Below are 57,671 nucleotides of genomic sequence, written 5' to 3'. Positions count from 1 at the left end.
ACCATAAACCACCATCAAAATCGAACCCTGATCAAATACCTTGACCAGCTTTGGTAATTTCAACATCTGAGGAAAAACATAAGGACGTAATAACTGCCCCAAAATAAATGGCACCAATAACAATAAAGTAATTTGAATAATCGAATTTGTCGGGTCAAAACCGTGTTCAGACTGCCCTAAAATAAAGATGCCTACTAAAACTGGGGTAATAAACATCCCAATTAAATTAGAGAATGACGCACTGCAGACTGCGCTGGCAACATTGCCTTTTGCCACTGACGTAAAGGCAATTGAAGATTGCACGGTTGAAGGCAAAAAGCACATGAACAAAAAGCCCCAATACAGCTCCTGCCCGAGCATTGGCACTAGAATTGGCTTTGCCAGCAAACCTAAAATTGGGAATAACGCAAAGGTAAAAGTAAATACCAACGCATGCAATTTCCAATGCATCATGCCCTGAATGACAGCTTCACGTGATAATTTCGCCCCATGCAAAAAGAATAAGATTGCAATGGCAACTGTCGTAATCACACTAAAAACTTCGGCTGCTTGCCCTGACACAGGCACGACACTGGCGAGGATGACCATCACAAACAAAAGAATGGTAAAGCGATCCAATGCCAATAACTTCAACATAAACACATCCTGTATATTCTTTTACTGTTGCAAAAAAGCCCAGCAATTTTTACCTTTCGATAAAGGTATATTACTGAGCAATATTCAAAAAGCGAGCATTTTCAGGCGATGTTCAATATTTTCAAAATGAATACTGAACAACATTCAGTTTATTGCGCCATAAAGGTTTGGTTTTTACTGCTTCACTGATGAAGACTTAGTTATTACGTGCGTTCTGATCTTGCTGAATCAATTCAACTTTATAACCATCTGGGTCTTCAACAAAAGCAATGACAGTTACACCACCTTTCATTGGCCCTGCTTCACGTACCACATTGCCGCCGCGCGCTTTAATTTCTTCACATGCTTTGTAGGCATCGTCTACCGCAATTGCAATATGACCATAACCATTGCCCAAATCATAGCTGTCTGTATCCCAGTTATGCGTCAACTCCAAAACGGTGTGATTTTCTTCATCGCCATAGCCTACAAAAGCAAGGGTAAAACGACCTTCTTCATAATCACGCTTACGCAGCAAAGTCATGCCTAAAACTTCTGTATAAAATTTTAATGATTGCTCTAAATTACCTACACGTAACATGGTATGCAGCATGCGCATGTCATTCATCCTTTTGTTCAATCGGTTTTGCTTGTATGTGTTGATGGTCACGTAACAATTTCGCCACCCACACCACTAAAATTAAAATAGGGATTCCAATTAATGTGGTCATGAGGAAAAAGTTTGGATAACCAATATTGGTCACTATAGTACCTGAATAACCACCTAAAATCTTAGGAGTCAAGGTCATGAGTGAGCTAAAAATTGCATATTGCACAGCAGTAAATGACACACTGGTTAAACTGGATAAAAATGCGATAAAAGCCGCGCCCGCTAAACCTGAAGCCAAGTTATCGACAATAATCGCAAAATATAACCATGCTGTGCTATATGGCTTAATCACCTTGCCCTGAATTTCAACCATATTGTTTGAAGATGATTGAACGATCGGCAAAGGTTGTATATCTACATCCAAAGCATTGCCTTCATGTGTGTTTAAATCGACCTGATAGGTTTGGCTGTGTTGTTGTACTGTTTGCTGTCCATTTAATAATACGGCTTGCAGTTGTTTACTTGGTGAGTCTGCCAAAAGCTGCCCTGCAATCGCTGCCGTAAAAATTCCTTGTGCATCTAGTTTTGCATCAAAATTTTGACCATCTAGCTGCAGTACAATTTTTTGCTGTTCGGTTAAGGCAGGCCCTGCATATTGCCCACGTACGACAATACTGTTGCTGGCTTCATTTTCGCTAATACGATTATCCGAAGTCAGTGGTAAAAACTGGAGTTGTGCAGTTTCAATCTCAGTTTGGTGCAAATACGGCATCGACACTAAACGTGACGGCGTATCGCCCGTTTGGTATTGCGCACGTACCTGAATTTCATCCTGTGTTGCTAAAACCTGACTAGGCACAGCCACTTTCCAATATCCAACTTCATCGGCCTGGGTTTGATATTGTTGCTGCCCCACAGAAACTTGCACATCGCTCAGTTGCTGTCCTGACTTCACCAGACCAATAAAAATAAGATTGGTGGATGATGCCAACACCGCGCCAACAAACATTAATTTCATAATGTTCATACGCTGTGCCAGTAAACCGCCCAAGAAGCCACCCACTAAACTGAAAATGACCCCATAAACCTTAACCGCTTCGGCAATTTGTTCTTTGCTAAAGTTCAAATCCTGATAGAACACATTGGAAATTACACCTGCAATAATGTCTGAAACTCGATAAAAACCAATCAAGAGTAATAACACCAGTGCCAGTTTCATGCCGTAGCGTTTAAAGAAATCTGCAACAGGATGCACCCATGTTTCAAATGCCATCTGTTTATTGACTGCGCCCAATTTGACCAAAATTGTGCCCATGCCTACAGCAGCCGCACCCGATGCAATAAAACGTAAAGCTTCTATAGAAAATAATAAAAATGCATCTTTGAGTTGGAATTGTTGTTTTAAGGCTTCGGTAAAATTACCCGAAAAGACGTAGCACAATACAAAACTGAATACCGCAACAAAAAACACCGTAACCAGACGAAAATAGTCGCGTCGTTGATAATGCTTGCTGACCCGATTCACTTGCGGCTCACGAATCACCAAAGTCGTGATAATGCCAATCAGCATCACCGCAGCCATCGCCAAATAGGTAATTTTCCATGCACTATAAATATAGTTGCCTTTGGCTGTACCTAACGAGGCTGCCAAAAATAAAGCACCTGCCCCTGCGACAATCATCCCAATGCGATAGCCCGCGTTATAGGTCGATGCCAACACGGTTTGCATTTGAGTTTCAGCCAGTTCGATACGGTAAGCATCAATCACAATATCTTGCGTGGCTGCAGAAAAGCCCAGTAATACTGCACCCAATGCCATTTGATATAAATGCGCCTGTCCCAAAGCTGGGTCAGAAAATGCCATCACCGCAATTGCACAAACAATTAAACATTGGGCGATGAGCAGCCATGCCCGACGTCGCCCCAGTTTTTTGGTTAAATAGGGTACGGGTAATTCATCAATTAATGGTGCCCAGACAAATTTAAAGGAATAACCCAAGGCAGCCCAACTAAAGAAAGTGACCGCACTTTTGTCAATGCCTGCTTCGCCCAACCACAAAGATAGACTGGAAAAAATCAGTAAAATTGGAATACCTGCAGAGAAGCCCAAAAACAGCATGATCAGCGCACGACGGTCTAAAAATGCCGTAAATGCTGCTTTCCACCCTGTATTTTGTGCTGAAGTTTGCCCAGTCTGTTGTGTGGTCATTCGATTATTATTTTCTATCAAGTCAAATTGTTGTTATTCAATCGCGGAATAGCTTCTGTTTCAACAGTATTTATGAAATTATCCACAACAGCCTTGTCATTTTGTAGTAAAAATTACGGCTTAGCTTGAATTTTCCGCTTAAACCTGTATACCTTTAAACTTCTAACTGCAATATTTCGTTTTGGATTTCTACAGTGACCCAAAGACTTGATCAAATCACCCCATCAATGACAACCAACACAACAACAGCAGCGCAAGATGAACAACAACCGCTTCTCAGCTCTGCCTTTGAACAAAGCGAAATACAAACGACTTTAGAAAATACACGACTCAAAGCAACACAACTAACCCATATTCCAAATTACGATAACATTCCCGCTTCGACCCGACGCATTAAACCGCTGAATAATTTTTTAGGACAAGATCGGGCACGCGCTTCGGTGGAAGCAGGTATTTCCCTGCCATATTCTGGCTACAATATTTTTGCAGTGGGTACGGCGGGATTGGGCAAACGTACCATGGTCAAGCGTTTGCTGCAGCAACATGCCAAGAGCATGCCCACACCGAATGACTGGGTTTATGTCAATAATTTCAAACACCCGCGCCAACCGATTGCCTTGCAACTGCCTGCAGGTCAAGCGCCTAAATTTCAAAGTTTGTTACATCAAACTTGGCAAACTATTTTAAAGCAACTCGAACGTCGCTTTACCGCAGAAACCTATCACAACCGCATTGAAATGATTCGTCAGCAAGCGGGTGATGAACAGCAACAAGCCTTAATTGAGCTGACCAGTGAAGGTGAAGAACTCGATTTAAAACTGATTGCGCAGGAAGATGAACATTGCTTTGTACCCGTGCATCTGAAAAATGACAAAATGCAGGAAATGTCTAAGGAAGATATTAACGCCTTGGACAGCAAAACCCGTGCAGAAATTGCGTCCAATATTCGTTATATGAATAAAAAACTGGAGCGTTTGGGTTTGCATTTAGGCGATTTAGAAGATGACGCACGTGACAAAGTACAAGACCTGAACCGTGATATTGCCAAACAAGTGGTAATGCCACGCATTGATATTATTCAAAATAAATATCCTAGTGTCGAAGGTTTGACTGAATATTTACAATACTATGCCGAAGATATTATTAATAATGTCGAGTTTGTTTTAGAACAGGAAGAAGATGATTTCCGTCCTGGCACCTTTAGCCGTATTCCTGCGCGCTACCAAGCCAATATTATTGTGACGCACAAACCCAACAGCGGTGTACCTGTTATTTTTGAAGATTTTCCAACCCATTACAATTTATTGGGGCATGTAGAACAACTCACGCAAAACGGCACCATTACCACTGACTTCACCTTAATTCGTGCAGGTAGCTTACATAAAGCCAATGGCGGCTTTTTGATGCTCGAAGCAGAGCAGTTACTGGAACAGCCTTATGCATGGCAAGGACTGAAACGCGCTTTAAAATCGGGGCAATTGAAACTTTCATCTTTGGAACACATGCTAACTTTAACAGGCAGCATTTCAATTGAACCACAAGCCATTCCACTAAATATTAAAGTGATTTTACTGGCAGAGCCTGAAATTTATTATGAAATTTTAGAGCTAGAACCCGAACTTGGCAGCGTGTTTAAAATCCGTGCCGACTTTACCGATACATTACAACGTAATGACGAAAACGAGCAGGCATATATGCAGCTGATTGCCGACTATGTGCAATCTGACAAATTATTACCATTTGACCGTTCTGCTTTGGCAGCTTTACTTACTGACTCAAGCCGTCAAGCTGAAGATCAAAGCTCCCTCTCCTTACATGCCCTCACCTTGGGGGATTTAATTCGTGAATCGCATCACCATGCGGCACAGGCGGGCGATAAAACGGTTTCCGAACAGCATATCAATACCGCACTGGATCATCGCAAATATCGCTTAGGCTATTTAAGAGAACTGTACTGGCAAGATTTATCACGCGGTACGCAGTTAATAGAAACTCGCGGACATCGTTTAGGGCAAATTAATGCCCTGTCGGTCATTCACTATGCCGATGTCGAGTTTGGCTTACCTTCGCGCTTAACCGCCTCAGTCTATCAAGGCGGCGGCGATATTTTAGATATTGAACGCAGTGTTGAACTTGGCGGTTCTTTACATGCCAAAGGCGTGTTGTTGATGGCCAGTTTCCTCAAAGCACATTTTGGCCGTGAGCAAATTTTACATTTTTCTGCTGCCCTTGCCTTTGAGCAAAGTTATGGTCAGGTTGATGGTGACAGTGCAACAGTGGCAGAGCTTTCTGCTTTGATTTCTGCAATCAGCCAACTACCTATTGACCAATCTTGGGCCATTACAGGCTCCATGAACCAACTTGGTCAAGTACAGCCAATTGGTGGCGTGAATGCAAAAATTGAAGGTTTCTTTGATGCCTGCAAACTGCAAGGTTTAACTGGCAAGCAAGGCGTGATTATTCCGCGTCAAAATATGCAGCACCTCATGTTACGTAAAGACGTGATTGAAGCCGTAGAACAAGGTCAATTCCACATTCACGCCATTGATACCATTGATCAGGCCTTAGAAATTTTAATGGCACGTCCTGTGGGTAAACTCACTAAAAAAGGACGTTACAGTAAAGGTTCAATTTACGCTGCAGTGATGGAACAACTTGAGTATTGGCAAGCCATTGAAGATGGTGCCGAAATTGAAGAAGAGCCGAAGAAAAAGAAAAAGTCCAAGAAAGAAAAGGACAAAAAGGACTCAGAGAAAAAGGACAAAGCGCAAAAAGCCAAGAAAAAACAGAAATCGGCTGAACCATCTGATGCGGCAACTTCTGATGAAGTCACTACCGAATCGGCTGAAATAGTTGAACTTGCAACTGAAAGCCCTGCGGTAAACTAAACGCAGTAATTCGAGTCAGCTATTCAAGTTAATTCTAGATATAAAAAAGCGCCAAGGCGCTTTTTTTATATCAACTTTTTGTATGGATGACTTTGGTCTAGTGTGACCCAAGTCCAATACGTTAAGCTTCAGGTGCTGGGCTGTATTGCTCAACTAAAGGCTTTAACTCACCTTTCTGGAACATATCCAACATAATATCGCTACCACCAATCAACTCACTGTTAATCCACAATTGTGGGAAAGTTGGCCAGTTGGCAATTTTTGGCAAAGTGGTACGAATATCCTGATTTTCTAAAATATTCACATAAGCAAAAGGACGACCAATTTGACTGAGTGCTTCTACTGCGCGCGCAGAAAAACCGCATTGTGGAAATTGTGGTGTGCCTTTCATGTAAAGAAGAACAGCATGTTTAGCAATTTGTTCACGAATTAACGCTTCGGTATCGCGTACTTGTTCAGTCATTGGTAAATCCTCAACTCATCTGTGTGGCATTATACCCAAAACCGAGCAAAACAGTACGTCTAAAGCAATAAATCCAATTTTATTTACAATTAGGCTTTTCATCTGCAGTAGATTTTGCTTATATAAGTTTTTCCCTCCAACCTAACAGATAAGAGTTAGTCATGAATAACATTACCCTTGCTCCTGTGCAAACTGATCAACCATCACATTTGATGCCTGTATTTGGCCGTCAGCCGATCAGCTTTGTCCGCGGTCGAGGTTCTTATCTTTATACTGAAGATGGCACAGAATATTTAGATGCACTTACAGGCATTGCCGTATGTGGTTTAGGTCACGCACACCCTGCAATTACCGAAGCCATTGCAGATCAGGCGGCTACCTTAATTCACACCAGTAACTTGTTTGAAGTGCCGTGGCAGACTGCTGCTGCACAAAAATTGGCGCAAGTTGCTGGCATGGAAGAAGTGTTTTTTTCAAACAGTGGCGCAGAGTCTAACGAAGGTGCAATTAAAATTGCACGTAAATTCGGTCATATGCAAGGCGTAGCCAATCCTAAAATTATTGTTGCAGATCACTCTTTCCACGGTCGTACTTTGGCTACCCTGTCTGCAACTGGCAATAAAAAAGTTCAGGAAGGTTTTGCACCTTTGGTTGAAGGCTTTATTCGTGTGCCTTTTGGTGATGTCGAAGCCATTGAAGAAGCTGCGATTCAGTATCCTGATATTGTAGCTATTTTAGTCGAGCCGATTCAGGGTGAAGGCGGTGTGAATACTGCACCACAAGGCTTTAGCTACCTAGAAGACATCCGCCGTATTTGTAATCAACACAACTGGCTGATGATGCTGGATGAAGTACAAACAGGAAATGGTCGTACAGGTAAATTCTTTGCTTATCAGCACACCAATATTGTGCCTGATGTATTGACTACAGCGAAAGGTTTGGGCAATGGCTTCCCAATTGGTGCAGTCATGACTCAAGGTCGTGGTGTGGGCGTTCTTACTGCTGGTAATCATGGCTCAACCTACAGTGGTACTGCGTTAGGTTCACGCGTGGTTTACACTGTTATTGACACCATCCAGAAAGAAAACTTGGTAGAAAATGCAGCAAAAATGGGTGGCTACATTGTGGAACAATTGCGTCAACAACTCGCAGACCAAAATGTAAGCGTGCGTGGTTTTGGCTTGATGATTGGTATTGAATTACCAAAACCATGTGCAGAGTTGGTCGATCTTGCCCGCGATGAATACAAAATGATTATTAACGTAACTGCAGGTTCTGTAGTGCGTTTATTGCCAACATTAAATATTACTCAAGCCCAGGCAGATCAATTGATTGAACGCCTTGTAGCAATGATTAAAAAATTCTTGGCTTAAATAAATCCCTAACAAAAAGCCGCAGTTTGAACTGCGGCTTTTTGCTAACTAAATGGTCGATCAGTATATTATCAACATTCAATTAAGATGCTTCTTGAAACACTCGCCCACCCGGCAATTGAGAAAAATATTGTTTTAAGGCTTCCAAACAACGATGTACTTTCATCGGTTGTTGCTCATGTTTGGAAATGATTGCATACAAGGTAAATGCGGGTAATTTCCACTCAGGCAAAATTTCAACCAAACTGCCATTAAGCAAATCTTTTTGAATATCCAAATGCAAAATTCGCGCAAGCCCATGCCCTTGCATACACAAAGATTTAGACACCAACACATTATTGGTCGATAGACGCGAGCCCAACTCTACATCCACATTTTCAGCAGTGCTGATATGCTTAAAATTGAGTTGCTGAAAATTCTTCATAATGGTTAATGGAATTAACTCGTGATGTTTTAAATCTTCAGGACGTGAAATGGGCGCGGTTTGATTTAAATAACTAGGTGATGCGACTAAAACTTGGTCAATAAGTGCAATAGGAATCACATGCTGGTTTTGATCTTCAATTATTGGACTCATACGCAGCGCAATATCAATACGACCATCAATCAGGTCAATGTATTGATTGTCGGTTTCTAGATGTACAGACAAGCCACGATGGGCAGACAGCCAATGAGAAAGTGCGGGAATCACATGGTTCGCGGCTAATTCTGGAGTGGTGGCAATTCTTAAATCACCGACCAAATCATCTCTTAACTCATTAATGCGTATTTTACCACGCTCAGCAGCGGCGAGCATTTCTTGACAACTGTGGAAAAAAGCTTGTCCTGCTTCAGTCAAACTCAGTTTTCTAGTAGAACGATGCAGAAGCGTGACTTCCATATCTTGTTCTAGTGAACGGATTTGCTGACTGACGGCGCTGGTGGTGATCCCTAAATCACGTGCTGCACCGCTAAACGAGCTTTTTTCAACAACACAAGCAAATACACCCATTGCTCGAAGTTGATCTAACATAAATTCCCTCTGAAATTATAATCGTTGCCCTCATCTATCGATAAAAGCAACTTATTGTATTATACGGTGAAATTTATGCTTTGTATTCGTGATATTTAATTTATTGGTAAAACATTAGTTGGATTGATTGGCTTGCCATCTAGACGTACCTGAAACTCCAACATGGTACGTGTTGCACCAGAAGAACCCATTTCAGCAATCTTTTGACCCGCTGTGACATTTTGACCACTGCTCACATTCATCTTACTGTTATGTGCATAGGCGGTGATATAACCATCAATGTGCTTGATTAAAATCAAGTTCCCATATTCTTTTAATCCATCTGCAGCATAAACCACCTGCCCATCTGCTGCGGCATAAATTGGATCGCCCACATTGCCACCGTAACGAATTCCTTTGATATTACTTGCCAAATTAAACTGTGCAATCACAGCACCTTGTGATGGTTTCACCCAGCGCAATGTGCTGCTACGCACAGGTGTACTTGGTGTGGTTGAGCTAGTGGTCGTGGTTGTAGTCGATGTTACCGGTGCAGGTGTCACAGGTGTCGTTGGTAATGTGACTGTTTGACGTTGAATTGGTGCAGCCTGTGTTACAGGGCGAGTGCTTGTTGTACGTGGTGCATTGCCCGCTTTCAAACGAATCGACTGCCCGACATAAATACGATACGGCGGTGCAATATCATTCATTTCTGCAATGCTGAGATAGCTCAAACCATAACGTGCAGCGATACCACTTAAAGTATCACCCGAACGCACAGTATAAAAATTCGGCGCTGTTGCATAACGCGCAGAATTATTCACTTGAGGTTTAGAGGCACAACCACTCAACACGACGGTAGCCACAACAGCACTTGATAACACTAAGGTTTTCAACAATGCTGTTGGTGTGCTAAATAAACGATACTGAAACACCACAGGCATTCTTTCCTCTCTACAAATTCTAAATATTTTCTATTGCGCTAAGAGTAGCAAAAAAGTCCTTGTAATGAGGCTTACAAGCTACTTTTTCACAAAGTTATAACATTAGTTAGCCAATTTGGGAAAATTGACTGTGCAATGATTGCAAAACGTCATAATTGGTGGCATCCATCTGAATTGGTGTCACGCTGACATAGCCATTTGCTACCGCAAAAAAATCAGACTCAATTTCAGTTAAGCCTTTTTTCGGTGCAGCCACTGCCTCGCCCGACAAACCAATCCAATACACTTGACGCCCTCGTGGATCGACCTGACTAGTAATTGGCTTAGATTGGGTACGCTGTCCTTGATAGGTAATTTTTGTGCCCTGCAACACTGGCACATCTGGAATATTCACATTAAAAATATGTCGTGCAGGTAAACTTGGTAAACCTTGAGCAATAAAGTCATGTACCCACTGCGCTGCCTGCATATAATCTTGCGGATGCTGATAAGCACGTACATTATGCCCTGCAAGTGATACCGCAATCGCAGGCTGTTTCATCAAACGTCCTTCAAATGCCGCACCGACTGTGCCTGAGTACAGTACATCATCCCCTAGATTTGCACCGCTGTTAATGCCGCTGACCACCAAATCAAATTCGAAATCGAACAATCCATTCATCGACAAATAGACACAGTCTGCAGGTGTACCATTCACTGCCCAGACATCTTCAGCAATTTGCACAGGACGTAATGGTCGGTCTAAAGTCAGCGCACTCGAAAAACCACTGCGTTCACTTTCGGGTGCAACAATCACCACGCGACCCAAAGGTTTTAAGGCTTTCGCCAAAGCTTGGATACCAGGTGCAAACACGCCATCATCATTGGCTATCAAAATATTCACAGAAAAATCTCAGATAAAACAAATATAAAGGTTATATACTAAAATATAGCAACGTCGGTTCAATCTTAAACTTGTTTGTGCCTGATTCATGCCTAAGCACATTTAATAAGCACACGACAACAAAATGACTGATCAGCACATTTCATTGAAATATACAAAAGATTATATATATTTAGCGCTTAACATCCATCCAAAAATATATGTGATTCTCATGATTTTAGCTTTGTCATTTCGTCGTTTATTGGGTCTAGGTTTTGCTGCTGTATTAACGCAGTCTGTAATTGCAGAAGATTTGACTGCAGCAGAAGCCAATACGATTGTGAAAGAAGATGTTGCAGCGGCACAAGTCATGACTGAAATGTGCCCTGCACTGATTGGAAAAAATGCAAAATTAGATGCCAATATTCAAGCACTGATTCAAACTTATCTACAAGATTATTCAGAATCGAACATGACGCTTGCCAAACTACAAGCCGACGCAGAATATCAATCCGTTTTAGCTGAAGCGCGTGAAGCAGCAAAAGATACAGCCAAAGAAGAGCAAAAAGTAGTGTGTCAGGAAGCTTTAGAATTAGCACTTTAAATCACATGATTTAAATACTATTTTGAGCCTGTAAATAATTTTGCATACTCACCCTTTAAGGCAAACTTTCAAAGTTTGCCTTAAATTTTATGCTTAGTTTTTATATCTGGTATTTTTCCACTATTATTTTACGCTTTATATCAAGCCACTGATTTTCAAATTTCAGACTTTAATCTTCACTTTTTATACATGATTTGCGCTCAGATCACACAGCTTTAATACATTTTCACTCTTTCAATTCGCAAATAAATGATTCATCTTATAAGCACTTAAATGAATCGGTAGATTCAGTTCAAACAATATTTAAGGTACTTGATATGCAATTTTCTGGCTTAAAAAATTCACGTGCAGTTCATTTTTTTGGCGCAGTTGCGCTCAGTTTGGGTTTAAGTCAAGCCGCAATTGCGCAAGAAGAAAATATTGAAGTGACGCCATTACAACAAGTGACTCAGCAAGAATTAGCCGCTATTTATGTGTTATCTGAAGTTTGCCCTTCACTAGTCAAAGAACAAGATCAATTTCATCAGGGTTATACAAAACTTGCCCAAGAATATATGCTTAAAGAAAAAGACGCTGTTACTGCCTTAAGTAAACTCAGCAAACAAAAAAGCTTCCAGCCAATTTTAAAAGAAGCCCGTGCCGATGCCAAAGCTGCTGGAACAGCCAAAAACCAAGCAATTTGCCAAGAATTGACAGCATATAGCAGATAATACAATTTGGTTACAATACTTTTATCAATAAGCCGATTTCTCCCATAGAAGTCGGCTGAGCTTTGCCCTAAAATGCTAGCTCTTTTGTGCATACCTCAAGTATTGGAACCTCTTAGAATGACCCCAAAAAGCGCCCTTGCTGCATTATTACTATTACCAAGCTTTTCTTATGCAGCAACTGTCTTAGCTACACCACCAGAACTCAATAACAAATCATACGTTTTGATGGATTATGAGACGGGACAAATTTTAGCTTCAAAAAATGAAAACGAAAAACTCGCCCCTGCCTCAATGACCAAAATGATGACTAGTTTCATCATTGAACAAAAGTTATTAAAAGGCGAACTCACGGAAGATGAACAAGTCCGCATGAATGAGTCTGCATGGTGTCGTGGCAGCAGCACAGAATCATGTATGTATGTTCCTTTAAATGGCACAGCAACCGTACTTGAAATGCTACGCGGAATTATCGTGCAATCGGGCAACGATGCATCTAAAGCCATGGCAGAGCACATTGCAGGTAATGAAGGCACATTCGTTCACATGATGAATGAAGAAGCCAAACGTATTGGCATGAGCAATACCCAGTTTATGAACTCTACGGGTATGCCTGCTGAAGGTCACTTTTCTACCGCAAAAGATATGGCGACTTTAGCGCAGCACATCATCCATGACAGCTCAAAATACTACCCAATTTATTCTGAAAAAGAGTTTTCTTTTAATGGAATTAAACAAGGCAACCGTAATGCCCTGTTATATACCGACCCAAGCGTGGATGGTTTAAAAACAGGTCATACCAACGAAGCGGGTTACTGCTTAACCACTTCATCTAAACGTGGCCCAATGCGTTTAATTTCGGTGATTTTTGGTGCGCCAACCATGCAAGCTCGTGCAACTCAAACTCGTGAATTGTTAGCTTGGGGTTATGCAAACTACGAAACTGTACGTGTACAGCCTGCCAACCAAGTCTTAGCTAAAGCAAAAGTATGGTACGGTAAAAGCAAAGAAGCACAAATTGGTTTGCCAGAAAACTTTAACGTGACCATGCCAAAAGGCAAAGCCAACCAAATTAAAACTCAATTGGTGGTTCAACCTAAATTGACTGCTCCTTTGAAAAAAGGTCAAGTGATTGGTAAATATGTCGCAACCTTAGATGGTAAAGTGATTGCTGAAAAACCATTGGTGGCGTTGCAGGAAGTGGAAGAAGCGGGTTTCTTTGCACGTATGCTAGACCATATCAAACAATTCTTTAGCAACTTATTCTAAGATTCATAAGCTTAGACTAAAGCGCAAAGCACACATGCCCGCATGTGTGCTTTTTTATTTTATACTGTCCTCAATCCTAAATTTATAAGCTAAAGATTTGTCCATTATGAAAAAAAATGTGCGTGCTTATTTAGAGCAAACCCCAAAAATTGACGCAAGCTGTTATGTAGATGAATTGTCGGTGGTGATTGGTGATGTGCATTTGGCCGCAAATGTATCGGTTTGGCCATTTGCCGTGATTCGTGGTGATGTTAACCATATTCGGATTGGTCAAAATTCCAATGTGCAAGATCATGCCATGCTGCATGTTAGCCATAAAAAAGCCGACAAACCTGAAGGTTCACCGCTGATTATTGGCGAAGATGTCACAGTTGGACATGGTGTGACCTTACACGGCTGCACCATTGGCAATCGGGTGTTATTGGGCATCAACACAATTGTTTTGGATGATGTCATTATTGAAGATGATGTAATGATTGGCGCAGGGTCTTTAGTGCCACCGCGTAAGCGTTTGGAAAGTGGCTATTTGTACGTGGGTAGCCCTGTGCAAAAAGTTCGTCCTTTAACCGACAAGGAAAAAGAGTTTTTGCCTTATTCTGCACGACACTATGTAAAAGTGGCGGGGAATTATCAATAATCCCCCCCTCAAAGTTCTTTTTGATTGTTGTAATTTGAGGGATTACACGTTCTGCACCGTTAATTTTAAACTCAGTGTATGAATGACATGATTAATCTTATCAAATCGAGAGGCTGAATCTTGACTTAGAGTTTTATACAAAGCTTTACGGTCAATATCTGCCTCTTTTTCTATTTGTGCAATAGCTTTGACTTTGGCAACAACACCTAGCGCAAATGAGATCACATCCAGCATCACCAAATGAATCAAAGAACAAAGTACCCCTCACATCTTCCCACAACTACACAAACCTACATTTACAGTTTTAAAGAAATCCCCTTTCAACATAGCCACATCCCCCTAAATTTTGTAGAATATGCGTTTTACCCCATGGTGCTTTTCAATGACCGCTTGGACTGCTCACGTTACTGTCGCCACCGTTATCGAAAAAAACGGAAAATTCCTGTTTGTTGAAGAACATACAGAAGGTGTGACGCATAGCGTGTTTAATCAGCCTGCAGGGCATGTTGAAGCTGGCGAAAGCTTAATTGAAGCAGCAATACGTGAAACCATGGAAGAAACTGGGCATCGGGTGAAAATTAATGCCTTACTCGGTATTTATAGCTATACTCCGCCTATGTTTCCTGACCGCACCTATTATCGCTTCTGCTTTCTAGCCGAATCGCTGCAACATGATGCGCAAGCCCAGCTCGATCCCGATATTATTGGTACAGTATGGATGTCTGCAGACGAACTGGCTGAATCAGCACGTGCCCGAAGTCCGTTGGTACTGAAAGCGGTTCAAGATGCGCTCAGTGGTCAATCTTATCCTTTATCGCTCATTTACGAGCACCAAAATTCTCCCCTTATTTCTAGTTTGGATGCCTAATCCTATGCAACAACGTGTCATCGTCGGTATGTCAGGTGGTGTAGATTCATCTGTTTCTGCTGCACTTCTACTTCAACAAGGTTATCAAGTTGAAGGGCTTTTCATGAAAAACTGGGAAGAAGATGACGGCACTGAATATTGCACCGCGATGGAAGATCTTGCCGATGCGCAAGCGGTGTGCGACAAGCTAGGCATTAAGTTGCATACAGCCAACTTTGCGATGGAATATTGGGATCGGGTTTTTGAGCATTTTCTTGCCGAATATGCCGCAGGACGCACGCCAAACCCAGATATTTTATGCAATAAAGAAATTAAGTTCCGTGCCTTTTTAGATCACGCCATGAATTTAGGTGCAGATTTTATCGCCACAGGTCACTACGCTCGTCGTGGTGGAACGCAGTACAACTCCAAAGGTGAAGCATACGCTCCACTGTTACGTGGTTTAGATAAAAATAAAGATCAAACCTATTTCTTACATGCAGTGCATGGTCGTGAAATCAATAAAACCTTGTTCCCTGTGGGCGAAATTGAAAAGCCGCAAGTCCGAAAAATTGCCGAAGAACTAGATTTAGTCACTGCCAAGAAAAAAGACTCGACAGGGATTTGCTTTATTGGTGAACGTCGCTTTAATGATTTCTTAAAACAATATTTGCCTGCTCAAGCTGGAAAAATTGTTTTAGACGATGGCAAAGAGGTTGGTGAACATCACGGCTTAATGTACTATACGCTCGGTCAGCGTGGCGGGATTGGTATTGGCGGCTTAAAAGGTGTTGCTGAAGGTGCATGGTTTGTCCTGCATAAAGATATTGAAAACAATCGTTTAGTGATTGGTCAAGGTCATGAACATCCACTCATGCAAAGCACTATTTTATGGAGCGAAGCAATTGATTGGGTGGCAGGTGAACAAGAAATTCCTGCGTCAGGCTTCCGTTGTACTTGTCGCACTCGCTATCGCCAAGATGATCAGGACTGTGTAATTTTCAATGATGACAGCATGCCTGGCGGTGTACGTGTGGAATTTGATGAACCACAACGTGCAGTCACTCCTGGTCAAAGTGTCGTATTCTATTCAGGCGAAATGTGTTTAGGCGGTGGTGTGATTCACCATACCAATGCACCTAAACCCGATTTTATTTAAGGATTGTTTTGGATGACAGAGTTACCGTTTCAACAGTCACCAACTCTGAATGTTCGCCAAAATCGTGCCTTGGCGTTAGCGGGTGTGTTTCAAGCCACCCAGCTCACGCACATGACTGCACTCACAGGCAGACAAAGTATTGGTGAAAGCGGTAACTTTTATTTTGAGCAATTAATTAAAGCCAGTTTAAATATCCGTCCGAGTAGCAATCACAGTTCGCAAACTTTGGATTTTTTTAATCATTTGGCCGATATTTCTTTGGGTTTAAAAACGCTAGAAAGCAGCATCAACCAACCTTTTAATACTGCTCCTAAATCGCGTTTACCTAAACTATCCAATACCAAACTACCCATGTCGTATGCGATGGCACTCTTACAATTAGAAAAGAAAGTGTATAGCAATCCTAAATACGTCGAAATTATTGAGCAGTCACAGCAAAAAATCTTAAAACAACTTTCATTTTTTGATCATAACTATTTGCATCCCAGTATTATTGCCAATTTAGCCCAAACCTATGTCGATACTGCGGGACAAATTAACCCGCGCATTATGGTACGTGGCAATGCAGAAGCATTTAAGGATTCTGCACATACCAACCGAATTCGAGCTTCGCTTTTTACAGGCTTACAAATGGCACACCTTTGGCGTCAACTTGGTGGCAGTTCATGGGGCATGGTATTTAGCAAACGTAAATTATTACGTGATATTCAAGATCTGGCGCGTTTACAGTATCAGGTGGTTTAAACTATGCTGAACACGCTTTTGTTTTAGGTTTAATTCCAAAGTTTAAGGAATCGATATGAACGCTTTAACCGCACTTTCTCCATTAGATGGGCGCTATGCAAGCAAATGTGATGCTCTCCGCCCTTTCCTCTCTGAGTTTGGTTTAATCCATGCTCGTGTGACTGTTGAAGTGCGTTGGTTACAAGCGCTTGCCAATCGTCCTGAAATTACCGAAGTACCTGCTTTCAGTGCTGCAACGAATGCTGCATTAGATGCAATTGTTGCAGATTTCTCTGAAGATGATGCCAACCGCATTAAAGAAATTGAACGCACCACCAACCATGACGTAAAAGCAGTTGAATATTTCTTAAAAGAAAAAATTGCCAACATTGATGAGTTAAAAAATGCAGGTGAGTTCATTCACTTTGCTTGTACTTCAGAAGACATCAACAACTTGTCACATGCTTTAATGCTTAAAAATGGTCGTGAAGTATTGGTTGCAGCGATGCAGCAAATCATTGATTCGATTGTTGCATTGGCAGAAAAACACGCAGATCAACCAATGTTGTCACGTACTCACGGTCAAACTGCAAGCCCAACAACTTTGGGTAAAGAAATGGCAAACGTGGCATATCGTCTTGCACGTCAAATCAAACAGTTCAAGCAAGTTGAGCTTTTGGGCAAAATCAATGGTGCAGTAGGTAACTACAACGCTCACCTTTCTGCATACCCAGAAATCAACTGGCCTGCACATTCTCAAGCATTTGTAGAATCTTTAGGTTTAAGCTTTAACCCATACACGACTCAAATTGAGCCACACGACTATATGGCAGAATTGTTTGATGCGCTACGTCGTTTCAACACCATTCTAATCGACTTCAACCGTGACGTTTGGGGCTACATCTCACTTGGTTTCTTCAAGCAAAAGCTTAAAGAGGGTGAAGTTGGTTCTTCAACCATGCCACACAAAGTAAACCCAATTGACTTTGAAAACTCTGAAGGTAACTTGGGTATTGCCAATGCAGTCTTGGCTCACTTGGGCGAAAAATTACCAATTTCCCGCTGGCAACGTGACTTAACTGACTCGACTGTATTACGTAATATGGGTGTTGGTTTTGCACAAAGCTTGATCGCATTTGAAGCTTGCTCTAAAGGTATTGGCAAACTTGAATTGAACGCACAACGTATTCTTGAAGATTTAGACAATGCTCAAGAAGTATTGGCTGAGCCAATTCAAACTGTGATGCGTCGTTATAACATCGAAAAACCATACGAAAAATTAAAAGCTCTTACACGTGGTCAAGCTATGACACGTGACATGATGGTAGATTTCGTGAATGGTAATGAGTTGGAAGGCGTTCCTGCAGCAGATCGCGCACGTTTAGCGACAATGACGCCTGCAACTTACACAGGTAATGCAGCTGAACAAGCAAAACAAATTCAAGATTTAATTGCTAAAATCTAATTTGTAAAAGCATTCATCACAATACAAAAATGCGAAGCTTCGGCTTCGCATTTTTATTAGAATAAAACAAATCTTCCAACTTAAACATCACATGCAAAATCAATTCCGCATTCAACATTACTGTGCTTTAGGCTTGGTTATACTCGCCATGCTTGCTGCCAGTATTCAACCACTGGAATTTGAATCGTATCTACTGCATCAGGCAGGCACAGTTTTTATGCTCGCGGCTTTATTGATTGCGTTTAAAAAAGTAGGACTGAGTTTTTCTAGCTTTGTGCTGTATTTAATATTTTTACTGATTCATATTGTCGGAGCACATTATCTGTATTCTTATGTGCCCTATAATGATTGGATTTTGCACAGCTTTGGCTTCAATTTAGATCAGAGCATGGGTTGGTCACGCAATATGTATGACCGTTTTGTGCATTTGGCTTATGGTATTTTGCTCTATCCTGTTTTATTGCGCTTGTTTGAAGTCTGGTTTCCAAAAAACAAACCTATCGTTTTATATCTTTTGGTCATTCAATTTATCATGGCAAGCAGTTTAATTTATGAATGGGTGGAATGGCTCATTGCGCTTGGCTTATCGCCAGAAGATGCTGAAAATTATAATGGTCAGCAAGGTGATATTTGGGATGCACACATGGATATGCTTTTAGCAACGATAGGAGCAATGCTGATGGGATGCTTCTACTTGATCAAGAAACCCTAACAGGATGCCTCTTTCGTACTAAATCCAAATTTATTGCCAATACCACCACCAGAAGCCAGCTAAACTTGCGACTGAAATCATCCAGATCAACACCGTTAATACTGCAGGTTTACCCGACCCCCAAAACATGGTTTTGGCAAGCCATTTTTTAAACAATACGCTGCTTAAAGTTAGGCTCGCTAAATGCACCAATACTGCAGCCAAGAATAAATTTGCTGCAAATTCATGTAGCTCTTTTAAAGTATGACTTTGGGTATAATCGGTGAAAAATCCAACCAACACAGTTAAAGGCAATGCCAACCAAATCAACAAAATACTGAATTGAAACGCACTGGAACTGCCTGACTTTAAAAACGGTAATGAAAAAAACTGCTGTGGCTGTTTCCAATCGCGTTTTACAAATTGTTGAATCATGCCTAAACGTTTAGAAATTCCTGTCGGCTGTGTGCTGTTCAACATACTCAACACCTGCCATACGATTCGTAAAGCTAAACTAATCCCCAACGTATAGCCAAAAGCCATATGTAACTGATGCCATTCTTCCGCATCACCTGTTAAGTAAGCCCCTGTAAAACTTAGCAGCATCACCACATGCAAAAAGCGAATCATTAAATCTGTAGATGTTGATTGCTTCGCGGGCACACTATTTGTTTGCATATTCAATCTATCAAGGTGGTTTTGTTCTTATCACAAAGATATAACATCAAGCTGAATTGAAAATTAAGATGCTTAAATCAAAGACCCTATATTTTTGAATAAAAGTGAATAAAAAAATTGCGCTCAATTGAGCGCAATTTTTAGATAAATTTTAGAAGTTAGATCATCACTATTACAGTTTAGGATCACGGATTTGCAACAAACTGCTGTTGGCTTTGCTTAGGCTATCAACCAGTTTATTCATCACTGCAGGAATCAAACTGTCTGCCATTTGTGCAGCTTGCAAACCCAGTTTTTCACCCAAAGTTGGCTTTTTACGGGTTTGAATCACATAAATATCATGCTGTGGCAACAAACTTAGTAAGTATTCATCTGAGGTTTGTAACTTATCTACCAAGTTTAAATCCAGTGCATCCTGACCATACCAATGCTCACCTGTTGCCACTTTTTCAACATTCAGTTGTGGACGGTATTTTTCAACAAAGTGTTTAAATAGTACATGAGTTTGTTGCAATTCTTCTTCAAACTTAGCCTTGCCTTCTTCGGTATTTTCACCAAACATGGTCACAGTGCGTTTGTATTGACCTGCTGTGTACATCTCAAAATCTATATTTTTTTCTTTGAGCAAGCGATTAAAGTTAGGCACTTGTGCCACTACGCCAATAGAACCCAAAATCGCAAATGGCGCTGACACAATTTCTGAACCAATACATGCCATCATATAGCCACCACTTGCTGCGACTTTATCGACGCAAATCGTGAGATGGAAACCTGCATCACGCAAACGTACCAATTGTGCAGCTGCAAGCCCATAACCATGCACCATACCGCCTGGACTTTCCAAACGTACCACAACACGGTCACGTCCAGCTTTGGCCGTTGCCAAAATTAGGGTGATTTCTTCACGCAATTGCTCTACAGCAGACGCAGCAGTATCACCTTTAAAATCCAACACATAAATTTTTTGATTGTTCTTTTTACGGGCGCGCGCTTCACGTGCCATTTGTTGTGAAAGTTGTAATAGCTCGAGTTTAGATGCCGTGGTTTGCGCAATTTTTTTTCGTTGTTCATTAATTCGCGCATTCAAATGACTAATCCGAATTTCGGCAGGTAGTTTAGGTAAATGAAATAACATAAAAATGAGTTCTCAATTTAATTCGGTTTATTAGGACTACATTAGGTCAATTTCGACTTTTTCAATACTTTTTCTATCTTAAAGCAGCTTCTTTTTGAATCAATCGTAAATATCGTTTAGAAATCTGCCGAACAGCCATTAAACGTACAGCAAACCAAATTTGCCCCTGATAGCAAATCCCAATAATAAGTGCGTTGATCGGCCACCAACCAAACAGTAGAAAACTACCTCTACGCTCATGATCTGAAGGTGTAAGCATTGAATAGAAACACACTAAACCTACGCAGAAACACATTACGCAAAGAAATTCACCTACTGCACTGTGCAAGAACGGTAACTTATTTTTTTGTTGTGCTTTTACATAGCGATAAAACTTAAATTTAGTATTGGCATCGATATAGTCTCGCCAAGCCTGCCGAAAATGGGGATCACTTGCTTGCTGCTGTACCCTAAAATAAACAACAAGCACTATCACACCTGAAACTATCACAAATTGATCATACAACCAACGATGATAATTGCTCATATTGGGGCTTTGAGAAGTTGGAAACCACCCATCATGGTTAAAAAACGTTGCCAATAAAATACTCAGCAAAACCAAAAGTGCTGCTATCGTCTCTGCACTATGTTGAAATCCAAACAAGGCATCGATTATTTTTTTCGTGGCTTGGCGTGCTGGTTTTGCCTGTTGTCGTTCTTCTTGTGAAGGAAACTGCATTTTTTATTTTCGCTGCGCGTACAAAACAATCAATACTATAACAAAAAAACAGAATCCTAAGATTCTGTTTTAATAGCTTTCAGGACTTAAGCAGATTAACCAAAACGACCTGTAATATATGCTTCTGTTAATTGATGGTCTGGCTGAGTAAATACTTTTTCAGTTGCATTCACTTCAATCAAATCACCTAAATGGAAGTATGCGGTACGGTCAGATACACGCGCTGCCTGTTGCATTGAGTGCGTTACAATCGCAATCGTATATTGAGTAGAAAGTTCAGAAATTAGCTCTTCTACTTTTGCCGTTGCAATTGGGTCAAGTGCCGAACATGGTTCATCCATCAAAATTACTTCTGGACTTACCGCAATGGTACGCGCAATACAAAGACGTTGTTGCTGACCACCAGAAAGACCTGTGCCTGGTTGATTCAAACGATCTTTCACTTCATCCCACAAACCTGCTTTACGCAAGCTGTTTTCTACAATTTCTTCTAAATCGTACTTATCACGTGCTAAACCATGCAGTTTAGGGCCATAGGCTACGTTTTCAAAAATTGATTTTGGGAATGGGTTTGGTTTCTGGAACACCATGCCCACTTGTGCACGCAATAACACCACGTCTAAGTTCGGATCGTAAATATCTTGGTTATCCAACATTACTTTACCCGTCACACGACAGCTATCAATCGTGTCGTTCATACGGTTTAAAGTACGCAAGAAAGTCGATTTACCACAACCCGATGGACCAATAAATGCAATCACTTCATTTTCATAGATATTTAAATCAATACCTTTGATGGCTTCAGACTCACCATAATACACATGCACGTCATTGGTGCTTAACTTTACATTTGAAGATTTCGCTTCTTTTTTGCTTGAAGTTTGCGTATCAAATTGTGAAACAAACGAAGTCGATGATTGCTTCTGTTCTACATCGGTAGATGTAAATTGGCTTTGTTGTGGATTCACTTGCTTATCCTGTTCTAAGGAATTCTGTTTTTCTGTGCTTGCTACAGCATTCATATTCTCTGCCCTCAATTACCAGCGTACTTCAAACTTCTTACGTAACCAAATTGCAAGGCTGTTTAAGCCAATCATTAGCGCAAGTAGTACGATAATGGCTGCAGCGGTACGTCCCTCGAAGAAGTTACGCAATTCATTACCCTGCCATAAGAAAATTTGCACAGGTAACGCAGTAGATTGATCAAGTGGAGTTGCTGGTACACTGGCAACGAAAGCACTCATACCAATTAATAACAATGGTGCGGTTTCACCTAAAGCTTGTGCGACACCAATAATTGCACCCGTTAAAATACCCGGCAATGCAAGTGGGAGTACGTGGTGGAACACTGTTTGTAAACGAGAAGCACCCAAACCTAAAGCAGCTTGACGAATAGACGGCGGCACTGCTTTTAATGATGCACGCGTGGTAATAATCACTGTTGGTAAAGTCATTAAACTCAGTACCAAACCACCGACCAATGGTGCAGACAATGGTAAATGCATCCAACCAATAAAGATCGCGGCACCCAACAAACCAAATACAATAGAAGGTACAGCGGCCAAGTTATTGATGTTCACTTCAATAATATCAGTAATCGCATTTTTTGGCGCAAATTCTTCTAAGTAAATTGCTGATGCAACACCAATTGGAATCGAAATAAAGATCACAATCAGCATCATGAATAATGAACCCATGAATGCACCTGCCAAACCAGAAGTCGCTGGAGAACTACGTGAGTCTGGGCTAACAAAAATATTGGTATTGAAAGTACTTTCAATAATACCTTGTGATTCGAGCTGATCTGCCAATTGACGTACTTCAGGGCTTAATTGTTGCTGCTCATCTGGTAAGCTGCGGTCAATCTTGCCTTCTAGCCATACATCGACGTTGGCATCTGCAAGCACTTTCACTTCTTTGGTTTGGCCAATTAAAGAAGGATCTGCCAAGACCATGTCACGAAGACGGTATGCTTCAGAACTGGTATATAAGTAACCAAGATCATCACGCTTAGCTTCTAGCGCTTTGTCTTTCGCTACAATACCATTCACAATTAAAGCATCCCAATCGACCATACCCATTTCGGTTTGCCACGCAATCATACGGTCTTCGTATTGTGCTGGTGACTCGCCTGCAATCGCCTTAGGTTTTGGACCTGCATTGACAATCGCTGGATCGAAGTAAATTGGAAGGCTCATGCTGCTTTGCCAGAACGCAGGCAAACCTTTAGATAAGATACTGCCGAATAACAATACGACAAAGAATAAACCTGCAATAACTGCCGAGAAACCCATCAAGCGGAAGGTTTTTTCCTTACGATGACGCTTACCCAATGAACTGGCGATGGTTTTTTTACGTTGTTCACGTAATTCGGCAGCAGCTTGTGGATCTAACTGATCCAAAGACGATGTATTTGAAGTACTCATTAGTCGTATTGCTCACGATATTTACGCACGATGTATAGTGCAACAATGTTCAAACCTAAGGTAATCACGAACAGGGTCAAACCAAGTGCGAAAGCAACCAATGCCTGCGGACTTGCGAAATCTGTATCACCTGTTAATTGGTTCACAATCGTAATCGTAACCGTAGATACCGCTTCTAATGGGTTTGCGTGTAGTAAAGGACTATTACCTGCAGCCAACACCACAATCATGGTTTCGCCAATTGCACGTGACGCAGCAAGTAAGAATGCACCAATCACCCCTGGTAATGCAGCTGGCATCACCACGCGACGAATGGTTTCAGATTTGGTTGCACCCAAGCCTAAAGAACCATCACGCAGCGCACGCGGCACTTGCGTAATAATGTCATCAGACAATGAAGATACAAAAGGAATAATCATGATGCCCATCACTAAACCAGCGGTTAATGCACTCGTGGCATTAATATCTAGTCCAATGATTGCACCCGCAGTTTTAAGGAACGGGCCGATGATCATCATGGCAAATACACCGTACACAATGGTCGGAATACCTGCTAAAACTTCAATGGTCGGCTTTGCCCATGCACGGAATTTAGGCGATGCATATTCTGCAAGGTAAATGGCGATCATTAAACCAATAGGTACTGCAACTAATAAAGCAATACCACTCACCATCAATGTGCCCCACAGTAATGGAAGTAAACCATAACTGCCATCTGCACTACCCGAGGTGCTAAAACCAGGGTTCCAGACTGTACCAAAGAAGAAATCCAGTGGGCTAACGAAACTAAAGAATCGCATCGCTTCACTGAACATGGACATCACAATACCAACCGTAGTTAGAATCGCAACACCAGAACATAATGCCAAAGAAATGTTGATGATTTTTTCAACTTGGTTACGTGCGCGGAATTGTTGTGAAACACGTTTCTTTGCCCACAGCAAACCAAATAAGGCCGCACAGATCACCACCGCAAGTTTGGCATAAGAACCAATGGTTTCAATTTTCGCTAATTGCTCTGCCGCTGCAACTTCGTATGCAGCAGGTGTATCACTTACACCAAAACCAGATGCAATGGCTTGTACGCGATCAACCAAAACACTTGTACTTGCAGGGTCTAGGCTTGCAGCAATGTGCGCTGGCACATTATTAATTACCACTTGCTCTAGAATACTTGGTTCAACCAAGTTCCAAACAATCAAAATTAAAAAAGCAGGAATACCACACCATAATGCTACCAACGCGCCATAATATCCTGGGCGTGAATGTAACATTGCAGAGTTATTTCCCTTACCTGCTAGGTTACGGCTCTTGCTTAACCCGATTTGATAGGCTACGGCGATAATCGCCAATAACACACCTATGAGTAGCAGATTCATGTATTCTCCACTGTTTTTTCAATTTGTGTTTTTGAAAAAACATTTCTTAGCAAAAAGCCGATGGCAGGTTGTTCCCTGCCATCAGCTGCTTTAACTCAAATTACTTAACCGCTTTACCAGCTTTGAAGTTAGCAAGAACTTGTGCACGCTCTTTGTCAGACATAGAGATCAAACCTGCTTTGTCTAATTTAGAACCTTTACCAGATACTTTCTTGCTCAAGAAGTATTCAGTAAATTGCGGTAAACCTTTGATTGATTTAAGGTGCTCACCTTTCACGTAGAAGAACAATGGACGTGATACAGGGTAAGAACCATTTAAAATTGTGTTTTCAGATGGCGCTACGTTGTTTACAGTTGCAACACGTAAACGGTCACGGTTTTGGTCATAGAAACCTAAGCCGAATACACCTACTGCGCTTGGAGAAGTTTTCAAACGTGCCAGTGTTTCTGTGTAGTCACCCGCGATTTCGATTACACGACCATCCTTACGGAAAGTAGTACACACTTTCTTTTGCGCATCTTTGTCTAATGCTTTGATTGCAGCATAAGCTTCACAGCCTGCATCAACCATTTTCTCTTGGAACACTTCACGTGTACCGTGGTTAGACGCTGGAATTACAAGTGTAATAGGCTCGTTTGGAAGTGTTTTGTCAATTTGGTTCCAACGTGTATATGGGTTAGCAACCATTTTACCTTTAGATGGTAATTGAGCTGCAATTGCTGCATATACATGGTAAGGCTTTAATTTGTAAGCCGCTTTGTTTGCGTTAGAAGCAAATACGATACCGTCGTAACCAATTTTAATTTCTAAAACTTGGTTTACGCCTGCTTTTTTACAAGCAGCTAATTCTGAATCTTTAATTTTACGAGATGAGTTCGCGATGTCGATTGTGTTATCACCCACACCTGTACAGAACTGCTTCAAACCACCTGAAGAACCGCCTGAACCAACAACTGGAGTTTTGAATTGTGGGAAAGTATTACCAAATTCTTCTGCTACAATACTTGCGTATGGTAGAACGGTTGAAGAACCCGCGATTTGGATGGTGTCACGAGCTGCGTTAGCAGTTGTTACAGCTGCTGCAGATACGGCTAAAGCAATGGCGATGTTAGTAAAGCGCATTCTGTTCTCTCTCATAGTATGCAAGTTCGGAGTACGTCACTTGTTATTAAGTTTTGTACTTATTTCGATAACTGCATTGTGGTTTTATAATATGACAACCATGTTACAGCTTTGTTACGCTTTGGTTATATTTGCTTTTCGTATCTGAAATAATTTTTAAATGATTTAAAATCAATAACTAATAAAACACTAGAGTGCTTATTTTTTTCAGTATTTAAATTTCAAATTGTAATAATTCATGCCAATGTCATCATTATTTATGGTTTTTTCTACCAAAATTGATGGTTTATTCGCCAATTGCGTAATTTTTATGACATCCGCAGTGCATTATTTGAGCCCAAAACACCCAATCCATCACAAAATTCAAGCAAGAACGGTACAACACTTCACTGCAATATTTTTAATCAGACACAAAAAAAGCCACCGTAGTGACTTCTTTTGTTGTATTTCATAACAATCTGAATAATGAAAGCATTAGTCGATTGGTGGCGTATAAGTACCCGCGACAATCGCATCTTTAATGCGATCTGCTTCTGCCAATACTAGGCCTAACAAGTTTTTCACGTTTTCAAGTGTTGCCACTGGACTTAAAGTCGTCATCTTCAATGATTGAACATTACCGACTTTAGTTACACCAATATTGGCCTCACCACGTGCAAATAATTCATCTGCCACGTTTTGGTTCAAGCTATCCAAGAACTCTGCAGGATAACCTTCAGGCACAACACGGAACAACACTGAAGCAAATTGTGGTTCAACCAACAATTCTAAACCTGCAGTCGCTTTAATATAATCAGCAACGTCACGGGTTAGCTTCACACCATGATCAATCATAGAACCGTAAAGCTCTTCACCTAATGCTTCAATCGTCATCCAAAGTTTCAACGCATCAAAACGACGCGTTGTTTGCAATGACTTAGACACCAAGTTTGGTACGCCATGTTCTTCATCATAAGCAGAGTTCAAATATTCTGCTTCATAGTGCATGAAACGATAGTTCGCTTCATCTTTCAGTAAGAACGCACCGCACGAAATAGTTTGGAAATAATGCTTATGGAAATCCAGTGTCACAGAATCAGACAACTCAATACCATCAAGCATGTCACGATGACTGTTAGAAAGAATTAATGCACCACCCCAAGCTGCGTCAATGTGCATCCACGCGCCATATTGATTGGTGATGTCACGAATCTTTTTAAGTGGATCAATCGCGCCCGCATCGGTTGTACCCGCAGTTGCAACCACACATGCAACAATCTTACCTTCAGCTTTTAAATGCGCCATGGTTTGCTCAAGTGCAACCACGTCCATTTGTGCATTTTCATTAACAGGTACAGTAACAACCGATTGGAAGCCCATACCCATCATCGCCATGTTCTTTTGCACAGAGAAGTGTGCATTTTCAGAACAAATGACTTTCACATTACGCATTGCATCGCTTGGAATACCATCGCGCTGAACAGACCACGGATTACCGTTTTCATCTTTCCAGTTCTTTGCAATACACGCATCACGCGCCAATAACACACCCATCAAGTTAGACTGCGTACCACCTGAAGTGAACACGCCCGCTTGACCTGCACCATAGCCAACTTTTTGACGTAACCAGTCAATTAGTTGTACTTCCATCAATGAACCTGCAGGGCTTTGATCCCAAGAGTCCATAGATTGGTTGGTTGCGTTAATGAGAACTTCTGCAATTTGGCTTGCCACCATAGTTGGACAATGCAAATGTGCCAAAGAATGTGGATGATGAACTTTTAAACTTTTGTTTAAGAAAAGCTCAACCATGCGTTCCAATGACTTTTGTACACCCAAACCTTGTTTTGCAGGCTGGAAAGAAATCGCTTCACGCAATTCTTTAATGCTACCGCCTGTGTACATTTTGTCATTTTGCAACCATGCCGCGACTGCTTGAGTCGCTTGTTCCATTGCTGCACTGTAGTCAGCAATGGATTGAGCATCATTGCAGAGTAACGCTTTACGATGTTCTGCAAAATCTACCATAAACTTATGCGCCTCGAACTGCGACTAACGCTTCAGCAACTGCTTTCTTGAAGCGAGCGATGACTTCTACACACTCTTCTTGAGTAATGATGAGTGGACAAAGTAAACGGATTACCGTACCACCACGACCACCTTTCTCAAGCAACAATTTGTTGTCAAAACATGCAGCTTGAACAGCAGCAGCCAATTGAGAGTCTGCTGGATAAGCACCTAAACGGTCTTTTTCTTGGCGTTCATCTACAATTTCGATACCAATCATTAAACCGCGACCACGCACGTTACCAATACATGGGAATTCAACAGCTAATTTTTTCAATTCAGCTTGTAAGAACTCACCACGCTCTTGCGCATTTTGTGCAAGGTTTTGTTCTTTAATGGTTTTAAGCACCACAAGACCAGTACCCATTGCCAATTGGTTACCACGGAAAGTACCCGTGTGACCTGCAGGCTGCCATGCGTCAAACTTACGTTTAATTGCAAGTACAGCCAATGGCAAACCACCACCAACAGCTTTAGACATTACAATCACGTCTGGCTCAATACCTGCATGTTCAAATGCAAACATTTTGCCTGAACGTGCAAAGCCCGCTTGAACTTCGTCTAAAATTAAAACGATGTTGTGCTTTTCAGTCACTTCGCGGATTTTTTTCAACCATTTAATTGGTGCAGTTACTACACCGCCTTCACCTTGAATTGCTTCAAGAATCACAGCTGCAGGCTTAGTTACACCGCTTTCTACATCTTCAATGAAGTTTTCAAAATAATACGTTAAAGCATCTACACCCGCTTCACCGCCAATACCAAGTGGGCAGCGGTATTCATGCGGATATGGCATAAATTGAACACCAGGCATTAAACCATTGACTGCGTTTTTTGCAGACAAGTTACCTGTCATCGCCAATGAACCATGAGTCATACCATGATAGCCACCTGAGAAGCTGATGACTGAGCTACGACCTGTATAGGTTTTTGCAAGTTTGATTGCCGCTTCTGTGCCATCTGCACCTGTAGGACCACAGAACTGCAAGCAGTATTCTTCTTGACCACCAGGCATGTGTGAAAGTAACGCTTCAGTAAAAGCATCTTTCAAAGGTGTCGTTAAATCTAGGGTATGTAATGGCAAACCACTCGCTAAAGTGTCTTGGATGCTTTGAACCACCGCAGGATGGTTATGGCCCAATGCCAAGGTTCCTGCCCCAGCCAAACAATCTAGGTACTCAGTACCTTCAACATCGGTAACCCAACAACCCAGTGCTTTCGCTATCGCTAACGGTAATTTACGAGGATAACTACGCACATTCGATTCCATCTGACTTTGGCGAGTCAAGTAGTATTCGTTTGTGGAATGGTTGGCAGGGTTTACAGAAGTAACGCTCATATCGAATTACCATCTCTGATATGGGTTGAAAGAAATAAGTCTGGTGACTTGCGGTCCTTTGACTCGGTGCTTTTTTGATCTAGCGAGATAGAGTTTTGTTCTTCAAGACTAGGAAGCGGGATAATACCTAATTTTTCTAGAAAATAAACAGGTTTAACCCAAATATTGCCTAATTTCATCGAAAAAACATATCTTGCAGATGATTCGATTGAATTATCATCTTACATTGTGACAAAGGAAAGAAAATTTAACTCTTTCCACTTCCTTTATACGTTTTTTTGCACAATCTCTCAAGTCATGCAGCATTTATTTTCAAAATAGTATAGATCATTATTTTTATTGAATTTTATAAATGCTTTTTTGCTGCAATTTTTAACGCATATTTTACAAAGCCACCACAAATTCAACTAAAAATCCTCACAAAGCAAAGTTACTATTTAAATCAATTCAAACGCTTTTCATAAATCCTGATCCCCTGAATAATAGGTCAAAATATGCGCTTACTTTCTCTCGCTGCTACCCTGTTGGCTGTTGGTGCTGCAAGCACTGCTTTTGCCCAACAAAATGAATCTTTAAATTACAATATCGTCAATGTTCAAGCCGAAGCTACACGCGAAGTTTCAAATGATCAAATGCACGCTGTGTTATATATTGAAAAAAGTCACAAACAGCCTGCTGAACTTGCATCACAAATTAACCAGTTAATGAGCCAAGCCATTGCAACTGCACGTAAGTATCCACAAGTGAAAGTTGAAACGGGCTCACAAACCACCTATCCAATTTACGACAATGACAGTCGTAAGTTAAAAGAATGGCGTGGTCGTGCAGAAGTACGTGTGCAAAGCACCGATTTTAAAGCCGCAAGCCAGTTGGTGAGTGAGCTACAACAAAACTTTCAGACCCAATCAATTAATTTTAGCGTGTCGGATGCACAACGCAAAAAAGTTGAAAACGAGTTGATGGTCGAAGCGTCTAAAAACTTTCAACAACGTGCGCAAATGTTAAGTCAGGCTTGGAATAAATCGGGCTATAACTTGGTTAATTTGAACCTAAACACCAATTCTTATTTTCCGCAACCTGTTATGCGCGCGAGTATGGCTAAATTTGCTGTCGCAGAAACGGCTGTAGCTGATCAAGATATGGCAGCAGGTGAATCTAAAATTACAGTCAATGCAAATGGAACGATTCAGTTTAAATAAATTTGAAGCATGACATGCGTTGTTTAAGTAATAAAAAACCCGCTTAGATATTCCAAGCGGGTTTTTTAATAACTTCAATTGAATGATAACTTACAGCATCATCAATAAATCGCTATGTGATTGCGATGGATCATCTCCAACGAACGTGCCTCGCCTAACACCTGATGCACTTTGTCAGAAGCCAAGCCTTTGACCAAATCTGCAGAACGTGAACTAAAATTAACACGTCCCACAGCGACACGATGACCTTGTGTATCTACACACTCCACCACATCGCCACGTTCAAAATGCCCTTCTACCGCTTTTACACCCACAGGCAATAAACTGCGATGATTTTCTTTAATGGCTTTGACTGCGCCATCATCAATCACCAAACGTCCTGCCGTTTGTAAATGTGCCGCCAACCACTGTTGATGCGCTGCAATACGGTCATTGTCAGTAATGAACAGTGTACCCAACATTTCGCCCGCCATTAAACGCGCAAGCACATTGTCACTTTCACCACTGGCAATTAAAGTTGGACAACCCGATTTAGCCGCCAAACGCGCTGCACGGACTTTGGTCAGCATGCCACCGCGCCCAAACTTGCCGCCACCACCCGCCATATCAAACAGACTTTCATCCAAAGCACGTACAGTATGGAACAGTTTTGCGTTTGGATTAGAACGTGGGTCGGAGTCAAACATGCCTTGCTGATCGGTCAAAATAATCAACAAATCTGCATGTACCTGCCCTGCCACCATCGCAGCCAAAGTGTCGTTATCACCAAAGCGAATTTCGTCAGTAGACACTGTGTCATTTTCATTAATGACTGGTATCACGCGCCATTCAATCAGGTTTTGCAATGCATCGCACGAGTTTAAATAACGACGACGATCTGCCAAATCATCATGGGTTAATAGGACTTGTGCAGTTTGAATCTGGTGTTTTTCCAGCACACTTGACCAAGTTTGAATCAAGCCCATTTGACCAATGGCAGCGCATGCCTGAAGACTGGGTAGATCGGTGGGTCGATGCTCAAGTTTCATTCGCACCATACCTTCAGCCACAGCTCCCGATGACACTAAAATAATTTCGTGTCCAGCATTGTGTAGATCTGCAATTTGTCCCGCCCAATGCGAGATTGCATCCAAATCTAAACCTTGCCCATTGGCTGTGAGTAAAGATGATCCGATTTTAACAACGATTCGTTTACAACCCTTGAGCTGACGTTGCCCATCTACCACTTCTATCATCTTGTCCTCAGTCACTTTTTGTAGCGCTTAGCGTACGTAGTACACTTCTACTTCGCCATCTTCACCATCATCGTCTTCGTCGTCATCGCCCAACATACCTGCAAGACGTTGCTGACGGCGCATCTCACGATACGCTTCTTTCGCGGCAATGGTTTGTTCACGTGTTTCAGCTTCCAGCTGATCACGGAATGCTTTCATTTCTGCTGCGTACTCAGGATCTTCAACTTCGCGTTCACGTTGTTGCTCAATTTGATCCATCAAGTAATACACCACTTGCTGTGTACCTTCAGACATTAAGCCTGAAGTTTTGAACACAGGACCATCCCACTGCAATTCTTCAAGAATGTGTTTACACCATTCTTCACGTGAATCTTCAGGAAGTTGATCAAGTTTATTCAACACCAACACGATTGGTAACTTTGCCAAAGTTGGAGAGAATTTTTCCAACTCTTGCAGAATTGCTTTGGCATTGTACGCAGGATCAGAACCATCAATAGGTTGAACATCCACAATGTGCAGTAAAATACGAGTACGCGCCAAGTGTTTCAGGAAGCGAATCCCCAAACCTGCGCCTTCTGCTGCACCTTCAATTAGTCCTGGAATATCTGCCATGACAAAAGAACGATGACGATCTGCATCCACCACGCCTAAATTTGGCACCATGGTGGTAAATGGATAGTCAGCAACTTTTGGTTTTGCCGCAGACACGGCACGAATAAAGGTCGATTTACCCGCGTTTGGCATGCCTAGCAAGCCTACATCGGCAAGGACTTTCAACTCCAGACGGATTTCACGAAACTCACCTTTCGTACCATGCGTGAATTTACGCGGTGTACGGTTGGTAGATGATTTAAAGTGAGTATTCCCTAAACCACCATCACCGCCTTGAGCGACCAATACTTTCTGACCGCTTTCGACTAAATCTGCAATAATATCGCCAGAGTCTGTATCAACAATGGTTGTGCCCACTGGAACGGTCAAAACGACAGATTCACCACCACGACCTGCACAGTTTGCGCCCGAACCGTTTTTACCACGTTCAGCGCGAAATTTACGGGTATAACGATAATCTACAAGGGTGCTTGCGTTGTCGTCGGCTTGAATAAAAATACTGCCGCCACGACCACCATCACCGCCATCTGGCCCACCAAATGGTACAAATTTCTCTCGGCGAAAACTGGCTACGCCATTGCCACCGTCGCCAGCCTCTACGGTAATGACTGCTTCATCAACAAAGCGCATCTTGCCAATCCTCTAAAAACTTTAAAAGCCGTATATTCTGCCATATTTTAGAGAATTTCTCGAATTATATTTATGCAATCGTATACAGAGCTGCTTTTTATCACTGATTGTTCAAAACACTCATTCCTTTTAGCAATGATATGATCGTTTTTTCTTATTTCTCCTTCCTCATCTAAGTTCTTATAGTGCTTTAACCCTTGTTTGCTTTCTGCCGCCATGTCTAATGCTGTTGCCACCACAACTACGCCTGCTTTATCACCTAAATTTGTTTTGCTCATGGCAACCGCCTGTGGCTTGTGTGCAGGGTCGGCGTATTTTAATCAGCCTTTAATTTATTCAATTGAAAAAAGTTTAGGAATTAGCACCAGTCAGGCAGGCTTTGCTGTGGTTTTAGCACAAATAGGTTATGGGCTGGGTTTAATGTTACTCGTGCCTTTGGGTGACTTGCTGAATAAGCGTAAATTGATTGTCAGCCTGATGGTTTTTGCTGCGTTTTCGCAAATTTTGCTGTCTTTTAGCAGCAATTTAGCCATGCTGTATTTCTTTACCGTATGTGCCACTTTTGGTGCGATTTCTGCACAAGTGCTTATTCCGTTTGGATCTAGCATCAGTCCACCTGAATCGAGTGCTGCCATTGTCGGCAAATTGATGAGTGGCTTGGTAATGGGGATTATTTTATCGCGCACTTTCGCGGGTTTTGTATCGACCTATTGGTCTTGGGAAGCTGTCTATTTCAGCAGCGGCATCATCACCCTACTTTTTGCAGGCTTAATGTGGACAAAACTTCCCTCTACAGCTGCAAATAAAAATTTGACTGTGGCAGGCATTTATCGTTCTTTAATTCAGTTGGCTATAACCCAACCACATTTAATTCGTAGAGCGTGCGCGGGCGCTTTGGGCTTTGCCATTTTGTCCTTGGTTTTTACTTCCATGACTTTTGTTTTAGCCAATCCGCCTTATTATTTTAGTGATTTTCAAATTGGGCTTTTTGGTTTATTGGGTGTGATTGGAATTTTCTCGTCAAGTTGGTCGGGTAAAACGGTCGGCAAAGGTCGTGAGAATTTTGTCGCAATATTATGTATTGGCTTGATGTTGTTTTCTTGCATTCCACTCTTTTTTGCACAGCAGAATATTGTGGCTTATGCCGTTGGCGTATTGATGAGTTATTTTGGTCTAACTGCTTTTCACGTATTGAATCAAAACTTGGTGTACCGAATTGATGCCACCGCACGTTCCCGCATTAATGCGGTATATATGACTATTTATTTTTCAGGTGCAGCACTTGGTTCACTGACGGCGGTCTACGCATGGCAACACCGGGGCTGGATGGGTTGTGTTGTCAGTATTTTGGTATTTGCCATCGGGATTTTGCTGATTGATCGTTATGATTTTTCACATCGACGCACTATTTAATCATCCAGAATGTGCTTTGGAGTAGGAACATCTACAGCGACTTCCCTAAAAGATGAGTAATCCATTAGTGAGAAGATTGCTGTGAAGTTTCAGGCAAATGCTGTTCTAAATACTCAATCAGTTGATTCACTCTTGCTGCAATTTGTGAGCCTTCAAAAGTGAGTTGATATTCCACTTTAGGCGGCACCGTTGGGTAAACTGTACGTAAAATTAACCCATCTTGCTCAAGAGTTTTCAGGGTTTGCGCCAGCATTTTTTCACTCACCCCTTCAATGCGCTGTCTTAGCTCACTAAAGCGGTGCAAACCTTCGCTTAAACAATGCAACACCAACATTGACCATTTATTGGCTAAATGTTCTAAACGAATCCGTGATGGACAATCTTTAGCAAGGACTTGCCCGAGTAAGTGACTGGTTGCATATTGCATAACGGTATCCTTCTGTTATTTCTATTGTTCAGGCTTTGAAAGCTTGAAAGCAAAATCAAATCTACTTACTTTTTAGCATAGACTTTATTTTGGTAAGTTTAGGATAGCGTATTAGGTGGAAATTTCAACACTCATCCTTATATTTAAGAATGAAATAAATGCAAAAAAAAGAGCTTCATTTGAAGCTCTTTTTGATTTTAAATTCTGTATCTACAAATTATGCATTTGTTTCAGCAGGAACTTTAGGATAGCTTACGCCGCCCATTTGTTCAGCAATACGCAATACTTGGCAGCTATAACCCACTTCGTTGTCATACCAAACGTAAGCAGTTAAACGGTTGCCTGAAGTAATGGTTGCTTGCGCATCAAATACACCTGCAGTACGCGAACCAATGAAGTCACTTGAAACCACTTCAGTCGAGTTGGTATAACCAATTTGACCTTGAAGATTAGAGTGAATTGAAATTTGACGAATGTATTCGTTCACTTCTTCGCGATCTACTTCTTTCTCAAGCGTTAAGTTCAAGATTGCAAGTGATACGTTTGGCGTTGGAACACGTACAGAGTTACCTGTTAATTTACCTTGTAATGCAGGCAATGCTTTCGCCACTGCTTTTGCTGCACCTGTTTCGGTAATAACCATGTTTAATGTTGCTGCACGACCACGACGATCTGCCTTGTGATAGTTATCAATCAAGTTTTGGTCGTTAGTGAATGAGTGAACAGTTTCAACGTGACCATTCACAACGGTGTACTTGTCATGCAACACTTTTAAAGTTGGTGTAATCGCGTTTGTTGTACAGCTTGCCGCAGAAATGATGGTATCTTCATCAAGAATGTCAGCTTGGTTAACACCGTAAACCACGTTTTTCATGTCACCTTTACCAGGTGCAGTTAAAATTACGCGTGCAGCGCCTGGGCATTGAAGGTGTTGTGCAAGACCTTCTGCATCACGCCATTTACCCGTGTTGTCAATCACTAATGCATTGTTGATGCCATAAGCCGTATAGTCTACTTCAGATGGGTTAGATGCATAGATCACTTTAATGAAGTTACCATTTGCGATAATTGCTTCATTTTCTTCATCTACAGAAATAGTGCCTGCAAATGGACCATGAATAGAGTCGCGACGCAATAAAGACGCACGTTTTTCTAAATCACCATCAGATGATTTACGTACCACAATTGCTTTAAGGTTTAAGCCACGGCCAAGACCAGATTGACCAATGATTAAACGCGCAAGGATACGACCAATACGACCAAAACCGTAAAGTACAACATCTTTGCTTTCTACAGTTGTTGGATTGCCCGCTAAAGATTTCACAGCGTCTGCAACAAATGCATTTACATCGCCGCCTTTTTCTTTATATTCAACAGCAAGTTTACCTAAGTCGATTTCTGCTGAACCGATGTTGTCTACTTTTGCCAAAGCTTCAAGCAATGGGAAAGTGTGAACAACTGAAAGTTCTACGTCCATCATACGAGTACGACGGTGTGCTTTCAAAATTTGAATCACAGAACGGTTAACTAAAGAACGACCAAAAACTGAAACCATGATATTTTTTTCACGGTACAACTGACCGAGTAAAGCAATCATACGTTCCGCGATTTCTTCACGGTTTTTCCAGCGACCTTGGTGCTCTGCGTGTAGGGCGATGATAGTCTCTTTGCTCACAGATACGTCCTCTAATTAATTGTATATCTAGGCATGAATTTCAAAACCCGATAATTGTAATGGAATTGTCGTCAAGATTGAATCAAAAGCTGGTACTGACCCGACTATTTTCCTATATATTCACTATAAATTCATAAAATAGTTGTAATTATTTTTGTGATTTTAGTTTTTTCAACAAAAGTTCAATTTTTTAGAAGAAAAAGAGGATGATGCCAAACTCGATTATCCTCTTGGAAATTTGAATATCTCACCACAGCGACGGCTTTTATTGTCCAGATGACTGTTGAATCTTCTGCTGTAAATCTTGCTGATTCATTTTTTGTTTTCTTAAATGCAAACACCCTTCAACCACCAATAATGCAACTGCCAACCAAATTGGGATATAAGTCAGCCATTCCCCTGCTTCAACTCGTTCACCTAACAACATAGACACAAAAGCCAACAGCACAGGTTCTAAATAACTCAGTAAACCAAAAATCACAAAAGGCAAATGGCGGCTGGCCAAAATATAACTGCCAAGTCCCAATGCACTTAAAAAGCCCAATCCAAGTACCGACCAAATTAAATATGGAAAAGCTGCGATGACATTTACACTGTCACTATAATAAAAGCCTAAATATACCGCGACAGGAATAACTAGCAGTAAATCCCACCAAAACCCGCCCAAGTGATCGGTTTGAAAGACCCGACGTAAAAAGAAATATAAAGGATAGGCAAATGCCACATATAAGGTTTCCCACGCCACCGTGCCAATGCGCCAGATTTCATGACTGACACCTAGCACGGCTAAGGCAACTGCTGCCATCTGCCAAGTCGATAACTTTTCTTTATATAGCACACAGCCAAGCAAAACCATGATCAAAGGCAATAAGAAATAACCCAAAGAAACCTGCAAACCACGCCCGTTAATCGGCCCCCACAAAAATAACCACAATTGCGTAGTGCATAAAAAAGAACTAAAAATCAGCCAAAGTATGAATTGTGGTTGTTGTTTGAGCCGCTGAAAAATCGCGGAAATATGTTTTAAATCTCCCGACCACCACATAAACAAAGTTAGGAATGGCAAAGTTGCCAACATACGCCACGCAAAAGTTTCTTCGCTGTCTAAAGGTTTGAGTAATTGGGTATAAAAATACAGCACCCCAAAAGTGACCGATGCTAAAACCGATAGTGCAATGCCTTTATACATCCGACTCTCCCCTATATCAGTCGGCATTATACTCATATATACGTTGTTTTAGAGATTGATCGAATGTTCAAAATTTAAAATGACAGGATATAAAAAACCACGCAGCTTTTGCGTGGTCAATTGGTCTGCATACGTTTGTCTGCTTATATCTATAAGTAGCTCTGGAGCTGCTGCAACTTAGTCTGACTTTTTAGTTTGCGTATGTCTGGTATAAATCACATCACTTAAGTCATAACCGAGTGATTTGGCATAGTTCAGATATTCAGTCACGACAGCCTGATCAGGATGCGGCGTACGTGAAAGTACCCATAAATATTTACGGCGTGGTTCACCCACCAAGGCAGTTTGATAGTCATCATCTAGCTTTAACACCCAATAATCACCACGCCCTACAGGCAACCAACGAATGACTTCAGGTAAAAAGCTAACTTTGAGTTTGCTGTTAAAAGGCGCATTTTGTACAAAAGCTTCGCCCAAAGCACGCATTTGTTTGCCATCTTTTGCAATACAACGGTTATCCACCTGCACATTGCCATTTTCATTCAATGTATATGCTGCTGTTACATTTGAACCGCATTTGTTTTGGAAATATAAAGGCTTTCTTGCAACCTCATACCAAACGCCTAAATATTTATCTAATTCGACTTTTTCTACCGTTTTCATCGGTTCATTGGTTTTGGAATATGCCATAGTCGCAGCACCCAAACCAATCAGCACCACACCACCAAGGGCAATTTTGGCAAGTCGCGCACCTGCAAACGGAAGTTTTTTAGCCATTGTCCCAACCTCTAAACTCTAATGTTCAGTCAATTTTGTTTATCTTCTTCAAAAATAACCGCAAGCATTTCAATTTACTGTATGGATATGTAATTTTTGCAACTCAAATTTTACATAGCAAGTTTAGTATGCAAACTCGCACTTACACTGACAGTGCAATTCGCCCCAATTTAGCCAGATTGCAACATTTGCGCTTTTAAACGCAAAATTTCATCACGTAAACGAGCCGCTTGTTCAAATTGCAGTTCTTTAGATGCTTTCAACATCTCTTTTTCAAGTTTGGCAATATGTTTGGCATACAGTTTAGGATCAGCCAAAATGTGCTGTTCATCGTCACTTAAAGCACGGCTTTGTGCATTGATTTTTTCATCAATTTGCTCATCGTTCAGCACTTCACCTGTGTCGATTTCTTTAATCACCTGACGCACTGCACTACGTGGAGTAATGCCGTGCAATTCATTAAATTCAATTTGTTTGGCACGACGACGCTCTGTTTCATCTATCGCCTTTTGCATTGAATCGGTAATGCGATCTGCATATAAAATTGCTTTACCTTTCAAGTTACGTGCTGCACGTCCAATGGTTTGAATCAACGAACGTTCTGAACGTAAAAAGCCTTCTTTGTCGGCATCTAAAATTGCCACTAAAGACACTTCAGGCATGTCTAAACCTTCTCGTAACAGGTTAATGCCAACCAAGACATCATGCACGCCTGTACGTAATTCGTGAATAATTTTGACGCGTTCTACGGTATCAATATCAGAGTGTAAATAAGCCACTTGAATGCCGTATTCTTTTAAATACGAGGTCAAATCTTCAGCCATGCGTTTGGTTAAAGTGGTGACCAACACCCGCTCATTCAATTCTTTACGCAAATTGATTTCAGACAGCACATCATCCACCTGCGTTAACACAGGACGAATTTCAATTTCTGGGTCAATCAATCCTGTTGGACGCACCACTTGCTCTACAATTTGTTGCGATTTTTCCAACTCATATTGTGCAGGTGTAGCGCTCACATAAATTGTGGATGGGACGATGCGCTCCCATTCTTCAAATTTCATTGGACGGTTGTCTAACGCACTAGGTAAACGGAAACCATAATTCACCAAGTTTTCTTTACGTGATCGGTCACCTTTATACATCGCGCCAATTTGCGGAACGGTCACGTGCGATTCATCAATAATCAGCAAGGCATCATCAGGTACATAATCAAACAAAGTGGGCGGTGCTTCGCCTGCAGGTCGTCCAGACAAATGTCGTGAATAGTTTTCGATGCCGTTGGTATAGCCCAATTGCTGCATCATTTCTAAATCATAGCGGGTACGTTGTTCTAGGCGCTGCGCTTCTAGCAATTTGTCATGTTCGCGAAAAAACACCAAACGCTCTTTTAGTTCTTCTTTAATGGTACCAATCGCACGTTCCAAATTATCCTTAGGCGTAACATAGTGACTTTTAGGATAAATAGTCACGCGCGGCACTTTACGCACCAATTTGCCTGTTAATGGATCAAACCAACGAATCGAATCGACTTCATCATCAAATAATTCTATGCGAATAGCATGCTGATCAGATTCAGCAGGGAAAATATCTAAAATTTCACCACGAATACGGTAAGTACCGCGCAAAAACTCTAGCTCATTACGGCTATATTGCATTTCCACCAAACGACGGATCAAATCATCACGATTCACCCGATCACCTTGCACCACATGCAGCAACATGCTCATATAAGCATTGGGGTCACCCAAACCGTAAATTGCAGATACCGATGCGACAATAATGGCATCACGACGCTCTAGCAAAGCACGTGTGGCCGAGAGTCGCATTTGGTCAATATGATCATTAATAGACGCATCTTTTTCAATAAAAGTATCGGAAGATGGTACATAGGCTTCAGGCTGATAATAGTCATAATAACTGACAAAATATTCGACTGCGTTGTTCGGAAAGAACGCTTTAAACTCACCATACAACTGCGCTGCCAGCGTTTTGTTATGTGCCATGACAATGGTCGGACGCTGTGTTCTGGCAATCACATTGGCCATGGTATAAGTCTTACCTGAGCCTGTAACCCCAAGTAATAGCTGATCATGATAGCCCTGTTCTATCCCTTGAACCAATTTTTCAATGGCTTGTGGTTGGTCACCCGCAGGTTGATAGTTGGTGACTAAATCGAAAGGTTGCTTATCACTCACAAATGCAGCTCTCAGGTTTGATGCGACCTAATATTTTAGCAGATTTGCCTACACTCAGGACATCCGAATATGTTGTGGCGATGTTGCGTAGCTACAAAGCCATTGCTCGGTTTTAATTCTGTAGTGGACGCTGTTAGAACGAAGATGTGCTACGACTAAATTGAGCACGGGGAAACTGCTTTAAGACTTGACCCACTGGCTATTCAAAGGCAACATGAAATTTCAGGACGACAACCATAAAAGCACACATTCATGACTTACCAATATCACGACGAATCAATTATCAAAAGCCTCCCTGAAGATACTGTTTTCGTATTTGGCAGTAACATGGCAGGACAACATGCAGGTGGTGCAGCACGAACAGCCAAAGAATTTTTTGGTGCCGTTGAAGGCGTCGGGCGCGGTTGGGCAGGACAAAGTTTTGCCATTCCAACCATGAATGAACATTTACAACAAATGCCACTATCGCAAATTCAGCACTATGTGGATGACTTTAAAATCTATGCCAAAAACCATCCTAAAATGAAGTATTTTTTAACTTCAATTGGTTGTGGTATTGCAGGTTATACGGTTGAAGAAATTGCCCCTATGTTTAAAGGCATTGCCCATAATGTGATTTTTCCTGCGTCGTTTCGTCCTTTTGTCGAAAAAGCATTGCCTAAACTAACGCAAAAATTACTACACACCATTTACCGTGATTCTGTGATTTTTACCCCTGCCACCGATGAATTAATTGAAGTCTTGGCATTGAGCGATAATGAAAAAGCCTTGGCTAAAATCATATTGAATACACAAATGTACCCAACTGACAGCAATGGGCGTGATCGGGTCTTTGAAATTCAGGATATTTTGCACAACTTAAATGGTAAGGTATTCGAGTTCCAAAATAATTCAGAAGGCCCAATGCTATTTGGTGCAGCGATTTTGGCTTTATTGGAATTGTATAATATCAACGAACAAGATTTTAGCGATGTATGGCATGGCGTACGTGAAATCTCGCCGCCAAAACCTGCCAACAAAGCGCGTAAGCATGTTCGTTAATTTCAATACTTTTAAATCCCCATCAATAAAAAATGCCACGTAATTGTGGCATTTTTTTAGCGCTTACCCATCGAACGACGAGTACCACGTGGCGGTGGCCAAGTCTTATCCGCATATTGCTCAGGTTTAGGACGCACCGAATTATGTACCGCCTGATCATTATCCTGCGCTGTGTTTGGCATTGGGAATGGGAGATTCACCAATGGTTTTTTTGAAGTAGGCTGCTGCTTACTCATGACCATCACTCTTATAAAATTTGGACTATTTTAAAGTTTTTTGCCGCCCGATGCGAGAAACTTCCACCTCACAGCAGTTTTAATCACGATTTCATAGGAAATTGGTCTAATTTGGTGATTTTTTATTAATTTGATGCAATTTTAAACGACGCAGACATCGAATTTAGGCTAAGATAATATGCTTTTTATTTTTTTATCCCTATAAGAAGGAATATGCCGTGGACGTACGTCTCTCTGATCGTGTCAATGCCATCAAACCGTCCCCAACACTTGCAGTAACCAATAAAGCCGCTGAACTTAAAGCTGCGGGTCATAACGTTATTGGTTTGGGTGCAGGTGAACCGGATTTCGATACACCACAACACATCAAAGATGCAGCTATTGCAGCAATTAATAACGGTTTTACAAAATATACTGCTGTTGACGGTACGCCTGGTCTTAAAAAAGCCATTATCGCAAAATTAAAACGTGACAATAATCTTGACTACCAAGCGAACCAAATTTTGGTGTCTTGTGGTGGTAAGCAATCATTCTTTAACTTGGCGTTGGCTTTGTTAAACAAGGGTGATGAAGTGATTATCCCTGCACCGTTCTGGGTAAGCTATCCAGATATGGTGATTATTGCTGAAGGCGTGCCAGTCATTGTGGAATGTGGTGAAGAACAACGTTTCAAAATCACGCCTGAACAATTAGAAGCTGCGATCACTGACAAAACACGTTTAGTAGTGTTAAACAGCCCATCTAACCCTACAGGTATGATCTACACTAAAGCTGAATTAGAAGCTTTGGCTGCTGTACTACGTAAATACCCTGAAGTATTCATTGCATCTGACGATATGTATGAACCAATCCGTTGGGATGATGAGTTCTATAACATCGCGACAGTTGCACCAGACCTTTATGACCGCACAATCGTATTAAACGGTGTGTCTAAAGCTTATGCAATGACTGGCTGGCGTATTGGCTATGCAGCGGGCCCTGCTAAACTAATTGGTGCGATGAAGAAAATTCAATCTCAATCGACTTCTAACCCAACTTCTATTTCGCAAGTTGCTGCAGAAGCTGCATTGAACGGCCCACAAGACGTACTTGAGCCAATGGTTGAAGCATTCAAACGCCGTCACGACTTAGTTGTAAATGGCTTGAATGACATCAAAGGTATTTCTTGCTTACCTGCAGATGGCGCATTCTATGCGTATGCAAACATCAAACCATTGATTCGTGCGAAAGGCTTAAAATCTTGCACAGAATTCTCTGCTTGGTTATTGGAAGAAACTGGTGTTGCCGTTGTTCCTGGTGATGCGTTCGGTTTAGGCGGTTTCATGCGTATTTCTTATGCAACTGCAGACGAAGTGCTTGTAGATGCGCTTGCACGTATCAAAAAAGCAGCAGAATCAATTGAAGGTGTAGATGAAGCGATTGCTTCAATCGAAGCTGAAAAAGCTGCCAAATAATCTAAACTTGTTTAGATGAACAAAACCCACGATTGAATCGTGGGTTTTTTATTTCTAATTTCATTTTGCGACGATCATTTTTAAACGCATGGCATATATAGCCCCAGAAAGAGAATACTTTTATACACGCGGTTTGGCTAAAATCACCATCAAAATGCCGCAGAGTACAATCAAACTGGCAAATAGCATCAACCACGTTAATTGCTCACCCAGAAAAATTACCCCACCTAGAATCGCCAAACTGGGCACAGAAAGTTGCACGGTACTGGCAGTAATACCATCTATTTTTTTAACAATGCTGTACCACAGCACATACGCTCCAGCCGAAGCCAATGCACCCGACAAGACCGCCAAAACCACCCCCTGCCAAGTGATAAAACTTTCGGGTAAATACCAAAGAAAAAATACAGCAACAAGCGGAGTCGCCAGAATGAAATTAGACAGAGTATTAGTTAAAGCATGCTGCATCGTCTTTGCAGTAATGCTATAAAAACCCCATGCAATACCTGCCAGTAACATCATCAGCGCATATTTGAACGTTGGCGTACTGGCTTCAGGCAATAGCAACAAGCCCATCCCCAATACAGCACAGCCTAACCCGACCCAGCGCAGCAAAGTCATGCGCTCACCATGCAAAATTGCATAACTGATCATGGTGATTTGCACTGCGCCAAATAGAATCAATGCACCAATGCCTGCATCTATATGCAAATATGCCAACGAAAAACCGAGTAGATATACAGCAAGGCTTAATGCAGATTTCCATTGGAATTGAATTGGTTGTTGAACCTGCAAAACAGCATAGAATATGCCTAAGCACACTGCCCCACTGCCAACCCTGAGCAAACTAAAACTCATAGGGTCAATTTGCTGTTCAGCCAATGCCAAACGACACAGCAAAGAATTTGCAGCAAATGCGAGCATGGCAATGCATATTTTAATCCACACGGCTGAATATCCTTTTCAAGCTGTTCGCAAATTTTTATCGCAGTTTATAACACTATTTTGGTGCGAGTCATTTAACTCGATTCAATGCAAATCTATTTGGCTGGCAATGATCAATCATCATAGATTAAACACTGTTTTTCAACGCAGTAATCAGTTCTGATTTAGACACTGTAGGTTGAGATGTTCCTTTATATTCACATAAATAGCGAAAAGCAAAGTCTAATTCTACACGCAATTGTTTTTGTTCAGACACAGACCACACGCGTGAACGGTTACTCCCCGAAAGCGCGCTGCCCGCCAGTTGGTACAAATACAAATCATGATCACGCTGCAATGGTTTTTTTGTGCCGTTGTCTGGATGGTCTGAAAGCAATTGGCAGGTCGATTGAATGAGCCATTTTTCACTAAACCACAACTGCAATAAATCGCCCAAATACAAATCTTGAGGTGCCAAAGGCCAGACATGAATAAACGCGCCTTCTACAGCAGTGTAGTATTGTTCAGGCGTAGACAAGATAGAAAGATAATGTTCTTGATAATAAGAAAATTGAGAAAAAATGTCAGAAATGCTGAGCGTATTCATGCGCTTACTCCGATTTAGCCATTTTAGTGCTGGCAAGTTGGGTTAAATCCACACTGTTTAAGATGCTACTTAAACGCTTTGTTCTGTCACTCAGACTAACAACCGATTTTGTGTAACGCAAGTCTTGTGGGTGATTTTTTAATAAAATTTTGTTTTTTGTTCAAATAAAAAGCATATAAAGTCAAAATGAAAGAAACATGACAATTTATGCTTGACCCTTGCTTAAATCTGCTTATAATCGCATTCAGATTCTCCCATAGCTCAGTCGGTAGAGCGACGGACTGTTAATCCGCAGGTCCCTGGTTCGAGCCCAGGTGGGAGAGCCAAATTCTAAAAAGCCCAAGCATAACGACTTGGGTTTTTTATTGCCTGAAATTTATTGGCTGGACTTCTTTTTAAAGCCCCAAAGCTTGAGAGATAACTGCATTTATCAACACGTCTATAAGCCTCAAAATATAAAAAGCGAAACCGAAGTTCCGCTTTTATCTGCATGCAAAGTTATCTATACAGTTTAAACAGCTTGTGCAGGCACACCACTATGAAAACGGAACAGATCATCTGGACTGAGAATTAAGTTCTTTTCCACTTCACGTATATGCTGAATTCGCCCCTGAATATCTTCTTCTGGGTTTTTCAGTTTTGCTGTTTTAGCCACATCCAACGCCAGTGCCAAATAATCTTCATAATGGCGTGATTCAGATTTAAGCAAATAACGATAATACTTACCTAATTCTTCATCAACCAAAGGAGCAAGCGCATAAAAACGCTCACATGAACGCGCTTCTACAAATGCACCAATCAGCAGTACATCAATTAATGCTTCAGGCTCATAGGTTCGGATTTCTTTACGTAAACCACCTGCATAACGCCCTGCACTTAAACCTTGCCACGTTTGCCCGCGCTTTGCCATGAACTCTAGCACCTGCTCATAATGCAGCATTTCTTCGCGTACCAACTGTGCAAGTTTGACCTGTAAATCGGTAAAAAAGCTATAACGAAACATCAAGTTCATGGCTGTGCCTGCTGCTTTTTTCTCACAGTTGGCATGATCTTGCATCAAAATATCTAAATTATTTAATGCTTCATTCAACCATTCTTTAGGTGTTTCACAGCCTAAAAATGCTATTACAGGCTGCATCAATTCATCATAATTTATGCTGGACATAACGTTTCAAATTTTATCTTTCAATTTCAAATATACAGATTAACGCGCTGCATCAATCGCGGCTTTCATGCGTTTAACAGCCTGCTCCAATCCGACAAATACAGCATCACCAATTAAAGCATGACCAATATTTAACTCATGGATGTGTGGAATTGCGGCAATTGCACCTACATTATCCAAGTTCAAGCCATGCCCTGCATTAATCACTAAGCCACGGCTAGCTGCATATTCTACGCCCTGAACAATACGGGTCAATTCAGCTTGCTGTGCAGCTTCATTTTCTGCATTGGCATACGCGCCTGTATGGATTTCAATGGTCGGTGCACCACATGCAACGGCCGCATCAATTTGCGCAATATCAGCATCAATAAACAATGAAACGTCACAGCCCATTGCGGTTAATTCTTGCGTCGCAGCCTTGACAGCTTCAAAACTCCCCACAACATCTAGACCGCCTTCTGTGGTCACTTCTTCACGGCGCTCAGGTACCAAACATACATGCTGTGGACGAATTTCCTTGGCAAACTCGATCATTTCTTCGGTGACTGCCATTTCCAAATTCATGCGGGTTTTCAACAACGGACGCATACGACGCACGTCATCATCCTGAATATGACGACGATCTTCACGCAAATGCAAAGTAATCCCCTCTGCACCCGCCTGTTCACAAACTAATGCGGCCTTCACAGGGTCTGGATAGTTCGTGCCACGCGCTTGTCTTAAAGTTGCCACATGGTCAATATTGACACCGAGTAAAGCCATAATAGGTTCCTACATTACGCTTGGGTTTGAGAATTCTGAATCCACAATTGGCGACTTTTTAAAGGTCGATCACCCAACAGTGAACTAATCATTTGTCGATACAGCCGAGACAGTAATTGTAACTGCTCTGGGTTAAAATCCCTACCTTTTTCATAGTCGCACATACTGAGGATCTGTGTACCGACTAAGTTAGCCCGTGATGCTTGTGCGGTAGGGATAAAACCATCATTCAGTTGAAAATGATAATGTAGATTGGGCTGAATTGGCTCTTGGTTCGCATCGACTGAAAAATCAATCGCATAGCCTAATTCTTCCAATAATGCATGTTCAAACTGACGTAAAATTTGTCTTAAGAATAGATTGGGATTTTCTTGACTAGATAAGTGTTGTAAATGCGCCAAAGTCTGGTGATATTGCACAAAAGTTTCTGGCATTTCCACTTCGGCAGAACATAAGCGCAGCACGATTTCATTTAAATAAAAGCCTGAAAAAAATGCATCACCAAAGAAGAAAACCGGTTGATTGACAATTTCCAGCTTGGTGAAATTTTTAAGGTCTGATTTTCCCGAAGCTTGTATGCGAATCGGTTGATATTGTGGCGGTGGCATTTGTCTTAAAATACCATCAACCCGCCCATGTTCGCGGGTAAACAAGTGCACAATATGGCTACGTTCGCGGTATTTTCGATGATGGATTAAATAACCATGCAAGATTTCATTACGCATGATAGCGTCAATTAATCCTGTTCTTTAGAGGATTCTTGTTTGGATTTTTCTTCGTCATCACCATCTGGAATGACAGCACCAACTACAGCAGCAGTGCCTTTCACCACACCCTTTGTAGTTTTGTAGGCAACTTTTACGGGAACTGTCACAACTTTGTGAATACAACCTTGCAAGACAAACATACATGCCACAATGGCCAACACTTTCATCATCACAGTTCCCTTTTCGTCAAACTTAGATATCGCTATATCCTAAGCTTTTTAATGCACGTTCATCATCAGACCAACCACCTTTGACTTTCACCCAAAGCGTCAGCATGATTTTTTGCTCGAACATTTTTTCCATGTCGACCCGTGCATCCATACCAATTTTTTTCAGCTTCGCGCCTTTTTCACCAATCACAATGGCTTTTTGACCAGAGCGATCTACAAAAATAGTGGCATCAATATAGGTACATGGTGCTTTCATACGACCCGTTTTTTCATTTAAAACCGCATCTTCAGTTTTAAATGATTCGATTTGCACGGTTAAATCGTAAGGCAGTTCTTCGCCCAATTGGCGCATGATCTTTTCACGGATAATTTCAGATGCCAAGAAACGTTCTGAACGGTCTGTGATTTGATCTAGCGAATACAACGGTGGCTGGAATGGCAAATAGCGTTCAATCGTGTCACGCAAATGATCTAGGTTCGCGCCGCGCAATGCCGATACAGGTACAATTTCGGCAAAGTTCATTAACTTGGCACGTTCTTGAATAATCGGCAAAGCCTGATTTTTATTCTCAAAAGTGTCGAGTTTGTTAATCACCAGAATCACTGGCATTTCTGCATTTTTCAGCTTTTCTAGGACTAACTCATCATTTTGCGTCCATTTTTGTGCATCCACCACAAACAAAACCAAGTTCACATCACGCAAAGCAGATGATGCAGCACGGTTCATCATTTTGTTGATGGCACGGACTTCTTTTTTATGCATCCCTGGTGTGTCTACAAACACAGCCTGAGATTTTTCACGTGAATCAATTCCCACAATTTTGTGACGTGTGGTTTGCGGTTTACGTGAAGTAATGGATAGTTTTTGACCCAATAAGTGGTTCATGAGGGTCGATTTACCCACATTCGGGCGACCAACAATTGCAACAAAACCACTGCGGAAATCAGATGGAATTTCAGTTCCCTGACCGCTAAAGAACTGGTTGATTAAGTCATTGGCGTCGTTATTCGACTCGTGATCAGCATCTACGTGATCGGAATGGATGGTCATTCAGACTTTTGCTCCAAGAATTTTAAAATATCTGCCGCTACTGCCTGCTCGGCAAAGCGACGGCTTGAACCTTCACCCTTCATTACAGGTAAACTATCGACTCGGCATTCCACAATAAAATGCTGATTCGGTGCATCACCCTGAATATCTACAACCTCGTAAACCGGGAGAGGTTTTTTACGTGCTTGTAAATACTCTTGTAAACGTGATTTAGGGTCTTTGAGTTGATCGGTTGGCTCAATATGATCTAAATAAGGGCTGTACCATTTTAGCACAATCGTTTGCAGCAAATTCAAATCACCGCTATCGACATAAATAGCGCCAATAATCGCTTCTACGGTATCTGCCAGTATAGACTCACGATGATGACCGCCAGATTTCAATTCTCCCGTACTGAGAATTAAATTTTGGCTGAGCTTTAAATCATTGGCAATTTTGCCTAAGGCTTCCTGACGTACCAGTGTTGCCCGCATGCGCGTTAAACGCCCTTCATTTTCATGTGGATAAGCCACATATAAATAATTGGCAACAATCATTCCCAATAACGAATCGCCTAGAAATTCCAGACGTTCGTAATTGTGTTTATGACTCACCGAGCGGTGAGTCAAAGCCAGTTTAAGCAATTCAGGTTGCTTAAACTGATAACCGATTCGGCTGGCTAGACGGGTCTCATTTAGCTTGGACTGAGCTTTGATCAAAACTTTTCTCGAACTTCATTACAATATCAATATTCAATAAGAAAGGTTTTCTTATTTCATATTCTTTTTTCACTTCTAAACCATCTACGTTGGTCACTTGAGCTACATCTGCAAATTTAATATCGCGAATGTTGTTCATGCTTAAACGCTTGTCCATTTCACCAATAAACTTTTGTGGTGATAGGTTTTTTGGCCCATTCAACAATTGCTCTTCAATTTGATTGTCCAACATTCGATCATCGAAATATGGTCCCCAAACCGCAATTGCCACTTTTGCCATAAATGCAAAACCAATAATTGCAATTAAAATTGCAATATAGGATGCCCCTTGTTGATGACGCATTTTTTATTTTCCTAATCTGCTGTATTAATCAATTTTGCCGTTACGACTAAATGACGGCAAATTAAACCCAGGCTCTTTATGCATCCACACATAGAATGCACGACCTGTTAGGTTTTCCTCTGGTACAAAACCCCAAAAACGACTGTCAGCACTTTGATCGCGGTTATCCCCCATCGCGAAGTAATGACCTTCAGGTACTTTGACTTCCCAATATAAACCATTTTCTGCTGAATATTTACCATTGTCTACATAGTTCAGGAATGGTGCCTGACGCGCCACGTTTACACCTTCAAGCTCGCGCATGGTAAATGTATGCGCCCCTAAAGTTTCCTGATGGTAAATTGAAGTAGGTGTATCTAGACTGTCTTTTTCACGGCTAAACTGGATTGGGGTTTTCGTTACTTTCTCGCCATTAATGCTCAGCTGACCATGATCATAAACAATATGATCGCCTGGTAAACCGACAATACGCTTAATATAACTAATGCTTGGTTGTGGTGGATAACGGAACACCGCAACTTCGCCACGCTCAGGCGAACCCACATCTATAATTTTGCTGTTAATAATTGGCAAACGCACGCCATATTCAAACTTGTTCACCAAAATAAAATCGCCCGTTTCTAAGGTTGGCACCATAGAATCTGACGGAATATTAAATGGTTCATACAGGAATGAACGCAGTACCATCACCACTGCCAAAACAGGCCAAAAATCATAAGCCCATGTGATAATGAAGTTTTCATTGCCTCGCCCTTTCGTTGCTCTTTGCTTAAATACAAATTTATCGAGCAGCCACACCGCAATAAAAAATAATGTGGCAGGAACGAGAATCAAATTAAAATCAAAATCCATGGGCTTGTTATCCTTATAATTTTAGCGATCGACTTTTAATACAGCCAAGAATGCTTCTTGTGGAATTTCAACACTTCCCACTTGCTTCATACGTTTCTTACCTTCTTTTTGCTTGGCAAGTAGTTTCTTCTTACGAGAAACGTCACCGCCATAACACTTCGCAAGTACGTTTTTACGCATCGCTTTCACGGTTGAACGCGCAATAATTTGCGCACCAATCGCAGCCTGAATAGCCACATCAAACATTTGACGCGGAATCAAGTCTTTCATTTTTTCAACCAAGGCAATACCACGGTGACGTGCATCTTGACGGTGGCAAATCATCGCTAAGGCATCGACTTTTTCACCGTTAATCAGTACATCGACTTTAACCAAAGATGAGCTTTCAAAACGGACAAAGTTATAATCTAACGATGCAAAACCACGTGAACATGACTTCAATTTATCAAAGAAGTCCATCACGACTTCTGCCATCGGAATTTCAAAAGTAATGGACACTTGGTTACCCAAGAATTTCATGTCTTTTTGCACACCACGACGCTCAATACATAGGGTCATGACGTTACCCAAGTATTCTTGCGGCACTAAAATATGACATTCCGCAATCGGTTCACGTAAATCTTCTACAGTTGAACCATCAGGCATTTTAGATGGACTGTCGATATACACCGTTTCGCCATTTTTCATCACGGCTTCATAAATAACCGTTGGTGCCGATGAAATTAGGTCTAAATCGTACTCACGCTCTAAACGCTCTTGTACGATTTCCATGTGCAACATGCCCAAGAAACCACAACGGAAACCAAAGCCTAAAGCATCTGAACTTTCAGGTTCAAAGAACAAAGCTGAGTCGTTAATTTGTAGTTTGTGCAAGGCTTCACGGAACGGTTCAAAGTCGCTGGCATCAATTGGGAATAAACCTGCATAAACCTGCGGCTTAACTTTTTTAAAGCCTGGTAAGGTTTCTACTTCTGGTGTAGTTGCGAGTGTGATGGTATCACCCACTGGCGCACCAAAAATATCTTTAATACCCGCAATAACAAAGCCAACTTCACCTGCTTCCAAAATACCTGTTTCGGTATGTTTTGGATTAAAAATACCAACTGAGGTAATAATGTGCGTTTGACCTGTCGATTTCATCAACATTTTATCGCCTTTACGCACGCGACCTTGCTTGATACGTACCAGCGACACAACGCCCAAATAGTTATCAAACCATGAGTCAATAATTAAGGCTTGCAATGGCGCATCACGATCACCTTGTGGTGCAGGAATGACATTCACCAAGGTTTCTAATACATTGTCGATGCCTAAACCTGTTTTAGCCGAACAGGTGGGTGCATCTTGCGCTTCGATACCAATAATTTCTTCAATTTCATGAATCACGCGCTCAGGTTCTGCCTGCGGTAAATCAATTTTATTCAGTACAGGTAAAACTTCTAAGCCTTGCTCAATTGCGGTATAGCAGTTTGCAACTGATTGCGCTTCTACCCCTTGTGCCGCATCGACTACCAATAGCGCACCTTCACAAGCTGCCAAAGAACGTGATACTTCATAGGAAAAGTCAACGTGTCCCGGGGTATCAATGAAGTTTAATTGGTATTCCTGACCATTTGGATGGTTGTAGTATAAAGTCACCGAGGTGGCTTTAATGGTAATCCCACGCTCACGCTCAAGCTCCATAGAATCCAACACCTGAGCTTGCATCTCACGATCTTGTAAACCACCACAGGTTTGAATGAAACGATCTGCTAGAGTCGATTTACCATGGTCAATATGGGCAATGATCGAAAAGTTACGGATGTTTTTAATATCAACAGTTTTTTTAGCTTGCGCCATGGGTTACCTTGAAAAATAACACGCTCTGCACATTAAAATTCATGCAGAGCAAAAGCCGAATAGAAATTGCGAAGGATTATAGCAGATGGATTTTTCAATGTATCCATAATAATGACTTCCTTTTGCAGCCTCACGCGTTTTTCTTTTTATTCGAGAGTTTTAGGCTTTTTATGCAGAGATGTGTGTCGTAATTAAAGTGAGAATTGAAGAATACTTCATGCTATTTGAAACAGGTGAATACCCTCTTTAACAACATCGACAGCAATAACATGCAGCAACTTTCAATGACGCTACACTTGGTGCTTCAACTCATCTTAATGAATCATACTCACTAAAATCCAACGGATTCACATCAGCAGCAAGGGGTTGATAGGCTTGCGTAAATGTCGGTGACATGCGTTTTGGACGACCTGTAGCAATTTCCACACAAGCCCATTGTGTATTGCCCATAAACAGCAGACTTTTATCCTGAGGGCGATAAAACGCATATTGGCGGAATGAATACAACGCATTCAAATCACTTAACCATGTACGCAAAATCAGCTCCTCACCTTCGAGTGCCGCTTTACGATATTGCACATGATGTTCCACCGCCACCATCGCATGTTTTAGTTTTAAGTATTCCAGCACCCCTAAACCTAATGTTTCGATATGTGCCGATGCTACATCCTGCATCCACTGCACATACACCACATTATTGACATGCCCTAAAATATCAATATGTTCTGGCTGTACGGTGATTTTTAAATCAAATATGCTGCTCATGTCATCCTTTTAACTAAAACGGCGATGTCGGTCTAGTCTAACAAAAATACCGAGTTACATAAAAAAAGTCGCTCCAGTTCAAGAGCGACTTTCTTAAAATAAGTGACTATCTAAAGTTTAGCAATATGCTAAATTTAGTTAGATTTACGATTTTATGCCACTTCAACTTATTGAATACGCATGCCAATAATCGCACGTTGTCCTTGACGAATTATCACCACACGTGCAATAGTGCCTTGTTTCAAGGTAGATACTGTTTCAACAAATTGGTTGGCATTTTGAATTGGCGTATTATTCAGTTGTACCACCACATCGCCAGGCATAATACGCGCCTGAGCTGCTGAACCACCACGACGCACTTCCTGAATGAGCACACCACCTTTAATATCTAACTGGCGTTGTTCTGCAACAGTTAAATCACGAATAGACACACCTAAGACAGGGCCTTTAGCAGCAGTTTCAGGGTTGTTTTTTGCAGGCGTATCATCAGGTGCTGTACTGACTGTAGCGGTAATATTACGGCGTTTGTCATCACGTAATACTTCAAGCTGAATACTCTGATTTGGCACTGAACGGTTTAAATAGTTCAACAATTCAGACGTTCTGGAAATAGGTGTGCCGTTGTATTTAAGAATCACATCGCCCGCGCGCAAACCTGCACGTGCCGCAGGTGAGTTTGGTGCAACTTGAGTAATTAATGAACCTTCAGGCTTACTGAGTTTATAAGATTCTGCCAAATTGCGGTCAATATCTTGCAAACTCACCCCTAAATAAGAACGAGTCACTTTACCGTTACGCTTTAACTGATCGGCAACATCCATGGCAACATCAATAGGAATGGAGAATGACAAGCCCATATAACCACCCGTACCACTAAAAATACGGGAGTTCACGCCGACCACTTCACCGCGCTGGTTAAATAGTGGCCCGCCTGAGTTACCTGGGTTAAGCGCCACATCGGTCTGAATAAATGGCACTGAAGTTTCACCCATCATATTCCGCATTTTGGCACTGACAATCCCTGCCGATGCAGAATAGTCAAATCCAAATGGAGACCCAATTGCAAGTACAGGCTCACCCACACGCAATTGATCGACATTGCCTGTACGCAGTTCTGGATAACTGCTGCCCTGCACTTTTAATAACGCGACATCGGTACGTTCATCACTACCCACGACAGTTGCATCAAGTTCACGGCGGTCATTCAGTACAATGGTAACTTTAGAAGCATCTTCAACAACGTGGTGATTGGTTAAAAGGTATCCATCTTTACTGATAAAAAAGGCACTGCCGTAACCTGTTTTTTCTTGTGGAATTTGCTGTTGAGGAATAATCACTTGATTGCCAAAAAAACGGCGTAAAATTTCTGGAACTTGTTGTTGTAAGAGTTCTTCCTGACTCATTTTTTTGACAACATTGACACTCACCACCGCAGGACTAACCTGCTCAACCAAATTAGAAAAGTCTACTGGTGGTGCTGCTTGAGTCTGCACAGTTGCCATAGTAAAAACAGCCGCATATAAACCTTTTTTTAAGTTGCGATTTTTCATAAATAGCATTCACTCAATAATAATTATGACTTTGAACTCACCTTATTTAGCACAAAATAATAGGCTTTTGCGTAATAAAATGTTGAATCTTTTTCAATTACGGTTTGGCAGGCACTGTGGAGGATAGCTGAGATAGCATCTTATATTTGACCCATCAAAAATGATGCGCCAAAGTGCTATAAATGAAAAGCGTGGAATCGAATCACAATAAAAGTGGGATATTCCATAAAAGTTGCCAGTTTATTCTTTTTTTTCATTATTCAAATCCACTTCGCACTTGCCTTTTTCTGTAAAAAGGGGTGTCATTATCCAACTTTTTTCAAATTAGCTGATGGACATGTCTAATTTAAACACAACACATCAATTTGATGTGATTATTGTGGGAAGTGGTGGTGCAGGTTTGAGTTTAGCGCTCTCATTACCCCAGCATTTCAAAATCGCCGTTTTGGCAAAATCTACCCTCACTGAAGCCAGCACCTTCTATGCGCAAGGCGGTGTCGCGGCAGTGCTTGATGAAACAGATTCAATTGAACAACACATAGATGACACTATGATTGCAGGTGCGCATTTATGTGAAATGGATGCCGTCAAACAAACCGTAGAAGGCGGCAAACCTTCGGTAGATTTTCTGCTGAGACAAGGTGTTCAATTTACTTTAGATGAACAAGAACAGTTGCACTTAACCCGTGAAGGCGGTCACTCACAGCGACGTATTATTCATGCAGCCGATGCAACAGGACGCGCAATTTCGACCACTTTAGTACAACGTGTCCAAGAACAGCAAAACATCACCATTTTTGAAAATTTTATTGCGATTGACCTAATTACCTCGCAAAAATTAGGTTTAAATGAAAGCAATCGCACTTTAGGCTTATATGCACTAGATGAAAAAACACAAAAAGTGCATAGCTTCCTTGCTCCGTTTACCGCACTTGCCTGCGGTGGTGCAATGAAAGCCTATCTATATACATCTAACCCAGACATTGCCACAGGTGATGGTATGGCCATGGCATACCGTGCAGGTTGCCGTGTGGCAAATATGGAGTTTAATCAATTCCACCCGACCTGTTTGTATCATCCCCAAGCACGTTCGTTTTTAATTACTGAAGCCATGCGTGGTGAAGGTGCATATTTGCGTTTACCCGATGGTGAGCGTTTTATGCTGCGTTTTGATGAGCGTGCAGAGTTGGCACCACGTGACATTGTCGCACGTGCAATTGACTATGAAATCAAACGCTTAGGTATTCGCCATGTGTGGTTAGACATCACTCATAAACCTGCAGAATTTGTAAAGGAACACTTCCCAACGCTGTATGCACGTTTACTGGAATTGGGTATTGATATCACCACTGATATGATTCCTGTTGTACCTGCTGCCCACTACACTTGTGGTGGTGTGATGGTGGATGAACATAGCCAAACCGATATTGCAGGTTTATATGCGATTGGTGAAACTTCTTATACAGGTTTGCATGGCGCTAACCGTATGGCAAGTAACTCTCTTTTAGAATGTTTTGTCTATGGAATGGTGGCCGCAAAACATATTGAAGCTCATTACACCGCAGATTATAGCTCGCCTGACGTCCCTGCTTGGGATGATTCTCAAGTCACTAACCCTGACGAAGATGTGGTGATTTTACAAAACTGGGATGAGCTACGCGCAACCATGTGGAACTATGTCGGCATTGTACGCACCACCAAGCGTTTAGAGCGTGCCTTACACCGCATTGAAATGCTGAAACGTGAAATCACCGAGTATTATCAGGACTATCAAGTCAGTAAAAACTTAATTGAACTGCGTAATTTGGTTTTAGTTTCGGAAATGATTGTGCGCTGTGCCATGCAACGCAAAGAATCGCGTGGTTTACACTTCACGCTAGATTATCCTGAACTCGCACCTGAATTGCGTAAGACTGTGCTTATTCCACCAAATTTCCAAGTGGAAACCCCATTGGTGAATGAGTGATCTGATTGCTTGTTACACAACAGCATTTGCATAAAAGTATCTGTGAATAAAGTGCATTTGAATTCTAATGCAAGAAAGCACCGAATCGTGTTCCATAACACGATTCGGTATTTTATCATTTTGAATATGATGACGTTAACTTACTAAACCTCCCCCCAAGAATTCATCAAGTTGATTTTTAGATTACGGCTGCAACTTGAGTACCATCTTGAATAAATGCTTCTA

56 protein-coding genes and 1 tRNA gene (2 of these 57 only partly in view) are annotated in these 57,671 nt (G+C 41.5%); 17 read left to right on the top strand and 40 right to left on the bottom strand.

Features of this window, described 5'->3' with window-relative positions; all coding sequences use genetic code 11:
- From J4G44_RS07185 to J4G44_RS07175, 3 genes are all read right to left on the bottom strand, one after another.
- Positions 1–642 carry the 5' portion of a bile acid:sodium symporter family protein gene (locus J4G44_RS07185; protein ID WP_171062555.1) on the bottom strand. Its footprint begins 357 nt before the window's first position, so only the first 642 of its 999 coding nucleotides appear in the window; its start codon is at positions 640–642; the stop codon falls past the left edge of the window.
- A 190-nt stretch (positions 643–832) separates the two neighbouring features.
- Positions 833–1,234, bottom strand: coding sequence for a lactoylglutathione lyase (gloA, locus tag J4G44_RS07180; protein ID WP_004971627.1), 402 nt, complete (start codon positions 1,232–1,234; stop codon positions 833–835).
- Between the two features lies 1 nt (position 1,235).
- A complete protein-coding gene (locus J4G44_RS07175) occupies positions 1,236–3,434 on the bottom strand; it encodes an AmpG family muropeptide MFS transporter (protein WP_096901072.1) in 2,199 nt (732 codons plus the stop codon).
- Between the two features lie 194 nt (positions 3,435–3,628).
- Here J4G44_RS07175 and J4G44_RS07170 point away from each other — a divergent pair, with 194 nt between their 5' ends.
- Positions 3,629–6,322 carry a Lon protease family protein gene (locus tag J4G44_RS07170; protein ID WP_179988345.1) on the top strand — a complete coding sequence of 898 codons (2,694 nt, stop codon included), beginning with the start codon at positions 3,629–3,631 and terminating at the stop codon, positions 6,320–6,322.
- 121 nt (positions 6,323–6,443) lie between these two features.
- Here J4G44_RS07170 and grxD read toward each other — a convergent pair whose 3' ends face one another.
- On the bottom strand, positions 6,444–6,785 hold the full coding sequence (grxD, locus tag J4G44_RS07165) for a Grx4 family monothiol glutaredoxin (RefSeq protein WP_207973545.1): 342 nt from the start codon (positions 6,783–6,785) through the stop codon (positions 6,444–6,446).
- Positions 6,786–6,946: 161 nt separating this feature from the next.
- Here grxD and J4G44_RS07160 point away from each other — a divergent pair, with 161 nt between their 5' ends.
- Positions 6,947–8,158: an aspartate aminotransferase family protein gene (locus tag J4G44_RS07160; RefSeq protein WP_207973544.1), complete on the top strand. Its 1,212-nt coding sequence runs from the start codon at positions 6,947–6,949 to the stop codon at positions 8,156–8,158.
- Positions 8,159–8,240: 82 nt separating this feature from the next.
- Here the strand turns inward: J4G44_RS07160 and J4G44_RS07155 are convergent, their stop codons facing one another.
- The 3 genes from J4G44_RS07155 to surE form a co-directional block, all read right to left on the bottom strand.
- Positions 8,241–9,170, bottom strand: coding sequence for a LysR family transcriptional regulator (locus J4G44_RS07155; RefSeq protein WP_131261144.1), 930 nt, complete (start codon positions 9,168–9,170; stop codon positions 8,241–8,243).
- A 95-nt stretch (positions 9,171–9,265) separates the two neighbouring features.
- Complete coding sequence (locus tag J4G44_RS07150; RefSeq protein ID WP_096901076.1) at positions 9,266–10,093, bottom strand: peptidoglycan DD-metalloendopeptidase family protein; 828 nt, start codon at positions 10,091–10,093, stop codon at positions 9,266–9,268.
- A gap of 106 nt (positions 10,094–10,199) precedes the next feature.
- Complete coding sequence (gene surE / locus J4G44_RS07145) at positions 10,200–10,976, bottom strand: 5'/3'-nucleotidase SurE (RefSeq protein WP_096901077.1); 777 nt, start codon at positions 10,974–10,976, stop codon at positions 10,200–10,202.
- 211 nt (positions 10,977–11,187) lie between these two features.
- Here surE and J4G44_RS07140 point away from each other — a divergent pair, with 211 nt between their 5' ends.
- From J4G44_RS07140 to J4G44_RS07125, 4 genes are all read left to right on the top strand, one after another.
- Positions 11,188–11,559 (top strand): MCR_0457 family protein, encoded by a 372-nt coding sequence (locus J4G44_RS07140; protein ID WP_026438310.1) that lies wholly within the window; start codon positions 11,188–11,190, stop codon positions 11,557–11,559.
- Positions 11,560–11,876: 317 nt separating this feature from the next.
- Positions 11,877–12,269, top strand: a complete 393-nt coding sequence (locus J4G44_RS07135; protein ID WP_207973543.1) for an MCR_0457 family protein — start codon at positions 11,877–11,879, stop codon at positions 12,267–12,269.
- A gap of 117 nt (positions 12,270–12,386) precedes the next feature.
- A complete protein-coding gene (dacC, locus tag J4G44_RS07130) occupies positions 12,387–13,535 on the top strand; it encodes a D-alanyl-D-alanine carboxypeptidase PBP5/6 (protein ID WP_004971646.1) in 1,149 nt (382 codons plus the stop codon).
- Between the two features lie 106 nt (positions 13,536–13,641).
- On the top strand, positions 13,642–14,172 hold the full coding sequence (locus J4G44_RS07125) for a gamma carbonic anhydrase family protein (RefSeq protein ID WP_004971648.1): 531 nt from the start codon (positions 13,642–13,644) through the stop codon (positions 14,170–14,172).
- Between the two features lie 42 nt (positions 14,173–14,214).
- Here the strand turns inward: J4G44_RS07125 and J4G44_RS07120 are convergent, their stop codons facing one another.
- Positions 14,215–14,421 carry a helix-turn-helix domain-containing transcriptional regulator gene (locus J4G44_RS07120; protein ID WP_104851773.1) on the bottom strand — a complete coding sequence of 69 codons (207 nt, stop codon included), beginning with the start codon at positions 14,419–14,421 and terminating at the stop codon, positions 14,215–14,217.
- Between the two features lie 133 nt (positions 14,422–14,554).
- Between J4G44_RS07120 and J4G44_RS07115 the strand changes: the two genes are divergently transcribed.
- From J4G44_RS07115 to J4G44_RS07095, 5 genes are all read left to right on the top strand, one after another.
- Positions 14,555–15,040, top strand: a complete 486-nt coding sequence (locus J4G44_RS07115; protein ID WP_096901080.1) for an NUDIX hydrolase — start codon at positions 14,555–14,557, stop codon at positions 15,038–15,040.
- Positions 15,041–15,044: 4 nt separating this feature from the next.
- Positions 15,045–16,178: a tRNA 2-thiouridine(34) synthase MnmA gene (mnmA, locus tag J4G44_RS07110; RefSeq protein WP_096901081.1), complete on the top strand. Its 1,134-nt coding sequence runs from the start codon at positions 15,045–15,047 to the stop codon at positions 16,176–16,178.
- A 12-nt stretch (positions 16,179–16,190) separates the two neighbouring features.
- Positions 16,191–16,922, top strand: a complete 732-nt coding sequence (gene hflD / locus J4G44_RS07105) for a high frequency lysogenization protein HflD (RefSeq protein WP_004971659.1) — start codon at positions 16,191–16,193, stop codon at positions 16,920–16,922.
- A gap of 55 nt (positions 16,923–16,977) precedes the next feature.
- The gene (gene purB / locus J4G44_RS07100) at positions 16,978–18,366 is read left to right on the top strand and encodes an adenylosuccinate lyase (protein ID WP_019837658.1); all 1,389 of its coding nucleotides are present in this window, start codon (positions 16,978–16,980) and stop codon (positions 18,364–18,366) included.
- A 91-nt stretch (positions 18,367–18,457) separates the two neighbouring features.
- Positions 18,458–19,078: a DUF2238 domain-containing protein gene (locus tag J4G44_RS07095; RefSeq protein ID WP_004971662.1), complete on the top strand. Its 621-nt coding sequence runs from the start codon at positions 18,458–18,460 to the stop codon at positions 19,076–19,078.
- Between the two features lie 30 nt (positions 19,079–19,108).
- Here J4G44_RS07095 and J4G44_RS07090 read toward each other — a convergent pair whose 3' ends face one another.
- The 9 genes from J4G44_RS07090 to J4G44_RS07050 form a co-directional block, all read right to left on the bottom strand.
- Complete coding sequence (locus J4G44_RS07090; RefSeq protein WP_004971665.1) at positions 19,109–19,735, bottom strand: cytochrome b/b6 domain-containing protein; 627 nt, start codon at positions 19,733–19,735, stop codon at positions 19,109–19,111.
- A gap of 172 nt (positions 19,736–19,907) precedes the next feature.
- A complete protein-coding gene (gene sohB, locus J4G44_RS07085) occupies positions 19,908–20,870 on the bottom strand; it encodes a protease SohB (RefSeq protein WP_004971667.1) in 963 nt (320 codons plus the stop codon).
- Between the two features lie 73 nt (positions 20,871–20,943).
- Complete coding sequence (locus J4G44_RS07080; RefSeq protein ID WP_180051599.1) at positions 20,944–21,588, bottom strand: hypothetical protein; 645 nt, start codon at positions 21,586–21,588, stop codon at positions 20,944–20,946.
- A gap of 95 nt (positions 21,589–21,683) precedes the next feature.
- The gene (gene pstB / locus J4G44_RS07075; RefSeq protein WP_004971671.1) at positions 21,684–22,610 is read right to left on the bottom strand and encodes a phosphate ABC transporter ATP-binding protein PstB; all 927 of its coding nucleotides are present in this window, start codon (positions 22,608–22,610) and stop codon (positions 21,684–21,686) included.
- Between the two features lie 15 nt (positions 22,611–22,625).
- Complete coding sequence (gene pstA, locus J4G44_RS07070; protein ID WP_167845916.1) at positions 22,626–24,014, bottom strand: phosphate ABC transporter permease PstA; 1,389 nt, start codon at positions 24,012–24,014, stop codon at positions 22,626–22,628.
- A complete protein-coding gene (pstC, locus tag J4G44_RS07065; RefSeq protein ID WP_004971674.1) occupies positions 24,014–25,393 on the bottom strand; it encodes a phosphate ABC transporter permease subunit PstC in 1,380 nt (459 codons plus the stop codon). Before pstC ends, pstA begins: the two co-directional genes overlap by 1 nt.
- Positions 25,394–25,493: 100 nt before the next feature.
- Entirely contained in the window at positions 25,494–26,516 is a 1,023-nt protein-coding gene (locus J4G44_RS07060; protein ID WP_179988340.1) for a substrate-binding domain-containing protein, read from the bottom strand.
- Between the two features lie 474 nt (positions 26,517–26,990).
- Positions 26,991–28,523 carry a pyridoxal phosphate-dependent decarboxylase family protein gene (locus tag J4G44_RS07055; RefSeq protein ID WP_179989311.1) on the bottom strand — a complete coding sequence of 511 codons (1,533 nt, stop codon included), beginning with the start codon at positions 28,521–28,523 and terminating at the stop codon, positions 26,991–26,993.
- A gap of 4 nt (positions 28,524–28,527) precedes the next feature.
- The gene (locus J4G44_RS07050; protein WP_004971681.1) at positions 28,528–29,901 is read right to left on the bottom strand and encodes a diaminobutyrate--2-oxoglutarate transaminase; all 1,374 of its coding nucleotides are present in this window, start codon (positions 29,899–29,901) and stop codon (positions 28,528–28,530) included.
- 494 nt (positions 29,902–30,395) lie between these two features.
- Between J4G44_RS07050 and J4G44_RS07045 the strand changes: the two genes are divergently transcribed.
- Positions 30,396–31,100, top strand: coding sequence for an SIMPL domain-containing protein (locus J4G44_RS07045; protein ID WP_096901090.1), 705 nt, complete (start codon positions 30,396–30,398; stop codon positions 31,098–31,100).
- A 101-nt stretch (positions 31,101–31,201) separates the two neighbouring features.
- Here J4G44_RS07045 and proB read toward each other — a convergent pair whose 3' ends face one another.
- The 3 genes from proB to J4G44_RS07030 are packed head-to-tail and all read right to left on the bottom strand — an operon-like array spanning position 31,202 to position 33,855.
- A complete protein-coding gene (proB, locus tag J4G44_RS07040; protein WP_004971685.1) occupies positions 31,202–32,335 on the bottom strand; it encodes a glutamate 5-kinase in 1,134 nt (377 codons plus the stop codon).
- A 27-nt stretch (positions 32,336–32,362) separates the two neighbouring features.
- A complete protein-coding gene (gene cgtA, locus J4G44_RS07035; protein ID WP_004971687.1) occupies positions 32,363–33,577 on the bottom strand; it encodes an Obg family GTPase CgtA in 1,215 nt (404 codons plus the stop codon).
- 47 nt (positions 33,578–33,624) lie between these two features.
- Positions 33,625–33,855: a hypothetical protein gene (locus J4G44_RS07030; RefSeq protein WP_207973969.1), complete on the bottom strand. Its 231-nt coding sequence runs from the start codon at positions 33,853–33,855 to the stop codon at positions 33,625–33,627.
- On the opposite strand from J4G44_RS07030, the gene J4G44_RS07025 reads away from it, so the two are divergent.
- Entirely contained in the window at positions 33,794–34,990 is a 1,197-nt protein-coding gene (locus tag J4G44_RS07025; RefSeq protein WP_207973542.1) for an MFS transporter, read from the top strand. The two genes, J4G44_RS07030 and J4G44_RS07025, sit on opposite strands and share 62 nt — an antisense overlap.
- A 64-nt stretch (positions 34,991–35,054) precedes the next feature.
- Here the strand turns inward: J4G44_RS07025 and J4G44_RS07020 are convergent, their stop codons facing one another.
- The 5 genes from J4G44_RS07020 to uvrB form a co-directional block, all read right to left on the bottom strand.
- Entirely contained in the window at positions 35,055–35,417 is a 363-nt protein-coding gene (locus J4G44_RS07020) for a winged helix-turn-helix transcriptional regulator (protein WP_004971692.1), read from the bottom strand.
- 217 nt (positions 35,418–35,634) lie between these two features.
- The gene (locus J4G44_RS07015; RefSeq protein WP_004971695.1) at positions 35,635–37,092 is read right to left on the bottom strand and encodes a glyceraldehyde-3-phosphate dehydrogenase; all 1,458 of its coding nucleotides are present in this window, start codon (positions 37,090–37,092) and stop codon (positions 35,635–35,637) included.
- A 265-nt stretch (positions 37,093–37,357) separates the two neighbouring features.
- Complete coding sequence (rarD, locus tag J4G44_RS07010; RefSeq protein WP_154320882.1) at positions 37,358–38,281, bottom strand: EamA family transporter RarD; 924 nt, start codon at positions 38,279–38,281, stop codon at positions 37,358–37,360.
- Positions 38,282–38,458: 177 nt separating this feature from the next.
- Complete coding sequence (locus J4G44_RS07005; RefSeq protein WP_004971700.1) at positions 38,459–39,058, bottom strand: lipocalin family protein; 600 nt, start codon at positions 39,056–39,058, stop codon at positions 38,459–38,461.
- 170 nt (positions 39,059–39,228) lie between these two features.
- On the bottom strand, positions 39,229–41,256 hold the full coding sequence (gene uvrB / locus J4G44_RS07000) for an excinuclease ABC subunit UvrB (RefSeq protein ID WP_207973541.1): 2,028 nt from the start codon (positions 41,254–41,256) through the stop codon (positions 39,229–39,231).
- Positions 41,257–41,508: 252 nt separating this feature from the next.
- Between uvrB and J4G44_RS06995 the strand changes: the two genes are divergently transcribed.
- A complete protein-coding gene (locus J4G44_RS06995; protein ID WP_004971705.1) occupies positions 41,509–42,297 on the top strand; it encodes an A1S_2505 family phage non-structural protein in 789 nt (262 codons plus the stop codon).
- Between the two features lie 56 nt (positions 42,298–42,353).
- Here the strand turns inward: J4G44_RS06995 and J4G44_RS06990 are convergent, their stop codons facing one another.
- Positions 42,354–42,533 carry a hypothetical protein gene (locus tag J4G44_RS06990; RefSeq protein WP_004971707.1) on the bottom strand — a complete coding sequence of 60 codons (180 nt, stop codon included), beginning with the start codon at positions 42,531–42,533 and terminating at the stop codon, positions 42,354–42,356.
- 218 nt (positions 42,534–42,751) lie between these two features.
- Here J4G44_RS06990 and J4G44_RS06985 point away from each other — a divergent pair, with 218 nt between their 5' ends.
- Positions 42,752–43,987 carry a pyridoxal phosphate-dependent aminotransferase gene (locus J4G44_RS06985; protein ID WP_004971708.1) on the top strand — a complete coding sequence of 412 codons (1,236 nt, stop codon included), beginning with the start codon at positions 42,752–42,754 and terminating at the stop codon, positions 43,985–43,987.
- A 120-nt stretch (positions 43,988–44,107) separates the two neighbouring features.
- Here J4G44_RS06985 and J4G44_RS06980 read toward each other — a convergent pair whose 3' ends face one another.
- Complete coding sequence (locus J4G44_RS06980; protein ID WP_207973540.1) at positions 44,108–44,935, bottom strand: DMT family transporter; 828 nt, start codon at positions 44,933–44,935, stop codon at positions 44,108–44,110.
- Positions 44,936–45,059: 124 nt separating this feature from the next.
- Positions 45,060–45,518 (bottom strand): hypothetical protein, encoded by a 459-nt coding sequence (locus tag J4G44_RS06975; protein ID WP_004971712.1) that lies wholly within the window; start codon positions 45,516–45,518, stop codon positions 45,060–45,062.
- A gap of 250 nt (positions 45,519–45,768) precedes the next feature.
- Here J4G44_RS06975 and J4G44_RS06970 point away from each other — a divergent pair.
- A tRNA-Asn gene (locus J4G44_RS06970) sits at positions 45,769–45,844 on the top strand.
- Positions 45,845–46,029: 185 nt separating this feature from the next.
- Here the strand turns inward: J4G44_RS06970 and J4G44_RS06965 are convergent.
- From J4G44_RS06965 to J4G44_RS06915, 11 genes are all read right to left on the bottom strand, one after another.
- On the bottom strand, positions 46,030–46,683 hold the full coding sequence (locus J4G44_RS06965; protein ID WP_207973539.1) for a MiaE family protein: 654 nt from the start codon (positions 46,681–46,683) through the stop codon (positions 46,030–46,032).
- 39 nt (positions 46,684–46,722) lie between these two features.
- Positions 46,723–47,448 carry a pyridoxine 5'-phosphate synthase gene (gene pdxJ, locus J4G44_RS06960; RefSeq protein WP_207973953.1) on the bottom strand — a complete coding sequence of 242 codons (726 nt, stop codon included), beginning with the start codon at positions 47,446–47,448 and terminating at the stop codon, positions 46,723–46,725.
- Positions 47,449–47,459: 11 nt separating this feature from the next.
- Positions 47,460–48,173 (bottom strand): DNA repair protein RecO, encoded by a 714-nt coding sequence (recO, locus tag J4G44_RS06955; protein ID WP_178865723.1) that lies wholly within the window; start codon positions 48,171–48,173, stop codon positions 47,460–47,462.
- An 8-nt stretch (positions 48,174–48,181) separates the two neighbouring features.
- Positions 48,182–48,382 carry an NF038104 family lipoprotein gene (locus J4G44_RS06950; RefSeq protein WP_019837686.1) on the bottom strand — a complete coding sequence of 67 codons (201 nt, stop codon included), beginning with the start codon at positions 48,380–48,382 and terminating at the stop codon, positions 48,182–48,184.
- 22 nt (positions 48,383–48,404) lie between these two features.
- Entirely contained in the window at positions 48,405–49,433 is a 1,029-nt protein-coding gene (gene era / locus J4G44_RS06945) for a GTPase Era (RefSeq protein ID WP_004971721.1), read from the bottom strand.
- Entirely contained in the window at positions 49,430–50,131 is a 702-nt protein-coding gene (gene rnc, locus J4G44_RS06940; protein WP_004971722.1) for a ribonuclease III, read from the bottom strand. Before rnc ends, era begins: the two co-directional genes overlap by 4 nt.
- The gene (locus J4G44_RS06935) at positions 50,103–50,474 is read right to left on the bottom strand and encodes a DUF4845 domain-containing protein (protein WP_004971723.1); all 372 of its coding nucleotides are present in this window, start codon (positions 50,472–50,474) and stop codon (positions 50,103–50,105) included. The genes rnc and J4G44_RS06935 overlap by 29 nt, the downstream gene beginning before the upstream one ends.
- Before the next feature lie 24 nt (positions 50,475–50,498).
- Positions 50,499–51,326, bottom strand: coding sequence for a signal peptidase I (gene lepB / locus J4G44_RS06930; RefSeq protein WP_004971724.1), 828 nt, complete (start codon positions 51,324–51,326; stop codon positions 50,499–50,501).
- A gap of 21 nt (positions 51,327–51,347) precedes the next feature.
- Entirely contained in the window at positions 51,348–53,165 is a 1,818-nt protein-coding gene (gene lepA / locus J4G44_RS06925) for a translation elongation factor 4 (RefSeq protein WP_207973538.1), read from the bottom strand.
- Between the two features lie 309 nt (positions 53,166–53,474).
- Entirely contained in the window at positions 53,475–53,930 is a 456-nt protein-coding gene (locus tag J4G44_RS06920) for an acyl-CoA thioesterase (protein WP_004971726.1), read from the bottom strand.
- 167 nt (positions 53,931–54,097) lie between these two features.
- Positions 54,098–55,480, bottom strand: coding sequence for a Do family serine endopeptidase (locus J4G44_RS06915; protein ID WP_207973537.1), 1,383 nt, complete (start codon positions 55,478–55,480; stop codon positions 54,098–54,100).
- Between the two features lie 331 nt (positions 55,481–55,811).
- Between J4G44_RS06915 and nadB the strand changes: the two genes are divergently transcribed.
- Positions 55,812–57,446: an L-aspartate oxidase gene (gene nadB, locus J4G44_RS06910; protein WP_207973536.1), complete on the top strand. Its 1,635-nt coding sequence runs from the start codon at positions 55,812–55,814 to the stop codon at positions 57,444–57,446.
- A gap of 178 nt (positions 57,447–57,624) precedes the next feature.
- On the opposite strand, the gene mtlD is transcribed toward nadB, so the two are convergent.
- On the bottom strand, positions 57,625–57,671 hold the 3' portion of the coding sequence (gene mtlD, locus J4G44_RS06905; RefSeq protein ID WP_180168216.1) for a bifunctional mannitol-1-phosphate dehydrogenase/phosphatase. The gene runs 2,083 nt beyond the window's last position; only the last 47 of its 2,130 coding nucleotides appear in the window; the start codon falls outside the window, past its right edge — the gene reads right to left on this strand; the stop codon is at positions 57,625–57,627.

It is taken from the genome of Acinetobacter towneri (genome assembly GCF_017498585.1).
In the GTDB taxonomy this organism is placed as follows: domain Bacteria; phylum Pseudomonadota; class Gammaproteobacteria; order Pseudomonadales; family Moraxellaceae; genus Acinetobacter; species Acinetobacter towneri.
The sequence above is the reverse complement of the archived record's forward strand: the minus strand, read 5'-3'. Positions and strand labels throughout refer to the sequence as shown.

Bases quoted from the DNA above. Each gene is read 5' to 3' on its own strand.
- gloA (WP_004971627.1), bottom strand. From the start codon at position 1,234: ATGCGCATGCTGCATACCATGTTACGTGTAGGTAATTTAGAGCAATCA.
- J4G44_RS07175 (WP_096901072.1), bottom strand. From the start codon at position 3,434: ATGACCACACAACAGACTGGGCAAACTTCAGCACAAAATACAGGGTGG.
- grxD (WP_207973545.1), bottom strand. From the start codon at position 6,785: ATGACTGAACAAGTACGCGATACCGAAGCGTTAATTCGTGAACAAATT.
- J4G44_RS07160 (WP_207973544.1), top strand. From the start codon at position 6,947: ATGAATAACATTACCCTTGCTCCTGTGCAAACTGATCAACCATCACAT.
- J4G44_RS07155 (WP_131261144.1), bottom strand. From the start codon at position 9,170: ATGTTAGATCAACTTCGAGCAATGGGTGTATTTGCTTGTGTTGTTGAA.
- J4G44_RS07150 (WP_096901076.1), bottom strand. From the start codon at position 10,093: ATGCCTGTGGTGTTTCAGTATCGTTTATTTAGCACACCAACAGCATTG.
- J4G44_RS07140 (WP_026438310.1), top strand. From the start codon at position 11,188: ATGATTTTAGCTTTGTCATTTCGTCGTTTATTGGGTCTAGGTTTTGCT.
- J4G44_RS07135 (WP_207973543.1), top strand. From the start codon at position 11,877: ATGCAATTTTCTGGCTTAAAAAATTCACGTGCAGTTCATTTTTTTGGC.
- dacC (WP_004971646.1), top strand. From the start codon at position 12,387: ATGACCCCAAAAAGCGCCCTTGCTGCATTATTACTATTACCAAGCTTT.
- J4G44_RS07125 (WP_004971648.1), top strand. From the start codon at position 13,642: ATGAAAAAAAATGTGCGTGCTTATTTAGAGCAAACCCCAAAAATTGAC.
- J4G44_RS07115 (WP_096901080.1), top strand. From the start codon at position 14,555: ATGACCGCTTGGACTGCTCACGTTACTGTCGCCACCGTTATCGAAAAA.
- mnmA (WP_096901081.1), top strand. From the start codon at position 15,045: ATGCAACAACGTGTCATCGTCGGTATGTCAGGTGGTGTAGATTCATCT.
- hflD (WP_004971659.1), top strand. From the start codon at position 16,191: ATGACAGAGTTACCGTTTCAACAGTCACCAACTCTGAATGTTCGCCAA.
- purB (WP_019837658.1), top strand. From the start codon at position 16,978: ATGAACGCTTTAACCGCACTTTCTCCATTAGATGGGCGCTATGCAAGC.
- J4G44_RS07095 (WP_004971662.1), top strand. From the start codon at position 18,458: ATGCAAAATCAATTCCGCATTCAACATTACTGTGCTTTAGGCTTGGTT.
- J4G44_RS07090 (WP_004971665.1), bottom strand. From the start codon at position 19,735: ATGCAAACAAATAGTGTGCCCGCGAAGCAATCAACATCTACAGATTTA.
- sohB (WP_004971667.1), bottom strand. From the start codon at position 20,870: ATGTTATTTCATTTACCTAAACTACCTGCCGAAATTCGGATTAGTCAT.
- J4G44_RS07080 (WP_180051599.1), bottom strand. From the start codon at position 21,588: ATGCAGTTTCCTTCACAAGAAGAACGACAACAGGCAAAACCAGCACGC.
- pstB (WP_004971671.1), bottom strand. From the start codon at position 22,610: ATGAATGCTGTAGCAAGCACAGAAAAACAGAATTCCTTAGAACAGGAT.
- pstA (WP_167845916.1), bottom strand. From the start codon at position 24,014: ATGAGTACTTCAAATACATCGTCTTTGGATCAGTTAGATCCACAAGCT.
- pstC (WP_004971674.1), bottom strand. From the start codon at position 25,393: ATGAATCTGCTACTCATAGGTGTGTTATTGGCGATTATCGCCGTAGCC.
- J4G44_RS07060 (WP_179988340.1), bottom strand. From the start codon at position 26,516: ATGCGCTTTACTAACATCGCCATTGCTTTAGCCGTATCTGCAGCAGCT.
- J4G44_RS07055 (WP_179989311.1), bottom strand. From the start codon at position 28,523: ATGGTAGATTTTGCAGAACATCGTAAAGCGTTACTCTGCAATGATGCT.
- J4G44_RS07050 (WP_004971681.1), bottom strand. From the start codon at position 29,901: ATGAGCGTTACTTCTGTAAACCCTGCCAACCATTCCACAAACGAATAC.
- J4G44_RS07045 (WP_096901090.1), top strand. From the start codon at position 30,396: ATGCGCTTACTTTCTCTCGCTGCTACCCTGTTGGCTGTTGGTGCTGCA.
- proB (WP_004971685.1), bottom strand. From the start codon at position 32,335: ATGATAGAAGTGGTAGATGGGCAACGTCAGCTCAAGGGTTGTAAACGA.
- cgtA (WP_004971687.1), bottom strand. From the start codon at position 33,577: ATGCGCTTTGTTGATGAAGCAGTCATTACCGTAGAGGCTGGCGACGGT.
- J4G44_RS07025 (WP_207973542.1), top strand. From the start codon at position 33,794: ATGTCTAATGCTGTTGCCACCACAACTACGCCTGCTTTATCACCTAAA.
- J4G44_RS07030 (WP_207973969.1), bottom strand. From the start codon at position 33,855: ATGAGCAAAACAAATTTAGGTGATAAAGCAGGCGTAGTTGTGGTGGCA.
- J4G44_RS07020 (WP_004971692.1), bottom strand. From the start codon at position 35,417: ATGCAATATGCAACCAGTCACTTACTCGGGCAAGTCCTTGCTAAAGAT.
- rarD (WP_154320882.1), bottom strand. From the start codon at position 38,281: ATGTATAAAGGCATTGCACTATCGGTTTTAGCATCGGTCACTTTTGGG.
- J4G44_RS07005 (WP_004971700.1), bottom strand. From the start codon at position 39,058: ATGGCTAAAAAACTTCCGTTTGCAGGTGCGCGACTTGCCAAAATTGCC.
- J4G44_RS06995 (WP_004971705.1), top strand. From the start codon at position 41,509: ATGACTTACCAATATCACGACGAATCAATTATCAAAAGCCTCCCTGAA.
- J4G44_RS06990 (WP_004971707.1), bottom strand. From the start codon at position 42,533: ATGAGTAAGCAGCAGCCTACTTCAAAAAAACCATTGGTGAATCTCCCA.
- J4G44_RS06975 (WP_004971712.1), bottom strand. From the start codon at position 45,518: ATGAATACGCTCAGCATTTCTGACATTTTTTCTCAATTTTCTTATTAT.
- J4G44_RS06965 (WP_207973539.1), bottom strand. From the start codon at position 46,683: ATGTCCAGCATAAATTATGATGAATTGATGCAGCCTGTAATAGCATTT.
- J4G44_RS06950 (WP_019837686.1), bottom strand. From the start codon at position 48,382: ATGATGAAAGTGTTGGCCATTGTGGCATGTATGTTTGTCTTGCAAGGT.
- era (WP_004971721.1), bottom strand. From the start codon at position 49,433: ATGACCATCCATTCCGATCACGTAGATGCTGATCACGAGTCGAATAAC.
- J4G44_RS06935 (WP_004971723.1), bottom strand. From the start codon at position 50,474: ATGCGTCATCAACAAGGGGCATCCTATATTGCAATTTTAATTGCAATT.
- lepB (WP_004971724.1), bottom strand. From the start codon at position 51,326: ATGGATTTTGATTTTAATTTGATTCTCGTTCCTGCCACATTATTTTTT.
- lepA (WP_207973538.1), bottom strand. From the start codon at position 53,165: ATGGCGCAAGCTAAAAAAACTGTTGATATTAAAAACATCCGTAACTTT.
- J4G44_RS06920 (WP_004971726.1), bottom strand. From the start codon at position 53,930: ATGAGCAGCATATTTGATTTAAAAATCACCGTACAGCCAGAACATATT.
- J4G44_RS06915 (WP_207973537.1), bottom strand. From the start codon at position 55,480: ATGAAAAATCGCAACTTAAAAAAAGGTTTATATGCGGCTGTTTTTACT.
- nadB (WP_207973536.1), top strand. From the start codon at position 55,812: ATGGACATGTCTAATTTAAACACAACACATCAATTTGATGTGATTATT.